The following is a 57,288-nucleotide window of genomic DNA, read 5'->3' on the forward strand; positions in this document are numbered from 1 at the left end:
GACGCCGCCGAACAATTATTCAAAGGGTTGGATCCTGAACTTCGGTTCGGGGTCCAACCCTTTTTTGTTCTGCGTCACTTGAAGTTCACGTTGCGCAACAACGATCCTGACCATGGGTACTGCTGCGATGCTCAGGGCCGCCGGTGTCGGGCTCGGTGACGAGGTCGTCGTACCGGCCTTCGGGAACGTCGAGGTGGCCGAGGCCGTGGCCATGGCCGGAGCGCTGCCGGTGTTCGCCGACATAGACCCGGTGACGTACTGCGTGGATCCGGCCGCCGTCGAGGTGGCCGTGACGTCGCGGACGGCGGCTGTCGTCGTCGTGCACCGCTTCGGGCGGCCGGCCGACATCGCGCGGCTGCACGAGGTGGGCCGGCGGCACGGGCTCCTGGTGCTGCAGCAGGGCGAGTCCGAGGTGCCGTACGACGAGGTGGCTCAGCGTCGGGAGCGGGCCGCCTATCTCGATGCCAAGTTGAGGGGTGTGCGTACGCCCGACGGCGGTGACGGGCACACCTATCAGCAGTACGTCGTGCGGGTGCCGGGCAATGGGCGTCCGGACCGGGACGCTTTCGCCCGGGCCGTACGGGCGAGGGGAGTTGAGGTGCGGGTGCCGGTGAAGACGCCGGTGCACCGGCTGCCGGAATTCCGGCGGTGCGTGTCGCTTCCGGAGACCGAGCGGGCCGCCGACGAGACCCTCGCGCTGCCTGTGGACGCCGCGTTGACGAAGCGGGACATGCAGCGGATCGTCGGTGCGTGCAATGCGCTGGGGGGACTGCTTCAGCCGGCCTTCTGAGCCGTTTCCACCGCTGGATGACGTGGTTGGGAGCAGGTGTCCGCTCGGGGTATGATCTATCGCGTCGCTGCGAGGCAGGCCTCGAAAAGGCGACAGGCCCCTATAGCTCAGTCGGTAGAGCGTCTCCATGGTAAGGAGAAGGTCAACGGTTCGATTCCGTTTGGGGGCTCCGATCAAAAGGCCCCGCCCAATTGGGCGGGGCCTTTTCGTGTTTGTGGGTCACTCAGTCCTTGTGGAGGCCGGGTACGCGCATCGCCAGGATCGCCATGTCGTCCGACGGTGCGTCGGAGGCGAAGCGCTCCACCGCGCGCATGATGCGCGCCGCGACCGCGCCCGCGGTCAGACCCGTGCACGTGGTGAGGACGTCCATGAGGCCGTCGTCGCCCAGCATGCGCGTGCCCTCGCGGCGCTCCGTGACGCCGTCCGTGACGCACAGGAGGACGTCGCCCGGGTCGAGGGTGACCGTCTGCTCGTAGAGCTCCAGGTCGTCCATGACGCCTAGCAGGGGCTGGGGTTCGGCGGCGGGTTCGACCGTGCCGTCCTGGCGCAGGCGCAGCGGGAGCGGGTGCCCGGCGCACACCACCTTGAGTTGGGCGCTGCCGTCCTCCTGTGGCCTCAACTCGCCGTAGAGAAGCGTCAGGAAGCGGCTGCGCGCGCCCTCGTCGAGAATGGCCGAGTTCAGTCGCTCCAGGACCGCCGGGCCGCTGAGGCCCTCGCGGGCCAGCAGGCGCAGGGCGTGGCGGGCGAGGCCGGTGACCGCGGCGGCGTTGGGGCCCGTACCGCAGACGTCGCCGATGGCGAAGCCGTAGGCGCCGTCGCTGATCGGGAAGAGGTCGTAGAAGTCACCGCCGACCTCGTTGCCCTCGCCGGCCGCGCGGTAGATGACCTCGACCTCGACGCCGTCGATCAGGGGCAGTTCGGGCGGCAGGAGGCTGCGCTGGAGGGACTGGCTGATGGCCGTGCGCTCGGAGTAGAGGCGGGCGTTGTCGAGTGCCAGGGCCGCTCGGCGGCTCAAGTCCTCGGCCAGTTCCAGGATTTCCTGGCGGAAGTGCTCGTCGGTGGGCTTGCCGAGGGTCAGCATGCCGATGACGCGGTTGCGGGCCACCAGGGGGAGGACGACGGTCTCGCCGCCCACCGCGGAGGCCGTGGCGAGCGTGGGGCCGATGCCGGAGGCGACCTGGTGGGTGGGGCCGCCGCTGAGGCCCAGGCTGCGCATGGAGCTGCGCAGGGCCGCCTGGTGGGCCACTTCGCCGGGGGCCGTCCAGACGCGGGCGCCCGGGGTCGGCACCGGGTCCGGCGGGGGCACCTTGGAGAGCAACGACTTGATGCCGTCGATGAGTTCCTCGTCCTCGTGCAGGACGTACGAGAGGTAGGGCTCGGAGGCCTGGTCGGCGATGGTGTAGACGGCGCACCAGGTGGCGAGGGTGGGGACCGTCATCTGGGCCATCAGTGCCAGGGTCTGGTCGCGGTCCAGGGTGCCGGCGAGCAGGTCGGAGGCCTCGACGAGGAAGCTCAGGGAGCCCCGGCGCAGGCGTTCCAGTTCGCCGAGGCGGGCCGACTCGACGGCCAACGCGATGCGGTCGGCGGCGAATTGGAGACGCAGGGCCTCTTCGTTGGAGTATCTTCCCGCGCCTTCGGCCGCCACGCCGAGGGAGCCGGTGAGCCGTCCCTCGACCTTCAGAGGGACCGTGACGACGGAGCGCATGCCCGTGCCGTTGAGGAGTGGGACGGCGCCCGGAACGGCCGTGAGGTCGTCGTGGACGGCCGGCATGCGGGCCGAGCCGTAGCGGCCGGGGCCCGCTTCCACGGGCACGCGTGCGAAGCGCTGACGGGCGGAGGGCAGGCCCGTGGAGGCGCGCACCTCCAACTCCGTTTCGTCGTCGGTCGCAAGGAGCAGGAAGGCCGAGTCCGCGTCGAGCATGTCGCGGGCGCGCTCCACGGTGCGCTGCAGGAGGCCGTCGAGGTCGTCGGGGGCGGGGGAGCCGATGAACACCTCGAACGGGTCGCTGCTCTGCCCCTCGGCGGTGCCGACGGCGTCCGAGGGAGGCATGCGCAACGGGGTCTGCAGGACGGCCCGTTCGTGGTCGCGGACGAGCAGGCAGACCGTGGACGGCTCGCCGTCCGTGTCGCGGACGCGCAGGTGTGAGGCGTAGACCGGGGTGACGCGGCCGTTGGCGCCCCTGATGCCGTAACTGCCTTCCCAGCGCGAGAGTTGGAGCGCCTCCACGATGCCCGTGCTGGTGCCCGGGGTGTGCGGCCAGGCGGCGAAATCGGTGAGGGGTTTGCCGGTGACCTGCTCGGCCGCGTAGCCGAAGATCTCTTCCGCGTCCTCGTTCCAGGCCGTGATGGCGCCCGTGCGGTCGATCTGGACCACCGCGACGCGGACCCGTCCGTCGGCGACCGGGAGGAGGGCGGAGGGCAGGGACGGGCCCGCGGCGCGGGTGCCCACTGCGCGCTCGGGGAGGTCCAGCTGGAACCAGACCTGCTTGTGCGTGGGCGTGTACTCGACGCCCCAGCGGCCCGCCAGAGCCGCGCACAGTTGCAGGCCGCGGCCGCCCTCGCGGTCGGGGCTGCCCATGTTGACGGGGGAGCCCTGGAGAGGGATCTCACGTTCCGGGTAGCGGTCGGCGACCTCGATCCGTACCCCTTCGTCACTGCGCAGGCACAGAACGTCGGCGGAGGTGCCGGCGTGCACGACGGCGTTGGTGACGAGTTCGCTGGTGAGCACCACGGCATCGTCGACGATGTCGGCGAACCCCCAGCCCTGGAGGGTGTCGCGGACGAAGGAGCGGGCGGTCGCGACCGATCGCCCGACGGGCTCGAAGCTGGCGGCCGCACGCGCGGTGATCACAGAACTCCTCGTCCGGTTGTCGGCGGGCAGGGCTGACTGGCCGACCGGCTCGTGCCGCTGATGCGGCAGAGCGCCCGTCGGCCGGGGATCCGGGGGCTGCCCCCCGGGGATCAGTCCGGTGGTCATGGTCCGGCCGCCCCTCCGATGCCCGCTCGTCTCGTACCACCGCCCAGGCCGGACGGACCGGCGCGGCTGGACAGCCGCATGCAAGGTTACTTACCTTCGCCGTCCATGCGGATGCCGGTCTGCAGTGTTTCCGCCCAGAGGGTGTGCGGACGATGTGCGAAGCTGCCGAACTGTTATGGCCGGGTTCAAGCAGGGTGAAACACTGGGCAAGCTTCTTGTGAAGGTCCGGGCAGGCCGAGTGACTTCCGTACCCAGTGGGCAGCAGCCCGTGGTGCGGCCTGGTATATCCGGCAGAAATACGCAGCAGTACCTGGTACGGCGAACGGTAGTACCGGAGCTCAGCAGTAACGGTCGACCCCTGCGGGAGGGACACAGTGGAGTCTGGCGAAGCGGCGCGGGGCACTAAGACGCGCGCGAAAGGCGGACAGTCCCTGAACAACCAGCGCAAACCGCGCGGCGGAACCACCGCGGTGGACACGGCGGCCCTGAATCGACTGCTGGCGGCCCTTGTGGCGATGCGCGACGGGAACTTCCGAAAGCGGCTCACGGTGTCCGGGGACGGCGTGATGTCGGAGATTGCTGCGGTTTTCAACGAGGTGGCCGACCGCAATCTGCATTTGACGGGTGAGCTGTCCCGGGTGCGGCGCATGGTGGGCCGCGAGGGCAAGCTCACGGAACGGCTCGACGCGGGCGCCTACGAGGGTTCCTGGGCCGCCGCGATCGACGCCTCCAACGCGCTCGTGGACGACCTCGTACGGCCCGTCTCCGAGGTCGGACGGGTGCTGACCGCGGTGGCCGAGGGTGACCTGTCGCCGCGCATGGAGCTGCGGACGCAGGCGCAGGACGGCACCGGGCATCCGCTGCGCGGGGAGTTCCTCAAGGTCGGCCGTACGGTCAACAATCTCGTCGACCAGCTGTCGACGTTCACCGACGAGGTCACGCGGGTGGCCAGCGAGGTGGGCACCGAGGGCAAGCTGGGCGGTCAGGCACGCGTGCGTGGCATGTCGGGTTCATGGAAGGACCTCACGGACTCCGTCAACACGATGGCGTACCGGCTGACGGCGCAGGTGCGGGACATCGCCCTGGTGACGACGGCGGTGGCCAAGGGTGATCTGTCCCGGAAGGTCACGGTTCACGTCGCCGGCGAGATGCTGGAGCTGAAGAACACCGTCAACACGATGGTGGACCAGCTGTCGTCGTTCTCCTCCGAGGTGACGCGAGTCGCGCGTGAGGTGGGCACCGAGGGCGAGCTCGGCGGTCAGGCGCAGGTGCCCGGTGTGGCGGGCGTGTGGAAGGACCTCACCGATTCGGTGAACCTCATGGCCGGCAACCTCACGGCCCAGGTGCGCGGGATCTCACAGGTCACCACCGCGGTCGCCAACGGCGATCTGTCGCAGAAGGTCACCGTCTCGGCACGCGGTGAGGTCGCGCAGCTCGCGGACACGATCAACCAGATGACTGAGACGCTGCGGATCTTCGCGGACGAGGTCACGCGCGTGGCCAACGAGGTCGGCGCCGCAGGACAGCTGGGCGGGCAGGCGAACGTGCCGGGCGCCGCGGGGACGTGGAAGGACCTGACGGACTCCGTCAACACGGTGTTCAGGAATCTCACCACACAGGTGAGGGACATCGCCGCCGTGACCACGGCCGTGGCCAACGGTGATCTGTCGCAGAAGGTCACCGTCGACGTGGCCGGCGAGATGCTCGAGCTGAAGAACACCGTCAACGGCATGGTGGACCAGCTGTCGTCCTTCGGTTCCGAGGTCACGCGCGTGGCGCGCGAGGTCGGTGTCGAGGGTGAACTGGGCGGTCAGGCACAGGTGCCCGGTGCGGCCGGTACCTGGAAGGACTTGACCGACTCGGTCAACACTGCATTCCGCAACCTCACCGGGCAGGTCCGCAACATCGCCCAGGTGACGACGGCCGTGGCCAACGGTGATCTGTCGCAGAAGGTCACCGTCGACGTCTCCGGCGAGATGCTCCAGCTGAAGAACACCGTGAACACGATGGTGGACCAGCTGTCGTCCTTCGCCGACCAGGTGACCCGGATGGCCCGGGACGTGGGCACGGAGGGCCGCCTGGGCGGCCAGGCCGTCGTACCGGGCGTGGCCGGTACATGGAAGGAACTCACCGACTCCGTCAACGGCATGGCCGGGAACCTGACGGCCCAGGTGCGCAACATCGCCCAGGTGACCACCGCGGTCGCCCGGGGCGACCTGTCCCAGAAGATCGACGTGGACGCGCGCGGGGAGATCCTGGAGCTGAAGAACACCATCAACACGATGGTCGACCAGCTCTCCGGGTTCGCCGACCAGGTGACCCGGGTGGCCCGCGAGGTGGGCACGGAGGGCCGCCTCGGCGGTCAGGCGCAGGTGCCCGGCGTCGCGGGCGTGTGGCGGGATCTGACGGACTCCGTGAACGGCATGGCCGGGAACCTGACGGCCCAGGTGCGCAACATCGCGCAGGTCGCCACCGCGGTCGCCCGCGGTGACCTGTCCCAGAAGATCACCGTGGACGCGCGCGGGGAGATCCTGGAGCTGAAGAACACCCTGAACACGATGGTGGACCAGCTGTCGTCGTTCGCGGAGGAGGTCACCCGCGTCGCCCGTGAGGTGGGCACGGAGGGCCAGCTCGGCGGTCAGGCCGAGGTGCAGGGCGTCTCCGGCACCTGGAAGGACCTCACGCAGTCAGTGAACTTCATGGCGAACAACCTGACCATCCAGGTGCGCAACATCGCCGAGGTCACGACCGCGGTCGCCAAGGGCGACCTGTCGAAGAAGATCACTGTTGACGCGAAGGGCGAGATTCTTGAGCTCGTCACGACGGTCAACACGATGGTTGATCAGCTGTCCAGCTTCGCCGAGCAGGTGACCCGGGTGGCCCGCGAGGTGGGTACCGAGGGCATCCTGGGCGGCCAGGCGCACGTACCGGGCGTCGTCGGTATCTGGAAGGACCTCAGCGACAACGTCAACCTGATGGCGAAGAACCTGACGGTGCAGGTGCGCAACATCTCCCAGGTCGCGGCGGCGGTCGCCAACGGCGATCTGACGCGGACGGTGACGATCGAGGCGCGCGGCGAGGTCGCGCAGCTCGCCGACACCTTCAACACCATGGTGAAGACGCTGAGTTCGTTCGCCGACCAGGTCACCAAGGTGGCCCGCGAGGTGGGCACGGACGGCATCCTCGGCGGCCAGGCGCACGTACCGGGTGTGGCCGGTACGTGGAAGGACCTCACCGAGTCCGTGAACCAGATGGCGTCCAACCTGACCGGTCAGGTGCGCAACATCGCCATGGTCACCACGGCCATCGCCAAGGGTGACTTGACCAAGAAGATCGACATTGACGCCCGCGGCGAGATCCTTGAACTCAAGACGACGATCAACACGATGGTTGATCAGCTGTCCAGCTTCGCCGAGGAGGTCACACGAGTCGCCCGCGAGGTGGGCACCGAGGGGCAGCTCGGCGGTCAGGCACGCGTGCGTGACGTCGACGGAACCTGGCGCGACCTCACCGAGTCCGTGAACGAGATGGCCGGGAACCTCACCCGTCAGGTGCGCGCCATCGCGCGCGTGGCGACCGCGGTGACCCGTGGCGACCTGAACCTGAAGATCGACGTCGACGCGTCCGGCGAGATCCAGGAGCTGCAGGACTACATCAACAAGATGATCGCCAACCTGCGCGACACCACCATCGCCAACAAGGAGCAGGACTGGCTCAAGGGCAACCTCGCCCGCATCTCCGCGCTGATGCAGGGACGCCGCGATCTGCAGGACGTGGCCTCGCTGATCATGAGCGAGCTGACACCGGTGGTCTCCGCGCAGCACGGCGCGTTCTTCGTGGCGATGCCCCTGGTCGACGGCAAGGACCTGAGCGCCGAGAGCGAGGACGCGTACGAACTGCGCATGCTGGGGTCGTACGGTTACTCGATCGGCTCCATGCCGACGTCCTTCCGCCCGGGTGAGGCGCTGATCGGGACGGCCGCGGAGGAGAAGCGCACGATCCTGGTGGAGAACGCGCCCAGCGGCTATCTGAAGATCTCCTCCGGCCTCGGCGAGGCGCCGCCGGCGCAGGTGATCGTCCTTCCCGTGCTGTTCGAGGGCAAGGTGCTCGGCATCATCGAGCTGGCCTCCTTCACCCCGTTCACGCAGATCCAGCGGGACTTCCTCAATCAGATCGCCGAGATGATCGCGACCAGCGTCAACACCATCTCGGTGAACACCAAGACCGAGCAGCTGCTGAAGCAGTCGCAGGAGCTGACCGAGCAACTGCGCGAGCGCTCCGCCGAGTTGGAGAACCGGCAGAAGGCCCTCCAGGCGTCCAACGCCGAACTGGAGGAGAAGGCCGAGCTGCTGGCCCAGCAGAACCGCGACATCGAGGTGAAGAACACCGAGATCGAGGAGGCGCGCCAGGTCCTGGAGGAACGCGCCGAACAGCTCGCGGTCTCCATGCGATACAAGAGCGAGTTCCTCGCCAACATGTCGCACGAGCTGCGTACGCCGCTCAACTCGCTGCTGATCCTGGCCAAGTTGCTCGCCGACAACGCGGACGCCAACCTCACCCCGAAGCAGGTCGAGTTCGCCGAAACGATCCACGGCGCGGGTTCCGACCTGCTCCAGCTGATCAACGACATCCTCGACCTGTCGAAGGTCGAGGCGGGCAAGATGGACGTCTCCCCGACGCGTATCGCGCTCGTCCAGCTCGTCGACTACGTGGAGGCCACCTTCCGGCCGCTGACCGCGGAGAAGGGCCTGGACCTGTCCGTACGGGTCTCTCCGGAGCTGCCCGCCACCTTGCACACCGACGAGCAGCGGTTGCTCCAGGTGCTGCGGAACCTGCTGTCCAACGCGGTGAAGTTCACCGACTCCGGCTCGGTCGAGCTGGTGATCAGGCCGGCCGGCCGGGACGTTCCCGCGAGGATCAAGGAACAGCTCCTGGAGGCCGGTTCGATGAGCGATCCGGACGCGGACCTGATCGCGTTCTCGGTGACCGACACCGGTATCGGCATCGCGGCCAGCAAGATGCGGGTGATCTTCGAGGCGTTCAAGCAGGCGGATGGCACGACCAGCCGCAAGTACGGCGGCACCGGCCTCGGGCTGTCGATCTCCCGGGAGATCGCCCAGTTGCTCGGCGGTGAGATCCACGCGCAGAGCGAACCCGGGCGCGGATCGACGTTCACGCTGTATTTGCCTCTGCATCCGAGCGAACTGCCGCCGCAGGGCTATCAGCAGGCGCTGCCGGCCCTGAACGCCGGCGATCTGGTGGCCGCCGCGGACCTGGCCCAGATCTCCGAGGCGGAGATCGAGACGCCGGCCGAGGTGAAGTCGTACCGCGAGACGCAGAACGGCGCTGCCGCGCTCTTCAGGCGCCGCCGCAGGAACGGCCTGGACGCGGACGCCCCCGCCTCGTCGGAGCAGTGGTCCTCCCAGGACCAGGACGCGGCGTCGCAGCCGCACCGGGGCATCCGCTTCGGTGGCCAGAAGGTGCTCATCGTCGACGACGACATCCGTAACGTGTTCGCGCTGACCAGTGTCCTGGAGCAGCACGGGCTGTCCGTGCTGTACGCCGAGAACGGCCGCGAGGGCATCGAGGTCCTGGAGCAGCACGACGACGTGGCGGTCGTCCTGATGGACATCATGATGCCCGAGATGGACGGATATGCGACGACGACGGCGATCCGCAGGATGCCGCAGTTCGCGGGTCTGCCGATCATCGCGCTGACCGCCAAGGCGATGAAGGGCGACCGGGAGAAGGCGATCGAGTCCGGCGCGTCCGACTATGTGACCAAGCCGGTCGATCCCGATCACCTTCTGTCGGTGATGGATCAGTGGATGCGAGGGGAGTGACGGGAACCATCGGTGTTCACTCGGAGTTGCTGACTCAGTGTGGCCGATGCCGTGTAGAAGTACGGGATTCGGGGAACCTTCTGGTCTCCCGGTCCGTTTCTGCTACGTGCACAGTGACATCGCGGTGACAGGGTGTGGCGACAGGTGGGGTGCGGCTACGATGACCGGCACAAGGACGGGCGGCGAAAGGGAGTCGTCCCAAGGGGCGGCACCCGGTGCACAGCCGGGGCGAGGAGGGCGGGCCATGGTGCAGAAGGCCAAGATCCTCCTGGTCGATGACCGGCCGGAGAATCTGCTGGCGCTGGAGGCCATCCTCTCTGCGCTCGATCAGACACTGGTGCGGGCATCGTCCGGGGAGGAAGCGCTCAAAGCACTGCTCACGGACGACTTCGCGGTCATTCTGCTGGACGTCCAGATGCCGGGAATGGACGGTTTCGAAACAGCCGCCCACATCAAGCGCCGAGAACGGACGCGGGACATCCCGATCATCTTCCTCACCGCGATCAACCACGGCCCCCACCACACGTTCCGTGGGTATGCCGCAGGTGCGGTGGACTACATCTCCAAGCCGTTCGACCCGTGGGTGCTGCGCGCGAAGGTCTCCGTCTTCGTCGAGCTGTACATGAAGAACTGCCAGCTTCGGGAGCAGGCGGCGCTGCTGCGGCTCCAGTTGGAGGGCGGCGGCAAGGCGGCGGTCGGCGAGGTCAAGGAGCCCGCCGGTCTGCTCGCGGAGCTGTCGGCGCGGCTCGCGGCGGTCGAGGAGCAGGCCGAGGCACTGTCCAAGCAGCTCGACGACGAGTCGGCGGATGCGGCGGCCGTGGCCACCGCGGCCCATCTCGAACGCAAACTCACGGGATTGCGGCGGGCGCTGGACGCCCTGGAGCCCGGGGCCGGCAGCGCGCCGTCGGTGTCCTCGCAGAACTGAGTCCTGGCAGAGCAGAACCGAGTCCTCGCGGAACTGACGTGTCGGCGCGGACCAGTTGCGCATGAGGACGCGTCAGTTCCGCGCCCGCTTCAGGGCGACACGAACGGGTGAAGCAGTGGGCACACGTGTCCGTTGGCGTCTCCACCGGTAACCTCACACCTATGGCCTCACGTCCCTCCGCTGCCAAGAAGCAGCCCCCGAAGAAGGCGGCGGCTCCGGCGAAGAAGGCCGCTGCGAAGAAGGCTCCGGCGAAGAAGGCTCCTGCCAAGAAGGCCGCGGCGAAGAAGTCTGCGCCGCCCCCGAAGCCGGCACCGAGTCCGACCGGCGGCATCTACAAGCTGGTTCGCGCCCTCTGGCTGGGCCTCGCGCACACCGTCGGCGCCGTCTTCCGCGGCATAGGGAACGGCGCGAAGAACCTCGACCCCGCACACCGCAAGGACGGCGTCGCCCTGCTGCTGTTCGGCATCGCGCTGATCGTCGCCGCGGGCACCTGGGCCGATCTGCGCGGTCCTGTCGGTGATCTCGTCGAGATCCTGGTGACCGGCGCCTTCGGCCGTCTCGACCTGCTGGTGCCGATACTGCTCGGGGTCATCGCCGTGCGCTTCATCCGGCATCCCGAACAGCCCGAGGCCAACGGCCGCATCGTGATCGGTCTGTCCGCGCTCGTCATCGGCGTGCTCGGCCAGGTCCACATCGCCTGCGGCGCCCCCGCCCGCAGCGACGGCATGCAGGCGATAAGGGACGCGGGCGGTCTCATCGGGTGGGGTGCGGCGACCCCGCTGACGTACACGATGGGCGAGGTGCTCGCCGTACCCCTGCTCGTCCTGCTGACGATCTTCGGCCTGCTCGTCGTCACCGCCACCCCGGTCAACGCCATCCCGCAGCGGCTGCGGCTGCTCGGCGTGAAGCTCGGCATCCTGCACGACCCGGAGGACGACGAACTCAGCGAGGACGACCGGCGCTACGACGACCAGTGGCGCGAGTCGCTGCCCAAGGGCTCGCGCAAGCGTGGTGCGACCCCAGCCGAGCCGTACGACCCCGACAGGGCCGAGCAGGAGGCGCTCTCCAAGCGCCGTGGCCGCCCCAGGCGCTCCGCGGTGCCCCAGCCCGACATGGCGCGCCCCATGGACGCCGTGGACGTCGCCGCGGCCGCGGCCGCCGCCCTCGACGGCGCGGTCCTGCACGGGATGCCGCCCTCGCCGATCGTCGCGGACCTCACCCAGGGCGTGAGCGTGGGCGACCGCGAGGAAGCCACACCCACACCGACGCCCAAGCCCGTTCCGGCGGCGCGCCCCAAGCAGGAGAAGCTGAAGGTCGAGGTCGCCGATCTCACCAAGCCCGCGCCCGAGGACACCGGTGATCTGCCGCCGCGCGCCGAGCAGCTCCAGCTGTCCGGGGACATCACCTACTCCCTGCCCTCGCTCGACCTCCTGGAGCGCGGCGGCCCCGGCAAGGCGCGCAGCGCCGCCAACGACGCGGTGGTCGCCTCGCTCACCACCGTCTTCTCCGAGTTCAAGGTCGACGCCTCCGTCACCGGCTTCACCCGCGGACCGACGGTCACGCGCTACGAGGTCGAACTCGGCCCCGCCGTGAAGGTCGAGCGCATCACGGCGCTGACGAAGAACATCGCCTACGCCGTCGCCAGCCCGGACGTACGGATCATCAGCCCGATCCCCGGCAAGTCCGCGGTCGGCATCGAAATCCCCAACACCGACCGCGAGATGGTCAACCTCGGCGACGTGCTGCGCCTCGCGGCGGCCGCCGAGGACGAGCACCCGATGCTGGTCGCGCTCGGCAAGGACGTCGAGGGCGGCTATGTGATGGCCAACCTCGCGAAGATGCCGCACGTACTGGTGGCCGGAGCCACCGGTTCCGGCAAGTCGTCCTGCATCAACTGCCTGATCACGTCGATCATGGTGCGCGCGACCCCCGAGGACGTCCGCATGGTCCTCGTCGACCCCAAGCGCGTCGAACTGACCGCCTACGAGGGCATCCCGCACCTGATCACGCCCATCATCACCAACCCCAAGAGGGCCGCCGAGGCGCTCCAGTGGGTCGTACGGGAGATGGACCTCAGGTACGACGACCTGGCGGCCTACGGCTACCGCCACATCGACGACTTCAACGAGGCCGTGCGCAGCGGCAAGGTGAAGCCGCCGGAGGGCAGTGAGCGGGAGCTGCAGCCGTACCCGTATCTGCTGGTGATCGTCGACGAGCTCGCCGACCTGATGATGGTCGCCCCGCGCGACGTCGAGGACGCGATCGTGCGCATCACGCAGCTCGCGCGCGCGGCCGGCATCCATCTGGTGCTTGCCACACAGCGTCCGTCGGTCGACGTCGTCACCGGTCTGATCAAGGCGAACGTCCCCTCGCGGCTCGCGTTCGCCACCTCCTCGCTCGCCGACAGCCGCGTCATCCTCGACCAGCCCGGCGCCGAGAAGCTGATCGGCAAGGGTGACGGCCTGTATCTGCCGATGGGTCAGAACAAGCCCACCCGTATGCAGGGCGCCTTCGTGACGGAGGAGGAGGTCGCCGCCGTCGTCCGGCACTGCAAGGAGCAGATGGCGCCCGTCTTCCGGGACGACGTCACCGTGGGTACCAAGCAGAAGAAGGAGATCGACGAGGAGATCGGCGACGACCTCGACCTGCTGTGCCAGGCGGCCGAGCTGGTGGTCTCCACGCAGTTCGGGTCGACGTCCATGCTCCAGCGCAAGCTGCGCGTCGGCTTCGCCAAGGCCGGCCGGCTCATGGACCTCATGGAGTCCAGGAACATCGTCGGACCGAGTGAGGGTTCGAAGGCCCGTGACGTTCTTGTGAAGGCTGATGAGCTGGACGGAGTGCTCGCGGTGATCCGCGGGGAGGCATAAGGAAGAGGCCCTTGTGGCGTGAGGAGCGATGTCGGATCGTGACTCACCCGTAAGGGATCATTGAGCAACCGTTTCCCTTCGGCGTACGTCAAGTTGAGGGAAGCGACAAGCGCGTACCCGACCATCGGCGTGTCCGGCCATACCGATGGGCTAACAAGCTCCTCCGCCCGGTTGCCCCACCCATTTGTACCCCCCCTAGACTGAACCTCCAGCACAGGTGGCTTAACGCTCGAAAGGCGCCCCCGTGTCCATCGGCAACTCTCCTGAAGACGAGCGTCCGTTCGAAGACGATCGCGAGGAAGCCCGCCTCTCCATCGGTCATGCCCTCCGGCAGGCCCGTATCGCAGCCGGGCTGACCGTCGACGACGTCACCAACGCCACCCGGGTCCGGATCTCGATCGTGCACGCCATCGAGGCCGACGACTTCGCCCCCTGCGGCGGAGACGTCTACGCCCGCGGCCACATCCGGACCCTGGCCAAGGCTGTCCACCTCGATCCGGCCCCCCTGCTCGAGCAGTTCGACGCTCAGCACGGCGGCCGCCCGGCCCCGACTCCGGCAGCCCCCCTCTTCGAGGCGGAACGCATCCGCCCCGAGCGGCGCGGGCCCAACTGGACCGCCGCCATGGTCGCCGCGATCGTCGCCGTGGTCGGCTTCGTCGGCTTCACCGCTTTCAAGGGCGGCGACGACGGCGGGGCGAAGAGCCAGGTCGCCGAGGGGTCCACGCCCACGCACAGCAAGTCCGCCTCGCCCACCCCGACGCCGACCAAGACCGACAACCCCAAGTCCGACCCCTCGGACAGCGCCATCGCCGCCGCGCCGCAGGACAAGGTGACCGTCCAGGTCAGCGCCGCCGACGGACGCAGCTGGATCTCGGCCAAGGACCACAACGGCCGGCTCCTGTTCGACGGGCTCCTCAAGCAGGGCGACTCCAAGACCTTCCAGGACAGCGAGAAGATCAACCTCGTCCTCGGTGACGCGGGTGCGATCCAGCTCTACGTCAACGGCAAGAAGATCGACAACGACTTCCAGCCGGGCGCGGTGGAACGCCTGACGTACACGAAGGGCGACCCTCAGGTCGGCTAGTCCCGCAGCGCGCTCCTACGGGGCCGGTGAAGATCGCCAGCCCCGTAGACGTGGGCTGTCAGTGAGACAAAGTAGTCTTGAGCGCATGCCTGAACGCCGTACCGTCGCACTCGTCACCCTTGGCTGCGCCCGTAACGAGGTGGACTCGGAGGAGCTCGCAGGCCGCTTGGAGGCGGACGGCTGGGACCTCGTGGAGGACGCCGCGCAAGCGGACGTCGCCGTCGTCAACACCTGTGGCTTCGTGGAAGCCGCCAAGAAGGACTCGGTCGACGCCCTCCTGGAGGCCAACGACCTCAAGGGACACAGCAGAACCCAGGCCGTCGTGGCGGTGGGCTGCATGGCCGAGCGGTACGGCAAGGAGCTCGCCGAGGCCCTCCCCGAGGCCGACGGTGTACTCGGCTTCGACGACTACGCGGACATCTCCGACCGCCTGCAGACCATCCTCAACGGCGGCATCCACGCCTCGCACACCCCGCGCGACCGGCGCAAGCTGCTGCCGATCAGCCCCGCCGAGCGCCAGGAGTCCGCAGCGGAGGTCGCCCTCCCCGGGCACGGCCCCGTGGACCTGCCGGACGGGCTGGCGCCCGCCTCCGGCCCCCGCGCGCCCCTGCGCCGCCGGCTGGACGGTTCCCCGGTCGCCTCGGTGAAGCTCGCCTCCGGCTGCGACCGGCGCTGCTCCTTCTGCGCCATCCCCTCCTTCCGCGGCTCCTTCATCTCCCGCCGCCCGAGCGACGTGCTGAACGAGACGCGCTGGCTGGCCGAGCAGGGCGTCAAGGAGATCATGCTGGTCTCCGAGAACAACACGTCCTACGGCAAGGACCTGGGCGACATCCGGCTGCTGGAGTCGCTGCTGCCGGAGCTGGCGGAGGTCGACGGTATCGAGCGCGTGCGCGTCAGCTACCTCCAGCCGGCCGAGATGCGCCCGGGGCTGATCGACGTCCTGACCTCGACGCCGAAGATCGCCCCGTACTTCGACCTGTCCTTCCAGCACTCCGCCCCGGACGTGCTGCGCGCCATGCGGCGCTTCGGCGACACCGACCGCTTCCTGGAGCTGCTCGACACCATCCGCGGCAAGGCCCCGCAGGCCGGTGTGCGCTCCAACTTCATCGTCGGCTTCCCGGGTGAGACCGAGGCCGACCTCGCGGAGCTGGAGCGGTTCCTGAACGGCGCGCGTCTGGACGCCATCGGCGTCTTCGGCTACTCCGACGAGGAGGGCACGGAGGCGGCGACGTACGGGAACAAGCTGGACGAGGACGTCGTCGCCGAGCGACTGGCACGTGTCTCCCGGCTGGCCGAGGAACTCGTCTCGCAGCGCGCCGAGGAGCGCGTGGGCGAGACCGTGCACGTGCTCGTGGAGTCCATGGACGACGAGGGCGTGTACGGCCGCGGTGCGCACCAGGCGCCGGAGACCGACGGCCAGGTGCTGCTGACGAGCGGCGAAGGCCTGAGTGTCGGCCGTATCGTCGAGGCCAAGGTGGTGGGCACGGAAGGTGTCGACCTGGTGGCCGAGCCGCTGGCGGGCTCGCTCGGGTGTAGTGAGGAGGCGGGCAGATGACCGGAGTACCGGCATCGGCGGCGAACGGCTCCTCGCAGGCGAGTTCTCCGAAGGCGGGGAACGCCGAGCCCGATGCGCCGGGCGGCGCGAAACCTCCACGGGGCGCGAAGCTGACGGCCGCGGCCGTCAACCAGGCCAGCGTCTGGAACGTCGCCAACCTGCTGACGATGCTCCGGCTGCTCCTCGTGCCCGGCTTCGTCGCGCTGATGCTGGCGGACGGCGGATATGACCCGGCCTGGCGCTCGCTGGCCTGGGCCGCCTTCGCCATCGCCATGATCACGGATCTGTTCGACGGTCATCTGGCGCGCACGTACAACCTCGTCACCGACTTCGGGAAGATCGCCGACCCCATCGCCGACAAGGCGATCATGGGAGCGGCGCTGATCTGTCTCTCCGCACTGGGCGACCTGCCGTGGTGGGTGACGATCGTCATCCTCGGCCGGGAACTAGGCATCACGCTGCTGCGTTTTCTGGTTATCCGCTACGGCGTCATCCCGGCAAGCCGCGGCGGCAAGCTGAAGACCCTGACCCAGGGCGTGGCCGTCGGCATGTATGTGCTGGCACTGACGGGATGGCTGGCGACGCTGAGGTTCTGGGTCATGGCCGTGGCGGTCGTCCTGACCGTGGCGACCGGTCTTGACTATGTGAGACAAGCCATTGTGCTGCGCAGGCAGGGAATCGCCGAGCGCAAGGCCGCGTCGGAGGAGTCTGAAGCGTGAGTTCCCGGGCCGCCGACGTCGTGCGACTACTGACAGTGAGAGGCGAGACCCTCGCGGTCGCCGAGTCCCTGACCGGTGGACTGGTTGCGGCGGACATCACAGCGGTCCCCGGGGCGTCCAAGGCCTTCCGTGGCTCCGTCACCGCCTACGCCACCGAGCTGAAGCACGAGCTGCTGGGCGTGGACGCCGCTTTGCTGGCCCAGCGCGGAGCGGTGGATCCGCAGGTCGCGGCGCAGATGGCGGCGGGCGTACGCAAGGCGCTCGGCGCCGACTGGGGCCTTGCGACCACCGGTGTGGCAGGCCCCGAACCGCAGGACGGCCGGCCCGTCGGGACGGTCTTCGTGGCCGTGGACGGACCGTTCACAGGCGATCCGGATTCTGCCGGTGGCGGAAAAGTGGAGGCCCTGCGGTTGAACGGCGACCGCGCGGAAATTCGTATGGAGAGTGTACGGAGCGTACTCGCACTGCTCTGGCAGGAGCTTGCGAGCGAACGGTCCGGGAACGAGCCGGCACAGGATACGGAACAGAACGGGGGGTTTTGATGTTTGCAGCCCTGAGTGAACACGACATCGCTCCCCGCACGGCCGCAGCGCGAGGCGGTACGGTGGGGCGTGAAGGATGCGGTTACGCGGTCCGAGGAGGGAGCCACCGATGATTCTGCTCCGTCGCCTGCTGGGTGACGTGCTGCGTCGGCAGCGCCAGCGCCAGGGCCGTACTCTGCGCGAAGTCTCCTCGTCCGCCCGAGTTTCACTCGGCTATCTCTCCGAGGTGGAGCGGGGGCAGAAGGAGGCTTCCTCCGAACTGCTCTCCGCCATCTGCGACGCGCTGGACGTACGGATGTCCGAGCTCATGCGGGAAGTGAGCGACGAGCTCGCCCTCGCGGAGCTGGCCCAGTCTGCTGCGGCCACCGAGTCTGTGCCCGCGCCGGTTCGTCCGATGCTGGGTTCCGTGTCGGTGACCGGCGTGCCACCGGAACGGGTGACCATCAAGGCGCCCGCCGAAGCGGTGGACGTGGTCGCCGCGTGACATCACGCGCGTGACTGCGTGAATCGACCTGCACATGCAAGGCCCCGGCCGGGGCTTCTCCGGAAGAGCCGGAGAGGAGCGGTCGGGGTTTTCGCGTTTCACGGGCGTTTGGGGCGTTCGGGACAGGTGTGAGGCGCCCGGGTCCGTTTGCCGGTGCGGCCCAAGGCGGTCATGGTGGAGGGTGCGTTGCGACCATGCCGTCGGTACGCCCTCTCCAGGGGCTCAGGGCCGCGGTCGGGCTTCGGGGCCGGAGGGGCTGGAGGTGGCGTCCATGGCACGGCCGGCGGTGCGCCGGGGGGCGGCTCTCGGGCTCGGGATGCTGTGGTGGTGGGCGGTGCTGCGGCTGGCGTTCGCACCCGGCGCGGGGGTCCTGGAGGCGGCGGTCGCCGCCGGAGGCTGGGGGCTGAGTGTGCTGCCGGTGCACTGCGTGCCCAGGGCCCAGGCGGCAGGGGCCGTGGGTCCGGAGCGATGGCGGGGCGCCTGGCGGGCGGTCCGGACTACCACGGCATCGCCACTCCGCCGTTCGGACGCAGGATCTGGCCCGTGGTGAAGGACGAGGCGTCCGAGGCCAGATAGAGCACGGTGTGCGCCACGTCCTCCGGTTCGCCGACCCGGCCCAGGGGCGCCAGGCGGGCCATCTGCGCCTCGGTCTGCGCCTGTGCTTCCGCTTCGTGGCGGTCGGTCATGGGCGTGCGGATCCAGCCCGGCGCGACGGCATTGACCCGGATCCCGTGCCGGCCGACCTCGTTCGCCAGGGTCCTGGTCAGTTGGACGACGGCCGCCTTGGCCGCTCCGTAGCAGAGCAGGCCGGGACGGCCGGTGTCGACGGCGCCCGAGGCCATGGTGATGATGCTGCCGGGCGTCTGCCGGTCCAGCATGCGGCGGACGGCCTCCTGGCAGGCGTGGAGCACCCCCTTGAAGTTGACGCCGAGGACTCGGTCGAGGTCCTCCTCCCGGGTCTCCAGGACCGAACTGGTGTGCATGATCCCGGCGATCGCCGCCATCACGTCCAGACGCTCGCAGGAGGCGACGGCCTGGGCGAGCTGCGCGCGGTCGGTGACGTCGAGCTGATGGATGCGGGCGGTCCCGCCGCCGGCCTTGACGAGGTTCGCCGTCTCGTGGAGGCCCTCCGCGTCACGGTCGGCGCAGTGGACCATGGCGCCCGCCTCGGCGAGCAGCACGGCCGAGGCGCGGCCGATACCGCCCGCGGCCCCGGTGACGAATGCGGTGCGTCCGGTGAGGTCGTACGCCTTGACGGCCATGAGAGGACCGTACGAGGGTTTCTGACGGGTCGTCAATTAGTTGTGCGGCGTGGAGCTCCGCGGTGCCGGGTGGTGCTCGGGGCCGGTCCGGTCTGGCAGTTCGGGCACCAGTAGGTGGGGCGTTCGCGGGAGCCGTCGCCCTGGTCGGCCACGCACACGGAGGTGCGGCAGCGCAGACAGGGGCGGGGCGCGCGGCCGTAGACGAACAGGGGCTGGCTGCGGTGGCCCGTGGTGATGCGGTTGGGGCGGTCGCGGTTGGCCTCCAGGAGCCTCTTGGCGAGCTCCGGCAGCTTCGCGGCGCGGTCGGCGGGCAGCGCGCCGACCGGGAGCCAGGGGGTGGCGCCGAGCAGGAAGCAGAGCTCGCTCTTGTAGACGTTGCCGATCCCGGCGAGATTGCGCTGGTCCAGCAGGGCCTCGCCGAGGGAGCGGGCCGGGTCGGCGAGCAGGTTGGCGAGGGCCTGCTCGGGGTCCCAGTCCGGGCCGAGCAGGTCGGGGCCGAGATGGCCGACGACGCGCTCTTCGTCGGTGGTGCGCAGGAGCTCCAGGACGGGGAGGCGGTAGCCGACGGCCGTGCGGTCCGCGGTGCCGAGGATCGCGCGGATCTGGTGGGACGGGCCACCGCTCCAGCGCTGACCGGGCGCGAACACCTTCCAGGCGCCGTCCATCCTCAGGTGCGAGTGGAGGGTCAGGTTGCCCTCGATGCGGGTCAGGAGGTGCTTGCCGCGGGGGGTGACGTCCAGGACGGCGCGGCCCGTGAGGTCGGCCGTGGCGAACTTCGGCACCCGGAGGTCGCTGCGGGTCAGCACCCTGCCCGCGAGGGCGTCGTGCAACCGCCTCGCGGCCTGCCAGACCGTGTCTCCTTCGGGCATGGGTCAAGGGTGGCACGGGGTGGGCCCGAGGGGCGCACCGTGCGGCGGCTGCCGGCTCATGCCCGCAGCCGCAGGCCGCGCGGGGTGGCGATGAAGCCCGCTCCTTCCAGGAGGGTGCCGATGGGGGAGGTCAGGGCCGAGGCGCCGTTCACCCGCTCCACGGTGACCGTGCCGAGGGAGCCCGCTTTTGCGGCCGCCGCCAGGGCCTGGGCGGCTTCCTGGAGACGGGGATCGTCGGTGGCGGTGCCGTCCGGGTCGGCGGGCCAGGCGAGCAGGGTCTTGCCACCGCGCTCCATGTAGAGCGTCAGCTCGCCGTCGACGAGGACCACCAGGGAGCCCGCCTTGCGGCCGGGTTTGTGGCCCGCTCCGGTCGGGGGCTCCGGCCAGGGCAGGGCCGCGCCGTACGCGTTCGCCGGATCCGCGGCGGCCAGGACGACGGCACGGGAGTCGGACGACGAGCGCGTACGCCGGCCGGAGGGACCCTGTCCCGGGCCGGGCCCGAATCTCTGCCCGCCGCGGGCCGGGGGGAAGTCGCGGGGCGAGGTGTACTCGTGCGGTGCCGTACGGGGGTTCCAGGGGGCGAAGCCGTCGGCCGTGGAACCGTGGGACTCGCCGCCGACGGGGGTGTCGCCGGGCGGGCCGAAGGGGGCGTCGCCGTGCGGGCCGAAGGGGGCGTCGAAGTCGGTGTACGGCGCCTCGGTCCCCTCGAAGGCCCGGCCGTGGGAGGGGTCGTCGAAGGGGTCGTCGGAGGAGTCGGAGCCGCTCGGGGCGAAGCCGTCAGGGGCGCCGTCGGGCGAGGGCTGCGGCAGGGTCTCGCCGCGGTCGCGGGCGTTCGACACCGCGCGCAGCCGGTCCACCGCACCGTCCATCGCGAACTGTGCCGCGCCGAGCCCCTCCACCACATAGCCGCGCCGGGCCTGGCCGCTCTCCTCGAAGACGGACAGGATGCGGTACGTCGCCGAGAAGCCGCCCTCGACGCCCTCGGCGGAGACGGCTCCCCGGGTGACCACGCCGTGCCGGTCCAGGAGGATGCGGGCGAGGGCGTGCGCGCGCACGGTGGGGTCCGCCTCGCGCGCCGAGAGCAGGGACCAGCGGCCCGCCACCGTCGGCGGCCCGCTGCGGGAGGCGGTGCGGGCCGCGGCGGTCAGGGAGCCGTAGCGCCCGCGGGGGACGTTGCGCTTGGCTCGGTGGGCCGTGGAACCCGCGGTGCGGCCGGAGCCGAGCAGCGAGCGCATGGGGCTCAGTGTGTCGTTGGTGAGGCGGCCGGACCAGGCCAGGTCCCAGACGGCGTCGGCCAGTTGGGGATCGGTGGCCTCGGGGTGGGTGGTCGCGCGGACCTGCTCGGCGATCTGGCGGAAGAACAGGCCGTACCCCCCGGAGAGGGCGTCCAGGACGGACTGGTGCAGTGCCGTCAGCTCCAGCGGGTGGGGCGGGGGCAGCAACAGGGGTGCCGCGTCCGCCAGATACAGGGAGACCCAGCCGTCCTTGCCGGGGAGGGCGCCCGCGCCGGCCCAGACGAGCTCTCCGGCGGAGGTGAGCTCGTCCAGCATCGCCGGTGCGTAGTTCGCGACGCGGGACGGCAGCACCAGCTTCTCCAGGGCCGATGCGGGCACGGACGCGCCCTGCAACTGCTCGACGGCACGCACCAATCCGTCGATGCCGCGCAGCCCGTGGCCCTTGCCGATGTGCTGCCACTGCGGGAGGAACTGGGCGAGCGCGGCCGGAGCGACCGGTTCCAGCTCATGCCGCAGCGCGGCCAGGGAACGGCGGCGCAGCCGGCGCAGCACGGCCGCGTCGCACCACTCCTGGCCGATGCCCGCCGGGTGGAACTCGCCCTGGACGACCCGGCCGCCTACGGCGAGGCGCTGCAGCGCGCCCTCCGTGACCGCCACGCCCAGGCCGAAGCGGGCCGCCGCGGTGGCGGACGTGAAGGGGCCGTGGGTGCGCGCATGGCGGGCGAGGAGGTCGCCGAGCGGGTCCTTGACCGGTTCCGTGAAGGCCTCCGGGACGCCGACGGGCAGGGCGGTGCCTAGGGCGTCGCGCAGGCGGCCGGCGTCCTCGATCGCCGCCCAGTGGTCGGCGCCGGCGATCCGGACCTTGATCGCGCGGCGAGCGGCCGCCAGCTCCTGGGCCCACTGCGGCTCGGCGCCGCGCTCGGCCAGCTCGGCGTCGGTGAGGGGGCCGAGCATGCGCAGAAGGTCGGCGACACCTTCGGCGTCCTTGATGCGCCGGTCCTCGGTGAGCCACTGCAGCTCCTGCTCCAGCTCGCCGAGCACCTCGGCGTCCAGCAGCTCGCGCAGCTCCGCCTGGCCCAGCAGCTCGGCCAGCAGCCGCGAGTCCAGCGACAGTGCGGCGGCACGGCGCTCGGCGAGCGGGGAGTCGCCCTCGTAGAGGAACTGGGCGACATATCCGAACAGCAGGGAGCGGGCGAACGGGGACGGCTCGGGGGTGGTGACCTCGACCAGGCGCACCTTGCGGGACTCCAGGTCGCCCATCAGCTCGGCGAGCCCGGGGACGTCGAAGACGTCCTGGAGGCATTCGCGGACGGCCTCCAGGACGATCGGGAACGAACCGAACTCGCTGGCCACCTCGAGCAGTTGGGCCGCGCGCTGGCGCTGCTGCCACAAGGGGGTGCGCCTGCCGGGGTTGCGCCGCGGCAGCAGCAGCGCGCGGGCGGCGCACTCGCGGAAGCGGGAGGCGAACAGGGCCGAACCGCCGACCTGGTCCGTGACGACCTGATCGACCTCGCCCTTGTCGAAGACGACGTCCGCCGCGCCCACGGGCGCCTGCTCGGCGTCGTATGCCGTGCCCGCCTTCATGGGCTCCTGGTCGAGCAGGTCCAGGCCCATGAGGTCGGCGTCCGGCAGGCGCAGCACGATGCCGTCGTCGGCGTGCATGACCTGGGCGTCCATGCCGTAGCGCTCGGAGAGCTTGGCGCCGAGGGCGAGCGCCCACGGGGCGTGCACCTGGGCGCCGAAGGGGGAGTGCACGACGACCCGCCAGTCGCCGAGCTCGTCGCGGAAGCGCTCCACGACGATCGTGCGGTCGTCGGGGATGTGGCCGCAGGCCTCGCGCTGCTCGTCCAGATACGACAGGACGTTGTCCGCGGCCCAGGCGTCCAGGCCCGCCGCGAGCAGCCGCAGCCGGGCGTCCTCCTTGGGCAGCGAGCCGACCTCGCGCAGGAACTGGCCCACCGCGCGGCCCAGTTCGAGCGGGCGGCCCAGCTGGTCGCCCTTCCAGAAGGGGAGGCGGCCCGGAACGCCCGGAGCGGGGGAGACCAGGACGCGGTCGCGTGTGATGTCCTCGATGCGCCAGGAGCTGGTGCCGAGCGTGAAGACGTCGCCCACGCGCGACTCGTAGACCATCTCCTCGTCCAGCTCGCCGACCCGGCCACCGCCCTTCTTCGGGTCGGATCCGGCGAGGAAGACGCCGAAGAGGCCGCGGTCGGGGATGGTGCCGCCGGAGGTGACCGCGAGCCGCTGGGCTCCGGGGCGGCCCGTGACCGTACCGGCCACGCGGTCCCACACCACGCGCGGGCGCAGCTCGGCGAAGGCGTCGGAGGGATAGCGGCCCGCGAGCATGTCCAGGACCGCCGTGAACGCCGACTCGGGGAGGGAGGCGAAGGGGGCGGCGCGGCGGACCGTGGCCAGCAGGTCGTCGACCTGCCAGGTGTCCAGTGCCGTCATCGCCACGAGCTGCTGGGCCAGGACGTCCAGGGGGTTGGCGGGGATCCTCAGCGACTCGATGGAGCCCGTGCGCATGCGCTCGGTGACGACCGCCGCCTGGACGAGGTCGCCGCGGTACTTGGGGAAGACCACTCCGGTGGAGACCGCGCCCACCTGGTGTCCCGCACGGCCGACGCGCTGCAGGCCGGAGGCGACGGAGGGCGGGGACTCCACCTGGACGACGAGGTCCACCGCGCCCATGTCGATGCCCAGCTCCAGGCTGGAGGTGGCGACCACGGCGGGCAGCCGGCCCGCCTTGAGGTCCTCCTCGACGAGGGCGCGCTGCTCCTTGGAGACCGAGCCGTGGTGGGCACGCGCGATGACGGGCGGGGCGCCCTGGGCCGCGCCCGAACCGCCCATGAGCTCGGCGGGGGAGTGGTGTTCGTCCAGGGGCTCGCCGGTGGCGCGCTCGTAGGCGATCTCGTTGAGCCGGTTGCACAGGCGCTCCGCCAGGCGGCGGGAGTTGGCGAACACGATGGTGGAGCGGTGGGCCTGGACCAGGTCGGTGATCCGCTCCTCGACGTGCGGCCAGATGGACGGGCGCTCCGTGCCCTCGGAGCCGTCGGCGACCGGGGAGCCGCCCAGCTCGCCGAGGTCCTCGACCGGGACGACCACCGAGAGGTCGAACTCCTTGCCCGACGTCGGCTGGACGATCTCCACCTTGCGGCGCGGCGAGAGATACCGCGCCACCTCGTCGACCGGCCGGACCGTCGCCGAGAGGCCGATGCGGCGGGCGGGCTTCGGCAGCAGTTCGTCCAGGCGCTCCAGGGAGAGCGCCAGATGGGCGCCGCGCTTGGTGCCCGCCACCGCGTGCACCTCGTCCAGGATCACCGTCTCGATGCCGGTCAGCGCGTCCCGCGTGGCCGACGTCAGCATCAGGAACAGGGACTCCGGGGTGGTGATCAGGATGTCCGGGGGCCGGGTGGACAGGGCGCGGCGCTCGGCGGCCGGGGTGTCGCCGGAGCGGATGCCCACCTTCACCTCGGGCTCGGGCAGGCCCAGGCGCACGGACTCCTGGCGGATGCCGGTCAGCGGGCTGCGGAGGTTGCGCTCGACGTCGACCGCGAGGGCCTTCAGCGGGGACACATACAGGACGCGGCAGCGTTTCTTGGGGTCCGCAGGCGGGGGTGTCGAGGCCAGCTGGTCCAGCGCCGCGAGGAATGCGGCCAGGGTCTTGCCCGAGCCGGTGGGGGCGACCACCAGCACGTCCGACCCCGCCCCGATGGCCTGCCACGCGCCCGCCTGGGCCGCGGTGGGCGCGGAGAAGGCCCCCGTGAACCAGCCGCGGGTCGCGGGGGAGAAGCCGTCGAGGGCTCGGTGTGCGGAGCTGACCATGCGTCCATCCTGCACCCGCCCACTGACAAACGGGCTGACCTGCGGTGATGCCGCGCCGGAGAGTGCCCGGCGGTCCCGCGCCGAACGCGTTCCGGCGCATCCTCCCCACGGTGCGGTCTGGCGGAGAATGGAGGCATGGCGGGTTCGAGGAAGGAGGCGGCGCGGCACTGGCAGTACGCCGAGCTGCCCGGGGTCGATCTGCTGCGCGCCCGGTACATCCGCAAGACGTTCGTCCGGCACACCCACGAGAACTTCGTCATCGCCGCCATCGCGGACGGGGTCGAGGTCTTCCACCACCGCGGCGCCGACCAGTACGCCGGCGCCGGGGCGCTCGCACTCGTCAACCCGGACACCACGCACACCGGGCGGGCCGGAGTGCCCGAGGGCTGGCGGTACGGGGCCATCTACCCCTCGCCCGAGGTCGTGGCCGAGATCGCGGCGGAGACCACCCTCATACGCGGGACGCCCGGGTTCGTCAGCCCGGTGCTCGACGATCCGTACGCCGTGCGGCTGGTGCACCAGGTGCTGCGCGCCACGGAGGACGGCAACGCCCTGGCCGCCGACACCCTGCTGCGCGTCGCCGTGACCAGGCTGCTCCGGCTGAACGGCGGGCCGCTGCCGCAGCGGGAGGTGCGCACGGCGGGAGCCCGGATCGCGGCACGCGCGCGTGCGGAGCTGCAGGAGCGGATGGCGGAGCCGCCGACCCTGGAGCGACTCGCGGCCGACCTCGGCACCAGCCCGTTCGCGCTGCTGCGGGCATTCCGGGACGCCTACGGCATGCCACCCCACACCTGGCTCACCGACGCCCGGGTGCGGCAGGCGCGGCGGCTGCTGGACGCCGGCACCACGCCCGCACAGGCGGCCGTCGCCGTGGGGTTCACCGATCAGCCGCACCTGAACCGGCACTTCACCCGGATCGTGGGCGTGCCCCCGGGCGCGTACCGGCGTGAGCGCAAGAACGTACAAGACGCGCGAGGCCGACTGCTCCTACCGTCCGACGCGTGGCAGAACAGACAGCTCTCGCAGACATACGGTCCGACGACGACGGAAAAACCGACGCCGCCGTCGTACGGGACGCCCTCGGAGTCGGCGTCGCCGTAGGACTGTCCGGCTTCGCCTTCGGGGTGACCTCCGCCGGAAGCGGGCTCACACTGCTGCAGACCTGCGCGCTCAGCCTGCTGGTGTTCACCGGCGCCTCCCAGTTCGCCCTCGTGGGGGCGCTGGCGGCCGGGGGCAACCCGCTCACGGCGGCAGCGGGCGCCTTCTTCCTGGGGGTCCGCAACGCCTTCTACGGGCTGCGTCTGTCCCAACTGCTCGCCCTCCCGCGCGCGGTGCGGCCGTTCGCCGCCCAATGGGTCATCGACGAGACGACCGCGGTCGCGCTGGCGCAGCCCACGCGGCGGGCCACGCGGATCGGCTTCGCCGTCACCGGGCTCAGCCTCTACATCCTGTGGAACCTCACCACGCTGCTCGGGCAACTGGGCGCCCAGGCCATCGGGGACACCGCCGCATGGGGCCTCGACGCGGCCGGACCCGCCGTCTTTCTGGCGCTGCTCGCGCCGATGCTCAAGACCACCACCGAGCGCGCCGTCGCCGGCCTCGCGGTCCTCCTGGGGCTCGGTCTGCTGCCCGTGCTGCCCGCCGGAGTGCCCGTCCTGGCAGCGGCGCTCGCAGCACCCGCCGTGCTCTGCCTGGAGGGCCGCCGCAGGGGCACGTCGCGCGGCCACGCGCGCGTGGACGACGCGTCGGACGCAGAGGGATCGGCCGCAGGGGGATCGGACGCAGAAGGAGAGGAAGCCCGTTGAACACCTGGATCGCCATCGGCGCGACCGCCGTCGGTTGCTACGCCGTTAAGCTCGCCGGGCTGCTGGTGCCCGCGGGCGCCCTGGAGCGGCCGCTCGTCAGGCGTCTGGCCGCGCTGCTCCCGGTGGCCCTCCTCGCCGCCCTCACGGCGCAGCAGACCTTCCCCGACGGGCACACGCTGGTGCTCGACGCGAGGGTCGCGGGGCTCGGCGCGGCCGCCGTGGCGCTGGTCCTGCGCGCCCCGTTCCTGCTCGTCGTGGCGGCGGCCGTGCTGGTGACCGCCGGGGTACGGGCCATGGGCGGTTGACGGCACCGGGCGGTGACCCGGGACATGCGGGGCCGGCGATCAGCCGAGGGGGCGGCCGTGCGCCCTGAGCGTGCACAGCGCCTCGATCGTCGCCATGGGGCGGGCCTCCAGGGAGGTGCCCGGTGCCCACGGGTGCTCGGGATGCCACCCACGCGTCGAGGCGTGGGGCAGGAGCGGCCAGCCGCCGTCGTCCTGCTGCGCATCCGCGAGGTGGTCGAGCGAGCGGGCCATCTCGGCATCCGTGAACCACGCGCGGGCGAGCGAACCCGGGGTCTTCGCGTAGTCGTGCGGGAAATGGTGCTCGCCGGGCCCGTAGCCGGACGCGACCGGCCACATGTCGAGCCGGTCGGGCTCCAGCACCGCGAGCCGCTGCGCGCGCACCAGGCGGCCGAGGCGGTCGGCGGCCGCCTCCGCGCGCGGGCGGTCGGGAACGGAGTCCAGGAAGGCCACCGCGGCCTGGATCTCGTAGGGATGGGACTTCTCCAGCGACTCGATCGCCTGCCAGCAGAAGTCCGTGGCCCTGAACAGCCAGGCGTGCCACACCTCATTGCGGTGCAACAGGCCCACCACCGGCCCTGTGGCGAGGAGTTCGCTCGGCGGATCGTCCACGACCTGGAAGAACGGGGCCGTCGGATAGCGGCGCTGGCCGGGAAGGATCGCCGGCAGCGCGCCGTCAGCCGTCGAGACGGCGGTCAGATAGCGGCACACGCGTTCCGCTCGCTGCCCGCCGCAGCGCCCGATGGCGTCCAGGACGCGCAGCGCGCGCCCGGTGTGCAGCGGCTGGCTGACCGGGCCGCGCAGATCGGGCTCCAGGGCGTGGCCGTACCCGCCGTCCTCGTTGCGGTAGGCGTCCAGCGCGCACTCCACGGGGTCCGCGGCCCCGTTGAGGAAGTGGTGTGCGAAGAGGCGCTGTTCCAGCACGCGCGCGGTGAGCCAGACGAAGTGCTCGGCACGCAAGAGCGGGGAGCGCGCCGGGGACGGGGCAGGGAGTGGGGTAGCTCCTGTTTCGGGCATGCGTCAGACCGTAGGGCGGAAAGCGGTCTCGGCAACGGGTACCTGCTCAGGCCCACCCCTGGAGCGGGATACTGGAGTCATGCGGTTGACGGTCTTCTGGCAGCGGATGGCGGATCACTTCGGTCCGGGATACGCCGACACCTTCGCGCGCGACCACGTGATGGCGGAGCTCGGGGGTCGTACGGTGCACGAGGCACTGGACGCCGGCTGGGACGCCAAGGACGTGTGGCGTGTGGTCTGCACGGTCATGGACGTTCCGGGGGAGAAGCGCTGATCGGTCACGAAGATCGCAGGGCGGCAGCGGATTGTCGGACCGGTGGGCGAGACTTGGTCCGTGGCACCCACTGACGAGACCGGGCAGTCGTCCCGGCAGGCATCCCCCTTCGGCACCACGCCGCCCGGACGGCCCCCGGCCGAGGGCGCCGCGGGACAGGGCGTCGGCATGCCGCGCTGGCTGCCGCGCGCGGTGCTGCTCGTGCTCGGCCTCTACGCCGTCTTCCAGCTGGGTACTTGGGCCTTCCACCAGCTCACCGGCCTGCTGATCAACATCCTCATCGCGTTCTTCCTGGCCCTCGCCATCGAGCCCGCGGTGAGCTGGATGGCCACACGCGGTCTGCGCAGGGGGCTGGCCGCCGCTCTCGTGTTCCTCGCCGTGATGATCGTGTCCGCCGGGTTCATCACCTTGCTCGGCTCGATGCTGGCGGGCCAGATCATCAAGATCGTCGAGGACTTCCCGGACTATCTCGACTCCGTCATCAACTGGGTCAACACGCACTTCCACACCGATCTGAAGCGGGTGGACGTCCAGGAGGGCCTGCTGCGCTCCGACTGGCTGCGCAACTACGTGCAGCACAGCGCCACCGGTGTTCTGGACGTCTCCGCGCAGGTCCTCGGGGGCCTCTTCCAGCTGCTGACGGTCGCGCTGTTCTCGTTCTACTTCGCCGCCGACGGACCCCGGCTGCGGCGCGCGATCTGCTCCGTACTGCCGCCGGCGCGCCAGGCCGAGGTGCTGCGTGCGTGGGAGATCGCCGTCAACAAGACCGGCGGCTACATCTACTCGCGCGGTCTGATGGCCCTCATCTCCGGTATAGCGCACTACATCCTGCTGCAGATCCTGGGCGTGCCCTACGCGCCCGTGCTGGGCGTCTGGGTGGGCCTGGTCTCGCAGTTCATTCCGACCATCGGCACCTATCTCGCGGGCGCGCTGCCCATGCTGATCGCGTTCACCGTCGATCCCTGGTACGCGCTGTGGGTGCTGATCTTCGTCGTCATATACCAGCAGTTCGAGAACTACATGCTGCAGCCCAAGCTGACCTCGAAGACCGTCGACATCCACCCGGCCGTCGCGTTCGGCTCGGTCATCGCAGGCACCGCCCTCCTCGGCGCCGTCGGCGCGCTGATCGCCATCCCCGCGGTCGCCACGCTGCAGGCGTTCCTGGGGGCGTATGTGAAGCGGTACGCGGTCACGGACGACCCTCGGGTCCACGGCCACCGGAGGGGGGAACCGGGACGGCCCGGCCTGTTCACGCGCGCGCGGCAGGTATGGGCGCGGCGGCAGGGGGCCGCACAGGACGACTCGGACGAGCCCGGGGAGGGCTCCTCCGGGTCCGCCGGCGGTCAGTAGGTGAACACGGCCCACACCCCGGCGCCGACGACGGCCACCACGTAGCAACCGATCGCCGCCGTGACGATGCGGCGCCGCACCGGCTCGCTCCAGGAGGTGCGGGACAGCAGCCAGGCCAGCACCGGCAGGACCAGGACCGCGTGCAGGCTGACCCCGTGGAGCGGCTTGAGAGGGGCCGTCGAGTGGTACGCCGCCTCCTGGTGGCCGGTGCGCGTGAGCACGACTCCGCGCGCGATCATCGCGGCGCCCGAGGCGAGCCCGACGAGCAGGATCGCGAAGCCGGAGCGGACGGCGAGGTCCATCCCCGCGGGACCCGTGGGCCGTTGCCGGAACGAGGCCAGGGCGAACACGGTGAGCAGCACCACCAGGACCCCGCCGCCCACCGCGAGCGTCATGGACACCGCGGTGTCGAACGGCGTCTCCATGTCGAGGTGAGAGGGCACCCGGCGCCAGGCCTGGAGCGTGATGCCGCCGACCTCCACGACACAGTCGACGGCGAACACGGCCAGCAGCAGGGCCCGCAGCCGCGGACTCACGCGCAGATAGGACGTCACCCAGGTGACCGCGATCAGCGTCGCCCCGAAGGACACCCCGAACGTGACGGGCTTGCGCCACGAGACGGGCCCGTACCAGGGGCCTCCGTCGACGGCGAAGACCCCCAGGTGCACGAGACCGGAGAGCACCAGCAGCAGACCGACACCAAGGACGACCCGCTCCACGGACGACATCCCGGACCACCACGCCGCCGAGCCCGACGACCTTGCCCTCAGCGCCGCGGAGCGGGCCGCGTCAACGGCGGAGGAGCGTGCCGCCCCCCTGATCCTCAAGGTGCTCTTCTCGGTCTCCATGCCCTCAGCCTCGCGAGAACCCCTCCGCGCGTCGTCGTCCCGCCGAAGACACCCGGCGTACGCCGCGGGAAGTAGCGAGGGCCCCAACTCGGCGTGGACACAGTCTCGGAGGTGTCGCGTGGTGCGCTTGACACGAAAATCGAACATCCATTCTTATGGAGGCTCCGGTGAAGTCCTCGACGGGTGTTTCGACATGGTTTCGACGGAGAAGTACCCGAGTTATCCACAGGCCGGACGGGCGTCGGGGCGCATTGTCAGTGGCAGGCGTTAGCGTCTTTGACGTGAAGCGATCGACTCAAGCAAATCGGGTGGAACCCATGGCAGGAACCGACCGCGAGAAGGCCCTCGACGCCGCTCTCGCACAGATTGAACGGCAATTCGGCAAGGGCGCGGTCATGCGCATGGGCGAGCGTCCGAACGAGCCCATCGAGGTCATCCCCACCGGGTCGACCGCGCTCGACGTGGCGCTCGGCGTGGGCGGCATCCCGCGCGGCCGAGTGGTGGAGGTGTACGGACCGGAGTCCTCCGGCAAGACGACCCTGACGCTGCACGCGGTGGCCAACGCACAGCGTGCCGGTGGCCAGGTGGCCTTCGTGGACGCGGAGCACGCCCTCGACCCCGAGTACGCGCGAAAGCTCGGTGTCGACGTCGACAACCTCATCCTGTCCCAGCCCGACAACGGCGAGCAGGCTCTGGAGATCGTGGACATGCTGGTCCGCTCCGGCGCCCTCGACCTGATCGTCATCGACTCCGTCGCCGCGCTCGTCCCGCGCGCGGAGATCGAGGGCGAGATGGGCGACAGCCACGTCGGTCTGCAGGCCCGTCTGATGAGCCAGGCGCTGCGGAAGATCACCAGCGCGCTCAACCAGTCGAAGACCACCGCGATCTTCATCAACCAGCTCCGCGAGAAGATCGGCGTGATGTTCGGCTCCCCGGAGACCACGACCGGTGGCCGGGCGCTGAAGTTCTACGCCTCGGTGCGCATGGACATCCGCCGCATCGAGACCCTGAAGGACGGCACGGACGCGGTCGGCAACCGCACCCGCGTGAAGGTCGTCAAGAACAAGGTGGCCCCGCCCTTCAAGCAGGCCGAGTTCGACATCCTCTACGGCCAGGGCATCAGCCGCGAGGGCGGTCTGATCGACATGGGCGTGGAGCACGGCTTCGTCCGCAAGGCCGGCGCCTGGTACACGTACGAGGGCGACCAGCTCGGCCAGGGCAAGGAGAACGCGCGCAACTTCCTCAAGGACAACCCCGACCTGGCCAACGAGATCGAGAAGAAGATCAAGGAGAAGCTGGGCGTCGGCGTGCAGCCGGAGAAGCCGGCCGTGGAGCCGGGAGCCGACGCCGCCGTCTCCGCTGCCCCGGACGCCGCGAAGACGGTGCCCGCCCCGGCGACCAAGGCCAAGGCGGCCAAGGCTCCGGCTGCCAAGAGCTGACGCATGACACGGCGAACCGACTGGGCCGAGTACGCCTACCAGGACGCCGCGCGTGAGCGGAACGGCAAAAGCGACGGGGGATCCGCGGAGCCGGGCCGCGATGTGTACGGCGCCGACGGGCCGTTCGGCGACGACGGCGCGTACGGCGACGGACCGGACGACGGAGCGAGGCGGGACACCGACGGGGCACCGGAGGGTTTCGGCTCGTCCCGCGGCCGCTCGCGCCGCGGCGGCAGGGCCCGTGACGGGGGCCCTGGCGACGGCGGCTCCCGCGGTCGCAGGCGGCGGCGTCGCGGGGAGTCGTCCGGTGGGGACGAGGGTGCCTCCTCCTCGTCGAGGGCCGAGCAGGAGGAGTCCTCGGGGGACCCGGTGGAGCGGGCGAGGGCGATCTGTCTGCGCCTGCTCACCGGGACCCCGCGTACGCGCAAGCAGCTCGCGGACGCCCTGCGCAAGCGGGAGATCCCCGAGGAGGCGGCGGAGGAGGTGCTGTCGCGGTTCGAGGAGGTCGGGCTGATCAATGACGGCGCGTTCGCGGACGCCTGGGTGGAGTCCCGGTACCACGGCCGAGGACTGGCCCGCCGTGCACTGGCCCAGGAACTGCGGACCAAGGGCGTCGACTCCACGCTGATCGACGCGGCCGTCTCCCAGCTCGACTCCGAGCAGGAGGAGACGACCGCGCGCGAACTCGTCGACCGCAAGCTGCGCGCCACCCGCGGCCTCGACCGCGACAAGCGGCTGCGCCGCCTCGCGGGCATGCTCGCCCGCAAGGGCTACCCCGAGGGCATGGCCCTTCGGGTGGTGCGGCAGGCGCTGGAGCAGGAGGGCGAGGACACGGAGTTCCTGGCGGACGAGGGGTTCTGACGCGGGGTCGGGAGAGACACCCTCGCGTCCACGGCGACCGGTCGGCGCGACGCCCTACGACGTGACCGGCAGCCCCGCCGCCTTCCACGCCTGGAAGCCGCCGACGAGATCGGTGGCCCGGGCCAGCCCCAGCTGGTGCAGGGACGCCGCCGCAAGGCTGGAGGCGTACCCCTCGTTGCAGATCACCACGACCCGCACGTCATACCCCGTCGCCTCGGGCACACGATGGCTGCCTTGCGGATCGAGTCGCCACTCCAGCTCATTGCGCTCGACGACGAGGGCGCCGGGGATCAGGCCGTCCTGCTCGCGCAGGGCGGCGTAGCGGATGTCCACCAGGAGCGCCTCGCAGCTCCGGGCCGCGTCGTAGGCCTCCTCGGGCCCGATCCGCTCGAAGCCCGCGCGGACCCGCTCCAGCAACTCGTCGATGCCGACCGGCTGTTCGCCCGTCCCGCGCACTGCCTCGCTCACTGCCAGTCCTCCGGACGCTCGACCTGCTCCAGGCGGAGTACCTGGCCGACGCGACTGTAGCGGCGGATCTGCGGCAGGGGCGGGTAGTAGGCGTGGACGGAGATCGCGTGCCGGTCGGTGGACTCGTTGAGCACCTCGTGCACGTGATGGCGGCCGAAGGCACGGCCCCGGCCGGCCGGCAGCCGCCGTTCACGGTCCACGTCGTCGGTGAGTTCCAGGGTCTTCCAGCCGTCGGCGGGCAACCGGGCGGCGAGCGAGTTCTCCTTGAGCTCGCCGGCCGCGGTGGTGAAGGCGCCGATGGACTCGGCGTGGTCGTGCCAGCCGGTGCCCGTGCCGGGCGGCCAGCCGATCAGCCAGGCCTCGCTGCCGCCCGGCCCCTCCAGCCGCACCCAGGTGCGGCCTTCGGGATCGAGCGGAAGCGACGCGATCAGCTCGGCGTCGGCGGCCGTACGCCGGACGAAGTCGAGGAGGTCCGCCTGCGTCGGAGTCCGAGGGGCGGATGTGGAGACAGCGGAAGATCCGGAGACAGTGGCGGATCCGGAGGCAACGGGGGAGACAGACATGGGACACCGTCCTGAAGAAAGTTCGCGAGGGGCGCACGGCAGCACAGACAGGCGCGCGCGGGAAAAGAGATGCGAATTCAGCAGGACGGACGACACACGCAGCCCGCGTAGCGGACGAGGTCCATATGGACCCTCCGCCACAGGCGCACGTGGGTGTCGGTCATGGTCGGGAGTACACCACTGCCGAGAGGGCAAGGTCAACTCACCGTCACTATGTGGACCACAAAGTGACGGTGAGTGCGGTCACTGCGCGGCGGAACCGGCCGTGGCCTCCGCCTCCGCCTCGACTGGTGCTGGGCCGCCGAGCGTGGCCTCCGCCGCGGCGTACAGGTCCGCGGGCCGGACGCCGCTCAGCGCGGTGACCAGATGGCCGTCGGGCCGCACCAGCAGCACCGTGTGCGCGGCCGCGCCCGGGTAGCTCTCGGCGACCAGCAGCTCGGCGCGGTGCGGCAGCGCGGCGACCGCGGCCGCCAGCCGCGGCATGATTCCGGCACTCACCCAGTGCTTGCGGTCCCACACGCCCGTGCCCGGCGCGATCAGCACCACCAGCAGCGCACCACGCCCGAGCCGGTCCCGCAGCCGTACGAACGAACCGTCCTCCGCGGTGACCCGCACATCGGTGACCTGAGCCCCGGGAGCCGTGCCCACCGGGACCTCCGCCTCCAGATGCCGGGGCGCGAGCGGCGAGACGTCGTACACCCCCGGCGCACCGAGCGCCCCGCGTCCCAGATGACCGTCCGTGAGCAGGGCGTCGTGGCCGCGGGCCGTGCCGGGCACGTAGGCACGCAGTCCTCCGCCGCCGCGCAGCAGCGGCAGCACCTGGTCGGCGGCGCGCAGCCGGGCGGCGACGCTCCCGCGGCGCTCCGCCTGATAGCTGTCGAGCAGGGCGTCGTGCGGCCCGTGATGCCAGGCGAGCGCCAGCTTCCAGGCGAGGTTGCCGGCGTCCCTGAGCCCTTCGTCCAGCCCCTGCGTGCCCAGCGCGCCGAGCAGATGTGCCGCGTCCCCGGCGAGGAAGACCCGGCCGACCCGCCACCGACGGGCCAGCCGGTGGTGGACGGTGTGGACTCCGGTGTCGAGCAGTTCGTACGGCGGTGTGGAGCCGCCCGACCAGCCGGCGAGCGTCTCCCGGACGCGCGCCAGCAGCACCTCGGGCGTGACGAGGTCCTTGCCCGGCGGCAGCAGCCAGTCCAGGCGCCACACGTCGTCCGGGAGGGGGCGGGCGGTCACCTCCCCGGCCGAGGGCCCGGACGTCCGCCACGGCGGCATCCGATGGAGCAACGCCTCGTCCGGCCACGGAAGTTCCGCGCGCAGCGTGGCCACGGCGTGTCGCTCCACCGCCGTACGGCCGGGGAAGCGGATGTCCAGGAGTTTGCGCACGGTGGAGCGGGGGCCGTCGCAGCCGACCAGGTGGCTGCCGCGCCACCAGGTGCCCTGTGGACCGCGGGTGTGGGCGGTGACCCCCGAGGCCTCCTGTTCGACGCTGTCGAGGCGGCTGTCCACGGCGATCTGGACGAGGCGTTCGGCGGCCAGGGCCTCGCGCAGGGCACCGGTCAGGACATGCTGGGCGATGTGCAGCGGGGCGGGTTCGTCGTCGCCGAACGTGACCTCACGCATCACCTGCTTGCGCCGCACCGACCGCCATGCGGCCCACTGGGACCCCTCCCGCGCGAGCGGAACCCCGGTCAGCCGCTCCAGCAGAGCCGCGGTGTCCTCCCGCAGGACCACGGTGCGCGCGGGGCGTGATTCCTCCTTGCCGGGGCCCTCGTCCAGCACGATCGTGGGCACTTCCTGCCGCGCCAGAGCCAGGGCGAGCGTGAGCCCGACGGGCCCCGCTCCGACGACGATCACCGGGTCCACGGCGTGGCGCCCCCTGCCCGCGGCGATGTCCTCACGGACGTAGGTGAACAGGAAGTTGGAGCAGGGTGCACGATCACAGAACGTATGCAACCCATTGGCGGGGTTTGCGTCAAGCGACGGAGGCCGTGGCGATCAAGCCACTGCCTCCGTGCGCCGTTTATGCCACTTGAGCGTGTGTCAGGTCAGCGGGGCGGCCTGGTGTCGGTGATCCCGCCCGGACCGCCGCCCTCACCGCCGGTGCCGAAGGCACCGCCCACACCCGCGGGGTTGAGCTCCTCCATGTCCTCGGCGCCCAGGACCGCGCCGGTGCTCTTCTTGCTGCGCCTGAGCCTGGCTTCGAGCCAGCCGGCGAAGGTCGTCAGGGAGAAGTTGAGGGCGATGAAGATCACGGCCACCGCGGTGAAGCTGGCGATGGTGTTGCCGTAGTAGCCGATCATCGTGTTCGCCGACGAGAGCAGCTCCGGGAAGGTGAGGACCGCGCCGCCCAGGGCGGTGTCCTTCACGATGACGACGAGCTGGCTGACGATGGCCGGGAGCATCGCGGTCACCGACTGCGGCAGCAGGATGAGCCGCATGACCTGGTTCTTGCGCATGCCGATGGCCACCCCGGCCTCGGCCTGGCCCTTCGGCAGGGCCAGGATGCCGGCCCGGACGATCTCGGCGAGCACGGCCGCGTTGTAGAGCACGAGGCCGGTGACGACCGCGTACAGCGGGCGGTCGTTCGAACTGATGTCGGTGTAGTTCGCGTACAGGGCCAGTCCGAAGATCATCAGGACCAGCACCGGGATGGCGCGGAAGAACTCCACCACGACCGCGGCCGGGACCCGGATCCAGACGTGGTCGGAGAGCCGGGCGATGCCCAGCACCGCACCGAGCGGCAGCGCGATGACCATGGCCAGCGCCGCGGCCTTCAAGGTGTTCTGCAGGCCCGGCCAGATGTACGTGGACCAGGCTTCGCTGTGGACGAAGGGCTTCCACAGCGCCCACTCGAGCTGGCCCTTGTCGTCCAGACTCGTGTACACCCACCACAGCACCGCGGCGAGGGCGACGACGAACAGACCCGTGAAGAGCACGTTGCGCCGCTTGGCGCGCGGCCCCTGGGCGTCGTAGAGAACGGAGCTCATCGCTTCACCGCCAGCTTCTTGCCCACCCAGCCGAGGAGCAGGCCGGTCGGCAGCGTCAGAATCACAAAGCCCAGGGCGAAGACCGCGGAGATCGGGATGAGTTGGGCCTCGTTCTCGACCATCTCCTTCATCAGGGTCGCCGCCTCGGCGACACCGATGGCGGCGGCCACGGTGGTGTTCTTGGTGAGGGCGATCAGCACGTTCGTCAGCGGGCCGATCGACGAACGGAACGCCTGCGGCAGGACGACCAGCCGCAGCACCTGGGTGAAGTTGAGGCCGATCGCCCGCGCCGCCTCCGCCTGGCCGACCGGCACGGTGTTGATGCCGGACCGCAGCGCCTCGCACACGAACGCCGATGTGTAGGCGATCAGACCGAGCACGGCGAGCCGGAAGTTGACCGTGTCGATGACCTTCGAACCGAGGCTGATGCCCAGGGTGTTGTTCAGGCCGAGCGACGTGAACAGGATGATCACGGTCAGGGGGATGTTCCGCACGGTGTTCACGTAGAACGTCCCGAACCCGCGCATCAGTGGCACCGGGCCCACCCGCATGGCAGCCAGCAGGGTGCCCCAGATCAGGGAACCGACGGCGGCGAGCAGCGTCAGCTGCACTGTCGTCCAGAAGGCTCCCAGTACGTCGTAACCTTCAAGAAAGTCGAACACGATCTCCCGCGCTTCCGCGTGTAGGGATGCCGCGGTGCGCCGCCGCGGAGGACGGCGCACCCATCAGGCGCTGCTTCAGCTCTTGACGTCGCCGATCTTCGGCGCGGGCTCGTTCTTGTAGTTGGCGGGACCGAAGTTCTTGTCCACGGCCTTCTGCCAGGAACCGTCCGAGACCATCGCCTCCAGAGCCGTGTTGATCTTCGCCTTGAGGTCGCTGCCCTTCTTGACGCCGATGCCGTAGTTCTCGTTGGTCATCTTGAAGCCGCCCAGCTTGAACTTGCCCTTGTACTGGGACTGGGAGGCGTAGCCGGCGAGGATCGAGTCGTCCGTGGTGAGGGCGTCGATGGCGCCGTTCTGCACACCGGTCAGACAGGCCGAGTAGGTCGGGTACTGCTGGAGCTGGGCCTTGGGCGCGAGCTTGTCCTTGACGTTCTGCGCCGAGGTCGAGCCGGTCACGGAGCACAGCTTCTTGCTGTTGAGGTCCGACGGCGACTTGATCGAGTTGTCGTCGGAGCGGATCAGCACGTCCTGGTGGGCCAGCAGGTACGGGCCGGCGAAGTCGACCTTCTGCTCGCGCTCCGGGGTGATGGAGTAGGTGGCGGCGATGAAGTCGACGTCACCGCGCTGCAGCATGGTCTCGCGGTCGGCGCTCTTCGACTCCTTCCACTCGATCTGGTTCTCGCTGTAGCCGAGCTTCTTGGCGACGTAGGTGGCCACGTCGACGTCGAAGCCGGAGTAGCCCTGCGGCGTCTTCTGGCCGAGACCCGGCTGATCGAACTTGATGCCGATGGTGACCTTCTTGCCGCCACCGGACGACGAACCGCTGTCCTTGTCGTCGTCACTGGACCCGCACGCGGTGGCGGCCACGGCGAGGGCGAGGACGGCGGCCGAGGCGGCGGTGACCTTGCGGAGCTTCATGGTGAACATCCTTTGGCTGATGCGATGAAGAGAGATGAGGGCCGGCGAAGACGTGGGCCGGCGGGGCTGCGTGGGCGGCCGGGCCGTCAGTGGTGAAGGATCTTCGACAGGAAGTCCTTGGCGCGGTCGCTGCGCGGATTGCTGAAGAACTGATCGGGCGCAGCCTCTTCGACGATCCGGCCGTCCGCCATGAAGACCACGCGGTTTGCAGCCGATCGTGCGAATCCCATCTCATGGGTGACGACGATCATGGTCATGCCGTCGCGGGCGAGCTGCTGCATGACCTCGAGGACCTCGTTGATCATCTCCGGGTCGAGCGCCGACGTGGGCTCGTCGAAGAGCATGACCTTCGGGTCCATGGCCAGGGCGCGTGCGATGGCGACGCGCTGCTGCTGGCCGCCGGAGAGCTGCGCCGGGTACTTGTCCGCCTGTGTGGCCACGCCGACCCGGTCCAGCAGGGCCCGGGCCTTCTCCTCGGCCGCCTTCTTGTCCATCTTGCGGACCTTGATCTGGCCCAGCATCACGTTCTCGAGCACGGTCTTGTGCGCGAAGAGGTTGAAGGACTGGAAGACCATGCCGACGTCGGCGCGCAGCCGGGCCAGCTCCTTGCCCTCCTCGGGCAGCGGCTTTCCGTCGATCGCGATCGCGCCCGAGTCGACGGTCTCCAGCCGGTTGATGGTGCGGCACAGCGTGGACTTTCCGGACCCGGAGGGTCCGATGACCACGACGACCTCGCCGCGGGAGATCGTCAGATCGATGTCCTGCAGCACATGCAACGCCCCGAAGTGCTTGTTGACGCTCTTCAGGACGACAAGCTCGCCTGCACTGGCCACGTCTTCCTTGGCCACCGATACTTCGGTCATCGCTCTCAGGCTCCGTCCACCTCGGTTTCGCAGGACAGTAGTAACCCGCGGCGACCAGCGTCATTACATCTGAGGGGAATCTGAGCATCACGATCCGATAGCAATCGGACACGTGTCGTAGCAGTTCTCCGTGGGCGCGTATCGGCCGGATAACGGAAGCGGCGCTCAACCGGAACCCACTTGACGCCGTCGTCGTCCATCAGCGTGACTGCCTTGGGGCACGCGCGCGTGCGCGCGCATTTTGTATCCATCCTGATCGTACGGCCTATGAACCGAAGGAGGACCGGATGAGGCTGCTCCTCGTCGAGGACGACAACCACGTGGCCGCCGCTCTTTCTGCGGTGCTGGCACGGCACGGTTTCGACGTCACCCACGCGCGCAGCGGCGAGGAGGCGATCCAGGCGCTCGTTCCGGAGAGTGACGGCTTCGGCGTCGTCCTGCTCGACCTGGGACTGCCCGACCAGGACGGCTACGAGGTCTGCGGCAAGATCCGCAAGCGCACCAGCACCCCGGTGATCATGGTCACCGCCCGCTCCGACGTCCGCTCCCGCATCCACGGCCTCAACCTCGGCGCCGACGACTACGTGGTGAAGCCGTACGACACCGGAGAACTGCTCGCGCGGATCCACGCCGTCAGCCGGCGCACCTCCCACGAGGACGCCGCCTCGGGCGCCGACAGCGAGCTGCGCCTCGGGTCCGTGCTCATCGAGCTGCCCACCCGGCAGGTCAGTGTGGACGGTTCGGTTGTCCAACTGACCCGCAAGGAGTTCGACCTTCTCGCCCTGCTCGCGCAGCGCCCCGGAGTCGTCTTCCGGCGGGAGCAGATCATCAGCGAGGTGTGGCGCACCAGCTGGGAGGGGACCGGACGCACCCTGGAGGTGCATGTGGCGTCCCTGCGCGCCAAACTGCGCATGCCCGCCCTGATCGAGACCGTACGCGGCGTCGGCTACCGGCTCGTCGCCCCCTCCTCGTAGCGTGCACGGGTGCACACACGTCTTCTTCCGCTGCTCATCGTCCTGATGGCAGCCGTGCTGCTCGCGCTCGGCATTCCGCTGGCCGTGAGCGTGGCCGCCACGCAGCAGCAGAAGGTGGTCGTCGACCGGATCGACGACACGGCACGCTTCGCGTCCCTCGCCCAGTTCGTCACCGACGCCTGCAGCTCCACGCGTACGTCCACGGACGAGCGCCTCGAAACCCTCACCAGCGAACTGGCCAGCTACTACGGCGTCTACGGCATCAAGGCCGGCGTCTTCTGCCGTACCGACGTCCCCATGACCCAGGCGCCGCACACCTTCTATCTACCCAACGAGGGCGAGGTCCGCGACGCGTTCGCCGAGGCCCTGCTCAGCCGCCGCAGCCACGACCCGGAGCAGGTGTGGCCCTGGCAGCGCGGCCGTCTCGTCGTCGCCTCCCCGGTCATCCGGGACGGTGACGTCGTCGCGGTCGTCGTCACCGACTCGCCCACCGGGCAGCTGCGCTCACGCATCCTGCACGGCTGGCTGATCATCGGGGCGGGCGAGATCGCCGCGATGCTGCTGGCCGTCGGCGCCGCGCTCCGGCTGACGGGGTGGGTGCTCAGGCCCGTACGGGTGCTGGACGCCACCACCCACGCGATCGCGAGCGGCCGGCTGAAGTCGCGGGTCGCGGCCGCGGGCGGGCCGCCGGAACTCAGACGCCTGGCCCGGGCGTTCAACGAGATGGCGGACAACGTCGAGGACGTCCTGGAGCAGCAGCGCGCCTTCGTCGCCGACGCCTCGCATCAGCTGCGCAACCCGCTCGCCGCGCTGCTGCTGCGGATCGAACTGCTCGCTCTCGAACTGCCCGAGGACAACGAGGAGATCGCGTCGGTGCGCACCGAGGGCAAGCGCCTCGCCGAAGTACTGGACGATCTGCTCGACCTGGCCCTGGCCGAGCACACCGAGGCCGATCTGCGGACCACCGACATCGGCGCGCTGACCGCCGAGCGCGTCGCCGCCTGGACACCGACGGCCGAGGCCAAGGGCGTGACGCTGGTGGGGGACTGCCCGCCGACCACGGCCTGGGCCGACCCGGTCACCCTCTCCAGCGCGCTGGACGCGGTGATCGACAACGCGGTCAAGTTCACGCCCGAGGGAGAGTGCGTCGAGGTGACGGTCGCCGCCGACGGCGACGTCACGAGCGTCGTGGTCAGCGACAACGGCCCGGGCCTGACCGACGAGGAACTCGGCCGGATCGGCGACCGCTTCTGGCGCAGCGGCCGCCACCAGAACATCAAGGGCTCCGGCCTCGGCCTGTCCATCTCGCGCACCCTGCTCGCGGCCGGCGGCGGCTCCATCTCCTACGCCCACCACGAACCGCACGGGCTGACGGTGCGGGTGTCGGTGCCGCGGAGCAGTCCTACGGCCTGACTGAGCACAAGCGGTCCTACGGCTTCTACGGCTTGACCGAGCGGTAATAGCGCCGTGCGCCCTCGTGCAGTGCCAGCGGGTCGGTGTAGATCGCGGTGCGCAGGTCCACGAGCTGGGCGGAGTGCACCCGGGTGCCGATCCCGTCCCGGCTCCTGAGCACGGTGCGGGTCACCCACTCGGTGAGCCTGGGGTCCACGTCCGCGCGCGTCATCAGCAGGTTGGAGACCGCGAGCGTCGGCACGGCGACCCCGTTCTGGACGCTGGGGTAGGCCGACTCCGGCATGTTGGTGGCGCGGTAGTAGCGGGTGGCACCGCCCTGGTCGTGCAGCTTGGCCACGAGTTCGGGCCCGATCGGCACGAACCGGAGGGTGAAGCGGTCCGCGAGCTGCTGCACCCCCACCGTGGGCAGTCCGCCCGACCAGAAGAACGCGTCGATCTTGCCCTGCCGCAGGCGGTCCGGGCCGGTGTCGATGCCGTCGGAGAACGGCGTGATGTCCTTCTTCGCGTCGATGCCGGCCGCCTTGAGCACCCGGTCGGCGATCAGCCGCACACCCGAGCTGGGCGGCCCGACGGCCACCCGCTTGCCCTTCAGGTCCGCGACCGAGGCGATGTCCGAGTCACGCGGCACGACGAGCTGCACGTAGTCGTCGTAGAGCCGGGCGACACCGCGCAGCCCGCTCGCACCGGTCCGGTGTTCGAGCTTGTACGTCTCCACGGCGTCGGCCGCCGCGATGGTGAAGTCGGCCTCGCCGTCCGCCACGCGCGTGACGTTCTCCTGCGAGCCGTCGCTGGTCTTCAGCGTGACCTCGAGGTCGGGCATGTCCTTGTCGAGCGCGTTGCGCAGGAGCATGGCGTACTGCTGGTAGACCCCGGCCTTCGTGCCCGTGCTGATGGTGATCGTCCCGCTCGGAGCCGTGTCGCCCAGGGGCAGCAGCCACCACAGCAGCAGCCCGAGGACGACGACGCCGGCGGCCGCGCCCTCGAGGACACGGTGCCGGCCGACCCGGGGGAACATCTTGGACATGCGTGGGATCCTGCCAGTCGCCGTACGGTGCTGACCAGGGCGGGAGTCACAACGGGATCGCAACGGGATCACGTCGGGCGTTGTCAGTGCCGGTCGCTACAGTCGCCGTTATGAGCTCATCGCCCGCCGACCTGGTCCGCCAGTTCCACCTCGCCGTAGGGCTGGACGCCCGCACCACGCCCACCGAGATCCCCGCCCCGCTGGCCGCCCACCGCGGAGAGCTGCTCGCCGAGGAGGCGGCGGAGGTCGCCGAGGTGGCGGTCACCGGCCCGCTCGACAAGCTGGCGCACGAACTGGCCGATGTCGTCTACGTCGCCTACGGCACGGCCCTGGTCCACGGCTTCGACCTCGACGCGGTGATCGCCGAGATCCACCGCTCCAACATGACCAAGCTGGGCCCCGACGGCCAGGTCGCCCGCAGAGCCGACGGCAAGATCCTCAAGGGCGAGCACTACGACGCCCCGGACGTGTCGGCCGTGCTGCGCCGTCAGGGGTGGGCGCCCGACGCGTGAGCGTCAGGACTCGCCGACCGACGCTCCTGCCTCGGCCGCTCCCGCCTCGGCCGGCTCCGCCGTCTGCGAGGAGCGCTTGCGGGCGGTTCGGCGCCCGCCCAGGCGCCTCGCCAACGGCTCCGTATAGCGCGCGGTCAGCGGCCCGAGGACGACCAGGATGAGGACGTAGGCGGTGGCGAGCGGCCCGAGCGACGGTTCGATGCCCGCGCCGACCGCGAGCCCGGCGATGACGATCGAGAACTCGCCGCGCGCCACCAGCGCCCCGCCCGCGCGCCAGCGGCCCCTGACGGAGATGCCGGCCCGCCGTGCCGCCCAGTAGCCGGTGGCGATCTTCGTCGCCGCCGTGAGCAGGGCCAGCGCCAGCGCGGGCAGCAGCACGGGCGGGATGCTCGCCGGATCGGTGTGCAGCCCGAAGAAGACGAAGAAGACGGCGGCGAAGAGGTCCCGCAGGGGGCTCAGCAGGGTGTGCGCGCCCTCCGCGACCTCGCCGGACAGGGCGATCCCGACGAGGAAGGCACCGACGGCGGCCGACACCTGGAGCTGCTGCGCGACGCCCGCGACCAGGATCGTCAGACCCAGCACGACGAGCAGCAGCTTCTCCGGATCGTCGTTGGAGACGAACCGCGAGATGACGCGTCCGTAGCGCACGGCGACGAAGAGGACCAGCCCGGCCGCCCCCAGCGCGACCGCCAGGGTCACGCTCCCGGCCAGCAGTCCGGCACCGGCCACGAGAGCGGTCACGATGGGCAGGTACACCGCCATCGCCAGGTCCTCCAGGACCAGCACGCTGAGGATCACCGGGGTCTCCCGGTTGCCGACCCGGCCCAGGTCGCCGAGGACCTTCGCGATGACACCGGACGAGGAGATCCAGGTGACTCCGCCCAGCACCACGGCGGCCACCGGGCCCCAGCCGAGCAGCAGGGCGGCCACCGCGCCCGGCACGGCGTTCAGGGCGCAGTCGACCAGGCCCGACGGGTAGTGCGCTTTGAGGTTGGTGACCAGGTCACCGGCCGTGTACTCGAGGCCGAGCATCAACAGCAGCAGAATGACGCCGATCTCGGCGCCGATGGCGACGAACTCCTCGCTCGCCCCGAGCGGCAGCAGACCGCCCTCGCCGAAGGCCAGCCCGGCCAGCAGATACAGCGGGATGGGGGAGAGCTGGAAACGGCCGGCGGCCCGGCCGAGCAGACCGAGGCCGAGCAGGATGGAACCGAACTCGATCAACAACACCGCGGAGTGCACGGTTCACTCCCGCCCGAGTATCGCCGCGGCGGCGTCCACGCCCTCGCGTGTGCCGACGACGATCACGATGTCACCGCCCGCCAGCCTGAAGTCGGGCGTCGGCGACGGAATCGCCTCGGCGCGGCGCAGCACCGCCACCACGGACGCGCCCGTCTCGGTCCGCATCCGGGTCTCGCCCAGCACCCGCCCGTTCCAGCGCGAGGCCGCAGCCACCTCGATCCGCTCGGCGACCAGACCCAGATCGGACGTGTACAGCAGGCTCGCGCTGTGGTGGGAGGGCTTGAGTGCGTCGATCAACGCGCCCGCCTCGGAACCGGTCAGCCGCAGCGAGTGGGCACAGGAGTCGGGGTCGTCGGCGCGGTACATGTTCACGGTGCGGGCACCGTCGCGGTGCGCCACCACGGACAGATGGCGTTGGTCACGGGTCACCAGGTCGTACTGAACCCCGATACCCGGCAGCGGCGTCGCCCTCAGTCGTGGCGCAGACACGTTTCTCCCCTTGATCCGGCGTCATGGTCATGAGCTGCCGGTGATCAACCGGCCCGCTCGAATGCTGTCATCCGGCCGTACGGTGGCGACATGGGTGACGTGACGGATATACGCGGGCAGATGCCTGGGGCGAGGCTGGCCGGAGCCGTAGGGGGAGAGCCCGCTTGGTCCGGCAGAAGAGGGAGAACCGTGTCGCTGTTCTGGCGGATCTTCTCCCTCAACGCCGCGGGCCTGATCGTGGCCGCCGCCCTGCTGCTCGGCCCGGTCACCGTCTCCACACCCGTCCTGCCCGCCGAGGCGCTGGTCGTCGTCGCGGGCCTGGCCCTGCTGCTGGCCGCCAACGCGATGGTGCTGCGCCTCGGTCTCGTCCCGCTACGACGGCTCGGCCGGGCCATGGCCACCGCGGACCTGCTGCGCCCCGGAGCCCGCGCGGTCGTCGCGGGACCGGCGGAGGCGGCCGAGCTGATCACGACGTACAACACGATGCTCGACCGGCTGGAGAGCGAACGCGCGGCCGGTGCGGCCCGTGCCCTGTCCGCGCAGGAACGCGAACGGCAGCGCATCGCACGCGAACTGCACGACGAGGTCGGCCAGACCCTGACCGCCGTGCTCCTCCAGCTCAAGCGCGTCGCCGACCGGGTCCCCGAGGAGCTGCGCGCCGAGGTCGGCCAGGCACAGGAGGCCACCCGGGCGGGCCTCGACGAGATCCGCCGCATCGCCCGCCGGCTGCGCCCCGGCGTCCTGGAGGAACTCGGCCTGGTCAGCGCCCTGCGCTCGCTCGCCGCCGAGTTCACCACACACGGACTGACCGTGCGCCACCACGTCGCCGGCGATCTGCCCCCGCTGACCGAGGAGTCGGAACTGGTGGTCTACCGCGTGGCCCAGGAAGGGCTCACCAACACCGCCCGGCACGCGCGTGCCGACCGCGCCGAGGTCCGGCTCCAGTCATGCGCCGACGGTGTCGAACTCCTCGTGCGCGACAACGGCAAGGGCCTCGGCAGCGCCCAGGAGGGGGCCGGAATCCGCGGCATGCGCGAACGGGCGCTCCTTGTGGGCGCCGACCTCTCGCTCGCACCGGGCCCCCAGGAGGGCACCGACGTACGGCTGCGCATACCCGTCGCGGCGGGAGGCCGCTCATGACGCTCCCCGCCATGACGTCCCCCGCGCGCGTGCTGCTCGCGGACGACCACGCGCTCGTACGCCAGGGGGTACGGCTCATCCTGGACGGCGAGCCGGATCTCACGGTCGTCGCCGAGGCGGGCGACGGAGCGGAGGCGGTCGAGCTGGCACGCGCGCGTGACGTCGATCTGGCCGTCCTGGACATCTCGATGCCCCGCATGACGGGCCTCCAGGCGGCCCGCGAACTCTCCCGCCGACTGCCCGGCCTGCGCATCCTCGTCCTGACGATGTACGACAACGAGCAGTACTTCTTCGAGGCGCTCAAGGCCGGAGCCAGCGGCTACGTCCTCAAGTCCGCCGCCGACCGCGACCTGGTCGGGGCCTGCCGGGCGGCCGTACGGGACGAGCCGTTCGTGTACCCGGGGGCGGAGCGGGCCCTCGTCCGCTCCTACCTGGAACGCCTGCACCGGGGCGACGACCTGCCCACGCGCGCGGTCACCGAGCGCGAGGAGGAGATCCTCAAACTGGTCGCCGAGGGGCACACCTCGAAGGAGATCGGCGAGCTGCTCTTCATCAGCGCCAAGACGGTCGAGCGCCACCGCGCGAACCTGCTGCACAAGCTCGGCATGCGCGACCGCCTCGAACTCACCCGCTACGCGATCCGCGCGGGCCTGATCGAGCCCTGAGCCGCCGGTTGTCCACAGGCCGACCGGAGGCACTTCCGGCACCGCCTACCCTTGTCACATGAGCAGCATCGACCGGAGCCAGGCAGTGGGCGTGAAGACCTACGAAGTGCGCACCTACGGGTGCCAGATGAACGTCCACGATTCCGAGCGATTGTCGGGACTGCTCGAAGACGCCGGTTATGTGCGCGCCCCCGAGGGCTCGGACGGCGACGCGGACGTCGTGGTCTTCAACACCTGCGCGGTGAGGGAGAACGCCGACAACAAGCTGTACGGCAACCTCGGCCACCTCGCCCCGAAGAAGGCCGCGCGCCCCGGCATGCAGATCGCCGTCGGCGGCTGTCTGGCGCAGAAGGACCGCGACACCATCGTGAAGCGGGCGCCCTGGGTGGACGTCGTCTTCGGCACGCACAACATCGGCAAGCTCCCGGTCCTGCTGGAGCGCGCCCGCGTGCAGGAGGAGGCCCAGGTCGAGATCGCCGAGTCCCTGGAGGCGTTCCCGTCCACCCTGCCGACCCGGCGCGAGAGCGCGTACGCGGCATGGGTGTCGATCTCCGTCGGCTGCAACAACACCTGCACCTTCTGCATCGTCCCGGCCCTGCGCGGCAAGGAGAAGGACCGCCGCCCCGGCGACATCCTCGCCGAGGTCGAGGCCCTGGTCGCCGAGGGCGTCTCGGAGATCACGCTGCTCGGGCAGAACGTGAACGCGTACGGCTCCGACATCGGCGACCGCGAGGCCTTCAGCAAGCTGCTGCGCGCCTGCGGTCAGATCGAGGGCCTGGAGCGCGTCCGCTTCACCTCGCCGCACCCCCGTGACTTCACGGACGACGTGATCGCGGCCATGGCCGAGACACCGAACGTCATGCCGCAGCTCCACATGCCGCTCCAGTCCGGCTCGGACACCGTCCTGAAGGCGATGCGCCGTTCGTACCGCCAGGAGCGCTACCTGGGCATCATCGAGAAGGTGCGCGCCGCGATTCCGCACGCGGCGATCACGACCGACATCATCGTCGGCTTCCCCGGCGAGACCGAGGAGGACTTCGAGCAGACGCTGCACGTCGTCCGCGAGGCCCGGTTCGCCCAGGCCTTCACCTTTCAGTACTCCAAGCGCCCCGGCACCCCGGCGGCGACCATGGAGGGCCAGATCCCCAAGAAGGTCGTCCAGGAGCGGTACGAGCGTCTCGTGGCCCTCCAGGAGGAGATCTCCTGGGAGGAGAACAAAAAGCAGATCGGCCGCACCCTGGAGCTGATGGTCGCCGAGGGCGAGGGCCGCAAGGACGGCACGACGCACCGCCTGTCCGGCCGCGCCCCCGACAACCGCCTGGTCCACTTCACCAAGCCCGAGCAGGAGGTGCGCCCCGGCGACGTGGTCACAGTCGCGATCACCTACGCCGCCCCGCACCACCTCCTCGCCGAGGGCGCCGTCCTCGACGTGCGCCGCACGCGCGCGGGCGACGCCTGGGAGAAGCGCAACGCGGCCGAGGCGGCCAAGCCCGCGGGCGTCATGCTGGGGCTGCCGAAGATCGGCGTCCCCGAGCCGCTGCCGGTCGCCACGGGCAGCGGCTGCGGCTGCGACTGACCGGGAGGCTGCGAGGCGGGGACACGCAGAGAGACGCCGGGACACCGGGGCGTACGCTGCCGATCATGCTTGTCGCCGCCGCCGTCTGCCCCTGCCCACCGCTGCTCGTACCCGAGGTCGCGGCGGGCGCCGCTGCCGAACTGGACGCCGCCCGGAGCGCGTGCACCGACGCGCTCGGGGTGCTCGCCGCTTCCCGGCCCGACCTGCTGGTGGTCGTAGGACCCGCCGAGCAGAGCGGACGCGGCGCGCACCCGCAAGGGGCGCGAGGCTCGTTCAGCGGCTTCGGCGTGGACGTCCACGTACGGCTGGGCGTACCGCAGGCACCGGGCGCGGAGGCGGAGCGGGTCCTGCCGCCCTCCCTCGCCGTGGGGGCCTGGCTGCTGCAGCGGATCGGATGGGCGGACGCACCGATCGAGGGACTCGGTGTGGGGGAACCTCTCGCGCCCGAGCGGTGTATCCAAGTCGGAAGGGACATCGCGACCCGTGCCGCGCGGGTGGCACTGCTGGTGATGGGCGACGCCAGCGCCTGCCGCACGCTCAAGGCCCCCGGTTACCTCGACGAGCGGGCGGCCCCCTTCGATGCGGAGGTCGCGCGTGCGCTGGGCGCGGCGGACGTGACGGCCGTCGAGGAGCTGGACGCCGAGCTGGCGTACGAACTGCAGGCGTCGGGCCGGGCCCCCTGGCAGGTGCTCGCGGGCGCCGCCGAGGGCGCGGGCCTGAGCGGCGCCCTGCTGTACGAGGACGCGCCGTACGGCGTGGGCTACCTGGTCGCGACCTGGTCGTAGCAGACGGACCGCGAGGGCGGGACGGCGGGCATGCGAACGGGGCGGGCACGGCGGACGGCCGGGAGCCCTCAGGCCCCGCGGCCGTCCGTCGGTGTGCCGTGCTGCCGGTCAGGAAGCCGGCGGTGGCGAGTCCGGCGCCGCCGCCGTGCCGCTGCCCGTCCCCGGGTCGTCCTTGTGCGCGAGTCTGTCCATGGCGCCCTTGGCCTTGCCGGTCCCGGTCTGGATCCGGTCGCTGTACTTGCCCTTGGTCTTCTCGTCGACGACCTGCGCGGCCCGGTCGAGACCGTGGGCGATCTTGTCCCCGTGCTGCTGCGCGAGGCCGGACATCCTGTCCTTGGCCGGGGAGAGCTTGCCCTTCAAATTGTCCAGAAGACCCATGGTCCACCTTCCGTCGTCCCGGGCTCGCTCGCCCCAGGGGCCGCCTCCGGAGCGTCCCTTCGGCTCGCTCGCGCGGAGCGGTTACGTGCGGGCGTCCTCGCCGGCCTCGCTGTCGGCCGCCGCGTCGGCGGACTGCTGCTTGGGAATCTCGACGCCCTCACCGGACGTGTCGCGGGAAGCGTCCTCGGCGGCCTCCGCCGCGTCCGGCGCGCGCTCACTCCCGCTCTCGGCCTCGGTGCCGGCCTCGACCTCGGCCTCCGCCGACCCCTTCGCCGCTGCCGCCTCCTCGGCCGCAGGCTCGGCCGCCGTGGATTCGGCCGACGGTGTGCCGGCCTGTGCCTCGGCGGTTGACGCCTCCTCCGTAGTCTTCGACCTCCGGAGAAGTCGTGCGAAAACGCCCATATCCACTCCATACGTTACTCGTGCGGGCGAAATCCCGCGTCGTCCGGTGCGCCCGTTTGCGTCGCCCGGGTCGCCGTCACCCGAAAACCGACGGCGAGAACCTCGCAACGGGCAACGACCCCGCCCCTGCGCCGTCACGTAACTCGTTCGAGGAGCGCCTCGGGGGTTTGCGAGACTGGTCCGGTGAGCAGCGCACCCCCCGCCCCCCGAGTCATCGCCGTCGTCGGACCCACCGCGGCCGGAAAGTCCGATCTGGGTGTTTTTCTCGCCCAACGCCTGGGCGGGGAGGTCGTCAACGCCGACTCCATGCAGCTCTACCGGGGGATGGACATCGGCACCGCCAAACTGACGCCCGAGGAGCGCGGCGGCGTACCGCACCACCTCCTGGACATCTGGGACGTGACGGTCACGGCGTCCGTCGCCGAGTACCAGCGGCTCGCCCGCGCCAGGATCGACGCACTGCTCGCCGACGGCCGCTGGCCGATCCTGGTCGGCGGCTCCGGCCTGTATGTCCGCGGGGCCGTCGACAACCTCGAGTTCCCCGGCACCGATCCCGAGGTCAGGGCACGCCTGGAGCAGGAGCTCACGCTGCGCGGCTCCGGAGCGCTGCACGCCCGCCTGGCCGCCGCCGACCCCGGTGCGGCGCAGGCGATCCTGCCCAGCAACGGCCGCCGTATCGTCCGGGCGCTCGAGGTGATCGAGATCACCGGCCAGCCCTTCACCGCCAATCTCCCCGGGCACGACTCGGTCTACGACACCCTCCAGATCGGCGTCGACGTGGCCCGTCCCGAGCTCGACGAGCGCATCGCCCGCCGGGTCGACCGCATGTGGGACGCGGGGCTCGTGGAGGAGGTGCGCGCGCTTGAGGCGCGAGGACTGCGCGAGGGGCGTACGGCCGCGCGGGCGCTCGGCTATCAGCAGGTGCTCGCGGCGCTTGCGGGGGAGTGCACGCTCGAGGAGGCGCGGGCCGAGACCGTGCGAGCCACCAAGCGCTTCGCGCGCCGCCAGGATTCGTGGTTCAGGCGCGACCCACGGGTGCACTGGCTCAGTGGGGCTGCGGCGGATGTCACAGAACTTCCGCAGCTCGCAATGGCCTTGGTCGAACGACCGGTTACAGCCTGATCACGTCATGGCATCGGGACGCTCCGGCCGTCATCCCGGCCTTCGGCGCCGTGCCATCATCGAGCTTCGATCGACCAGTGGAGTCCTAGTTGGGAGGGCGCGTGGCGATGGAGGCCGGCCCTCGCGACACCGCACGAAGCACCGAGCCCCTCACCGCCGAAAGCGGTGATCAGGAGCAGGACGAGGACCGTCTGAGCCCTGACGGGCCCGACGACGCACAGGGCGGAGTCACTGCCGACGGCCCGGAGCCCGACGAGATGTTCGCCGGTGGCCCCGAGGTCGAGGTGGAGCTGCGCCCGCAGCGGCGGCTGCGCATCTGGCAGCTCGCCCCGATCGTCGCCCTGGCCGCGGTCGGCTCCCTGATGTTCGCCTTCCCGCTCGCTTTCGACTTCGGCGACAGCGGCGCGGTGATCGCCATGCTGGGGCTGCTGATCTGCTCCTGCGCCGCAGGCTGGGGGATGATGGCCGCGCGCCGCGTGGGCTACACCTGGCCGGGACTGCCGCAGCGGGGTTCCGGGCGCAGACCGGACTGGCGGGTCGTGCTGGCGTACGTCGTGGTCGTCGCGGCGGTCGTGGTGCTCGCCGTGTGGCGCGTGGCCCGGTTGCGCTGACGATCACGCGCGCGGGGTTGTCGTAGCCACACCGTACGATCGAGGCATGAGCACGCGGATCGCCTTCCTCAAGGGGCACGGCACGGAGAACGACTTCGTGATCGTCCCGGACCCCGAGAACGCCATCGACCTGCCCCCGGCCGCCGTCGCCGCCCTGTGCGACCGCCGCGCGGGCATCGGCGGCGACGGTCTGCTGCACGTCGTGCGGTCCGCCGCTCACCCCGAGGCGCGGCACATGGCGGCCGAGGCCGAGTGGTTCATGGACTACCGCAACGGCGACGGCTCGGTCGCGGAGATGTGCGGCAACGGCGTGCGCGTCTTCGCGCGCTACCTCCAGCGCGCCGGACATGCCGGCGAGGGGGACCTCGCGATCGCCACGCGCGGTGGCGTGAAGAGCGTGCACATCGACAAGGACGGCGACATCACCGTCGGCATGGGCAGGGCGCGCCTTTTCGAGGGGGACGTCACCGTGAGCGTGGGCGAGCGCAGCTGGCCCGCGCGGAACGTGAACATGGGCAATCCGCACGCGGTCGCGTTCGTCGACGACCTCGCGCACGCCGGCAATCTCTACGCGCCGCCGCCGTTCAGCCCGGCCTCCGCCTACCCGGACGGCGTGAACGTCGAGTTCGTGGTCGACCGCGGTGACCGGCACGTCGCGATGCGCGTGCACGAGCGCGGCTCCGGCGAGACCCGCTCCTGCGGCACGGGCGCGTGCGCCGTCGCCGTGGCCGCCGCCCGCCGGGACGACGCCGACCCCGCCGTCACCGGCACCCCGGCGACGTACACCGTCGATGTGCCCGGGGGAACGCTGGTGATCACCGAGCGGATCGACGGCGAGATCGAGATGACCGGGCCCGCGGTGATCGTCGCAGAGGGTGAGATCGACCGCGAGTGGCTGGAAAGGATCGCCCATTGAGCGGGGCGGTGGCTTGCGATCGCAGGCGTGTGCGCCGGATGGTGCACGCGTCAACTACCCGTGCGACGACCGGGCGTTCGAAACCACGGCCGTTCGCCTTTCACATGGCGCGAAATCGTAAACCTACAGACCTTCGCTCGAATGGGTGATCCGTTTCACGCTCGGCGAGAGGCGGTCGGTCGCACGTGATGGGCTCGGTAGCATCAAGCACCGGCCCGGGCGGGGGACCGTTGCCATCCCCTGAGCCGTGTCCGTCCTGGGGCACCCCGTCCGCCGGTCGATGCAGCCGGAGGTGCCCATGAGTGCGGAGGCGACCAACCCCGCGACCCCAGGTCCGGTAGCAGGCTCTGCCGCGCGCTGGCGAGCGCGCATCGACCTGCGCCGCCTCGGCCGTGCCGCGCTGCTCGGCCCCACCGCCCGTGACCGGCTGCCCAGTGCCATCAGCCACGTCGTCGACGCCCATCGCGCTCACTACCCGGGCGCCGACCTCGAACCGCTGCGCCGCGCCTATGTGCTGGCCGAGTCCTCGCACCGCGGCCAGATGCGCAAGAGCGGCGAGCCGTACATCACGCATCCGCTCGCGGTGACCCTGATCCTCGCCGAACTCGGCGCCGAGACCACCACTTTGACGGCCTCTCTGCTCCACGACACCGTCGAGGACACCGATGTGACCCTCGATCAGGTCGGCGAGGAGTTCGGGGCGGAGGTCCGCTACCTCGTCGACGGCGTCACGAAGCTGGAGAAGGTCGACTACGGCGCCGCCGCCGAGCCCGAGACCTTCCGCAAGATGCTCGTCGCCACCGGCAGCGACGTCCGTGTGATGTCGATCAAACTCGCCGACCGGCTGCACAACATGCGCACCCTCGGCGTCATGCGCCCCGAGAAACAGGCGCGCATCGCCAAGGTCACCCGGGACGTCCTCATCCCGCTCGCCGAACGGCTCGGCGTCCAGGCGCTCAAGACCGAGCTGGAAGACCTCGTCTTCGCCATCCTGCACCCCGAGGAGTACGAGTACACGCGGGAGTTGATCGTCGACAACGCCTCCCGCGCCGACGACCCGCTCGCCGACATCGCCGACGAGGTGCGCGGCGTCCTGCGCGAGGCCGGCATCCAGGCCGAAGTCCTCATCCGGCCGCGGCACTTCGTCTCCGTGCACCGCGTCGCCCGCAAGCGCGGCGAACTGCGCGGAGCCGACTTCGGCCGCCTGCTGGTCTTGGTGAACGAGGACGCGGACTGCTACGGCGTCCTCGGCGAACTGCACACCTGCATGACCCCCGTGGTCTCGGAGTTCAAGGACTTCATCGCCGTCCCCAAGTTCAACCTGTACCAGTCGCTGCACACCGCGGTCGCGCGCCCGGACGGTCAGGTCGCCGAAGTCCTCATCCGCACCCACCAGATGCACAAGGTCGCGGAGGCCGGCGTCGTCGCACTCGGCAACCCGTACGCCCCGGCGCCCGACGATCCTGCCGACGGCGAGCGCGTCGACCCCACCCGGCCCGGCTGGCTCTCCCGCCTCCTCGACTGGCAGGAGGCCGCGCCCGACCCCGACACGTTCTGGTCCACCCTGCGTGAGGACCTCGCCCAGGACCGCGAGATCACCGTCTTCCGGCCGGACGGCGGCACGCTGGGCCTGCCCGAGGGCGCCAGCTGTGTCGACGCCGCCTACGCGCAGTACGGCGAGGACGCGCACGCGTGCATCGGCGCCCGCGTCAACGGCCGCCTGGCAACGCTGAGTACGGTCCTGCGGGACGGCGACACGGTCCAGCTCCTGATGGGCCAGGACCCCGCCTCCGAGCCGTCCAGGGAGTGGCTGGAGCACGCGCACACGGCCGCCGCCCGTATCGCCATCCAGCGCTGGCTCGCGGCCCACCCGACTTACGAGGGCGCGCAGGAGAGCGAGCCCGAACGGCTGCCGGCGATCGAGGAGGCGCCTGCGGCCGCTCACCGGCCCGCCGGTGAAGGCGCTGCCCTGCGCTCCACCACCGACGACATCGTCGTCGACCGGCCCGGCGCGACCGTACGCCTCGCCGGGTGCTGTACGCCCGTGCCTCCCGACGAGGTGACCGGCTTCGCCGTACGCGGCGGTGTGGTCACCGTCCACCGCGTCGAGTGCGCCGCGGTGGAGCGCATGAAAAGCGCGGGGCGCCCCGAGGTCGGCGTGCGCTGGGGCGACACCACCGAGTGCCGGGTCACGCTCCTTGCCGAATCGTTCGGCCGCCCGCACCTGCTGGCGGACCTCACGGAGGCCATGGCCCTCGAAGGCGCCGAGATCGTGTCCGCCACCGTCGAACCCCCCAGCCAGCAGCGCGTTCGCCACACCTACACGGTCCAACTCCCCGACGCAGCCCACCTGCCCGCCCTCATGCGCGCCATGCGCAACGTACCGGGCGTGTACGACGTGAGCCGGGCGCATACGCCGGGGGCGTGAGGGCGGGAGCGGGGGGTGCGGCGGGAGACCGCCGCGCCCGGGACCGCGCGACCTGTCGACCCATTCGGGTGGGCCGGTCGCGAGTCGTCGCTGTGTGGGGGGTGTGCGCTGATAGCGGTGATCCATGCTGCTCACCCCTCGCTCCCAGACCACGGAAACGGGCACTGGCGGCCCCCGGCCCGCCAACCCGTCACGGTTTCGTCGTAGGCCACAGGGATCGCGCCGCCTGAAGGCGACCGCGCTGCTCGCCTCCGCCGTCTCCGTCTGCCTTCTCGCCGCCGGCGCGCCGGCCGCCCCCGAGGGCGTCGGTGACCGCCTCTTCCCGCACCTCGGCAACCCCGGGTACGACGTGCAGTCGTACGACCTCTCGTTCACGTATCCCGGCAGCAACAGCAAGCCGCTCCGGGCCGTCACCACGATCAACGCGCTGACCACCACGAGCCTGGACCACTTCAACCTCGACTTCGCGCACGGGAAGGTCGAGTCGGTGACGGTCGACGGCCGACCGGCCAGGTTCGCCGGCGCGGGCGAGGACCTCGTCGTCACGCCCGAGAGCCCGCTGCCCGTGGGCAGCTGGACGCGGATCACCGTGCGGCACACCAGCGACCCGGTGCCCGCGAAGGGCCAGGACGGCGGCTGGGTGCAGACCTCGGACGGCCTGGCGATGGCCAACCAGGCCGATGCCGCACACCTGGTGTTCCCGTGCAACGACCACCCCTCCGACAAGGCGCTGTTCAAGATCAGGATCACCGCCCCCAACGGCTACACGGCCGTCGCGAACGGAGTGCAGACCGACCGGGAGCGGGCCGGCAGGACGACCACGTGGACGTACCGCACCCGGCACCCCATGGCCACCGAGCTCGCCCAGGTCTCCATCGGTCGCTCCAGCGTGCTGCGCCGCACCGGGCCGCACGGCCTGCCCGTACGCGACGTCGTACGCACCGAGGACCGCAAGGAACTCGAACCGTGGCTCGCCAAGACCCCCGCCCAGATCGCCTGGATGGAGAGCAAGGTCGGCCGCTACCCCTTCGAGACGTACGGCCTGCTCATGGCCGACGCGTCCACCGGCTTCGAACTGGAGACGCAGACGCTCTCTCTCTTCGAGAGAGAGCTCTTCAGCGGCGACACCTACCCCGACTGGTACGTCGAGTCGATCATGGTCCATGAGCTGTCCCACCAGTGGTTCGGCGACAGCGTCAGCCCGCGCACCTGGTCCGACCTGTGGCTCAACGAAGGACACGCCACCTGGTACGAGGCCCTGTACGCGCAGGAGAAGGCCGGCAAGCCCATGGAGAAGCGCATGAAGGCCGCGTACGCCGCCTCCGACGGCTGGCGGGCCGACGGGGGCCCGCCGGCCGCGCCCAGGGGTCCCGAGCACGGTCAGAAGATCAGCATCTTCCGGCCGAACGTCTACGACGGGGCCGCGCTCGCGCTTTACGCGCTGCGCCAGGAGATCGGTAAGCCCGCCTTCGAGCAGCTGGAGCGGAGCTGGGTGAGCCTCCACCGCGACGGAACGGCCTCGACCGCCGACTACGAGCGGCTCGCCTCCCAGATCTCCGGACGCGACCTGAGCGGCTTCTTCAAGGCCTGGCTGTACGGCGAGAAGACCCCGCCGATGCCGGGTCACCCGGACTGGAAGTCGGACGCACCGGACGCGAAGAATCCGAAGCCCGCCAAGGCCTCCAGCACCGCCAAGCCCGAGCATTAGGGCCTCGGAATGAGGCTCGGAATGGGGCTCGGAAGGGGCTCGGAATAAGGCGATGACGAGACGAGCCGTGCCGTGCGACCATCTTCGGGTCCGCGGCTCGCGGTCCCGGGAATCTCCCGGGGTACTCGTACGTTGTGTGTATCGAGTCATTCCCATCGACGTAAGGATCCAATGACCTCCTCTTCATCCCCTTCCCAGGACACTGAGCGCTTCGCGCACAACTACGCCGAAGGTCTTCGGGCCGATGCCCTGATGGAAGAGGACGTCGCCTGGAGCCACGAGATCGACGGAGATCGGGACGGCGACCAGTTCGACCGTTCGGACCGCGCGGCCCTGCGCCGCGTGGTGGGCCTTTCCACAGAGCTCGAGGACGTCACCGAGGTCGAGTACCGCCAGCTCCGCCTGGAGCGGGTCGTGCTCGTCGGTGTCTGGACCACGGGCACGGTGCGTGACGCGGAGAACTCCCTCGCGGAGCTCGCCGCCCTCGCGGAGACCGCGGGCGCGCTCGTGCTCGACGGCGTGATCCAGCGCCGCGACAAGCCGGACGCCGCCACGTACATCGGTTCGGGCAAGGC

49 protein-coding genes and 1 tRNA gene (1 of these 50 only partly in view) are annotated in these 57,288 nt (G+C 70.7%); 31 read left to right on the top strand and 19 right to left on the bottom strand.

Annotation, left to right across the window (positions count from 1 at the left end):
• Positions 1-127: 127 nt before the first annotated feature.
• Both MQN93_RS41685 and MQN93_RS41690 read left to right on the top strand, forming a co-directional pair.
• Entirely contained in the window at positions 128-790 is a 663-nt protein-coding gene (locus MQN93_RS41685) for a DegT/DnrJ/EryC1/StrS family aminotransferase (protein ID WP_242713622.1), read from the top strand.
• A gap of 96 nt (positions 791-886) precedes the next feature.
• Positions 887-959 (top strand) — tRNA-Thr (locus MQN93_RS41690).
• A 54-nt stretch (positions 960-1,013) separates the two neighbouring features.
• Here MQN93_RS41690 and MQN93_RS41695 read toward each other — a convergent pair.
• A complete protein-coding gene (locus MQN93_RS41695) occupies positions 1,014-3,767 on the bottom strand; it encodes a SpoIIE family protein phosphatase (RefSeq protein ID WP_242713593.1) in 2,754 nt (917 codons plus the stop codon).
• Between the two features lie 374 nt (positions 3,768-4,141).
• Between MQN93_RS41695 and MQN93_RS41700 the strand changes: the two genes are divergently transcribed.
• The 9 genes from MQN93_RS41700 to MQN93_RS41740 all read left to right on the top strand — a co-directional run bounded on the left by MQN93_RS41700 (position 4,142) and on the right by MQN93_RS41740 (position 18,336).
• Positions 4,142-9,610 carry a HAMP domain-containing protein gene (locus tag MQN93_RS41700; protein WP_242713594.1) on the top strand — a complete coding sequence of 1,823 codons (5,469 nt, stop codon included), beginning with the start codon at positions 4,142-4,144 and terminating at the stop codon, positions 9,608-9,610.
• Positions 9,611-9,854: 244 nt separating this feature from the next.
• Entirely contained in the window at positions 9,855-10,535 is a 681-nt protein-coding gene (locus MQN93_RS41705; protein ID WP_242713595.1) for a response regulator, read from the top strand.
• A gap of 161 nt (positions 10,536-10,696) precedes the next feature.
• Positions 10,697-13,402: a DNA translocase FtsK gene (locus tag MQN93_RS41710; protein ID WP_242713596.1), complete on the top strand. Its 2,706-nt coding sequence runs from the start codon at positions 10,697-10,699 to the stop codon at positions 13,400-13,402.
• Positions 13,403-13,646: 244 nt separating this feature from the next.
• A complete protein-coding gene (locus MQN93_RS41715) occupies positions 13,647-14,486 on the top strand; it encodes a helix-turn-helix domain-containing protein (protein WP_016432291.1) in 840 nt (279 codons plus the stop codon).
• Between the two features lie 85 nt (positions 14,487-14,571).
• Positions 14,572-16,041 (top strand): 30S ribosomal protein S12 methylthiotransferase RimO, encoded by a 1,470-nt coding sequence (gene rimO / locus MQN93_RS41720; protein ID WP_242713597.1) that lies wholly within the window; start codon positions 14,572-14,574, stop codon positions 16,039-16,041.
• Positions 16,038-16,760 carry a CDP-diacylglycerol--glycerol-3-phosphate 3-phosphatidyltransferase gene (gene pgsA / locus MQN93_RS41725; protein WP_016432289.1) on the top strand — a complete coding sequence of 241 codons (723 nt, stop codon included), beginning with the start codon at positions 16,038-16,040 and terminating at the stop codon, positions 16,758-16,760. The genes rimO and pgsA overlap by 4 nt, the downstream gene beginning before the upstream one ends.
• Positions 16,757-17,302: a CinA family protein gene (locus MQN93_RS41730; RefSeq protein WP_016432288.1), complete on the top strand. Its 546-nt coding sequence runs from the start codon at positions 16,757-16,759 to the stop codon at positions 17,300-17,302. Before pgsA ends, MQN93_RS41730 begins: the two co-directional genes overlap by 4 nt.
• A gap of 109 nt (positions 17,303-17,411) precedes the next feature.
• Positions 17,412-17,786: a helix-turn-helix domain-containing protein gene (locus MQN93_RS41735; protein WP_016432287.1), complete on the top strand. Its 375-nt coding sequence runs from the start codon at positions 17,412-17,414 to the stop codon at positions 17,784-17,786.
• 271 nt (positions 17,787-18,057) lie between these two features.
• Positions 18,058-18,336 (top strand): hypothetical protein, encoded by a 279-nt coding sequence (locus MQN93_RS41740; RefSeq protein WP_016432286.1) that lies wholly within the window; start codon positions 18,058-18,060, stop codon positions 18,334-18,336.
• Here MQN93_RS41740 and MQN93_RS41745 read toward each other — a convergent pair.
• From MQN93_RS41745 to MQN93_RS41755, 3 genes are read right to left on the bottom strand one after another with little or no spacing between them, the layout of a single operon-like run.
• Positions 18,284-19,048: an SDR family NAD(P)-dependent oxidoreductase gene (locus MQN93_RS41745; protein ID WP_016432285.1), complete on the bottom strand. Its 765-nt coding sequence runs from the start codon at positions 19,046-19,048 to the stop codon at positions 18,284-18,286. The two genes, MQN93_RS41740 and MQN93_RS41745, sit on opposite strands and share 53 nt — an antisense overlap.
• Positions 19,049-19,080: 32 nt before the next feature.
• Positions 19,081-19,917, bottom strand: coding sequence for an Fpg/Nei family DNA glycosylase (locus MQN93_RS41750; RefSeq protein WP_242713598.1), 837 nt, complete (start codon positions 19,915-19,917; stop codon positions 19,081-19,083).
• 56 nt (positions 19,918-19,973) lie between these two features.
• Complete coding sequence (locus tag MQN93_RS41755) at positions 19,974-24,977, bottom strand: ATP-dependent helicase (RefSeq protein ID WP_242713599.1); 5,004 nt, start codon at positions 24,975-24,977, stop codon at positions 19,974-19,976.
• A gap of 135 nt (positions 24,978-25,112) precedes the next feature.
• On the opposite strand from MQN93_RS41755, the gene MQN93_RS41760 reads away from it, so the two are divergent.
• Genes MQN93_RS41760 through MQN93_RS41770 form a run of 3 tightly spaced genes read left to right on the top strand, consistent with a single transcriptional unit; the run spans position 25,113 to position 27,087 of the window.
• Positions 25,113-26,078, top strand: coding sequence for an AraC family transcriptional regulator (locus MQN93_RS41760; protein WP_242713600.1), 966 nt, complete (start codon positions 25,113-25,115; stop codon positions 26,076-26,078).
• Positions 25,979-26,782, top strand: coding sequence for an AzlC family ABC transporter permease (locus tag MQN93_RS41765; RefSeq protein WP_242713601.1), 804 nt, complete (start codon positions 25,979-25,981; stop codon positions 26,780-26,782). The genes MQN93_RS41760 and MQN93_RS41765 overlap by 100 nt, the downstream gene beginning before the upstream one ends.
• Positions 26,779-27,087 carry an AzlD domain-containing protein gene (locus MQN93_RS41770; protein WP_242713602.1) on the top strand — a complete coding sequence of 103 codons (309 nt, stop codon included), beginning with the start codon at positions 26,779-26,781 and terminating at the stop codon, positions 27,085-27,087. Before MQN93_RS41765 ends, MQN93_RS41770 begins: the two co-directional genes overlap by 4 nt.
• 39 nt (positions 27,088-27,126) lie before the next feature.
• Here MQN93_RS41770 and MQN93_RS41775 read toward each other — a convergent pair whose 3' ends face one another.
• Positions 27,127-28,101 (bottom strand): hypothetical protein, encoded by a 975-nt coding sequence (locus MQN93_RS41775; RefSeq protein ID WP_242713603.1) that lies wholly within the window; start codon positions 28,099-28,101, stop codon positions 27,127-27,129.
• Positions 28,102-28,180: 79 nt separating this feature from the next.
• On the opposite strand from MQN93_RS41775, the gene MQN93_RS41780 reads away from it, so the two are divergent.
• Positions 28,181-28,375, top strand: a complete 195-nt coding sequence (locus MQN93_RS41780; protein ID WP_016432278.1) for a DUF3046 domain-containing protein — start codon at positions 28,181-28,183, stop codon at positions 28,373-28,375.
• 60 nt (positions 28,376-28,435) lie between these two features.
• Positions 28,436-29,725 (top strand): AI-2E family transporter, encoded by a 1,290-nt coding sequence (locus tag MQN93_RS41785; RefSeq protein ID WP_242713604.1) that lies wholly within the window; start codon positions 28,436-28,438, stop codon positions 29,723-29,725.
• Here the strand turns inward: MQN93_RS41785 and MQN93_RS41790 are convergent.
• Positions 29,719-30,453 (bottom strand): hypothetical protein, encoded by a 735-nt coding sequence (locus MQN93_RS41790; protein ID WP_242713623.1) that lies wholly within the window; start codon positions 30,451-30,453, stop codon positions 29,719-29,721. The genes MQN93_RS41785 and MQN93_RS41790 overlap by 7 nt on opposite strands.
• Positions 30,454-30,890: 437 nt before the next feature.
• On the opposite strand from MQN93_RS41790, the gene recA reads away from it, so the two are divergent.
• Both recA and recX read left to right on the top strand, forming a co-directional pair.
• A complete protein-coding gene (gene recA / locus MQN93_RS41795; RefSeq protein WP_016432275.1) occupies positions 30,891-32,012 on the top strand; it encodes a recombinase RecA in 1,122 nt (373 codons plus the stop codon).
• Positions 32,013-32,015: 3 nt separating this feature from the next.
• On the top strand, positions 32,016-32,873 hold the full coding sequence (gene recX / locus MQN93_RS41800; protein ID WP_242713605.1) for a recombination regulator RecX: 858 nt from the start codon (positions 32,016-32,018) through the stop codon (positions 32,871-32,873).
• A 54-nt stretch (positions 32,874-32,927) separates the two neighbouring features.
• On the opposite strand, the gene MQN93_RS41805 is transcribed toward recX, so the two are convergent.
• The 8 genes from MQN93_RS41805 to MQN93_RS41835 all read right to left on the bottom strand — a co-directional run bounded on the left by MQN93_RS41805 (position 32,928) and on the right by MQN93_RS41835 (position 39,328).
• On the bottom strand, positions 32,928-33,341 hold the full coding sequence (locus MQN93_RS41805; protein ID WP_242713606.1) for a rhodanese-like domain-containing protein: 414 nt from the start codon (positions 33,339-33,341) through the stop codon (positions 32,928-32,930).
• A complete protein-coding gene (locus MQN93_RS41810; protein WP_242713607.1) occupies positions 33,338-33,904 on the bottom strand; it encodes a cupin domain-containing protein in 567 nt (188 codons plus the stop codon). The genes MQN93_RS41805 and MQN93_RS41810 overlap by 4 nt, the downstream gene beginning before the upstream one ends.
• 77 nt (positions 33,905-33,981) lie before the next feature.
• Positions 33,982-34,068 carry a putative leader peptide gene (locus tag MQN93_RS44485; RefSeq protein WP_363183285.1) on the bottom strand — a complete coding sequence of 29 codons (87 nt, stop codon included), beginning with the start codon at positions 34,066-34,068 and terminating at the stop codon, positions 33,982-33,984.
• 79 nt (positions 34,069-34,147) lie between these two features.
• Complete coding sequence (locus MQN93_RS41815; protein WP_242713608.1) at positions 34,148-35,761, bottom strand: FAD-dependent monooxygenase; 1,614 nt, start codon at positions 35,759-35,761, stop codon at positions 34,148-34,150.
• 182 nt (positions 35,762-35,943) lie between these two features.
• The gene (locus MQN93_RS41820) at positions 35,944-36,885 is read right to left on the bottom strand and encodes an amino acid ABC transporter permease (protein ID WP_242713609.1); all 942 of its coding nucleotides are present in this window, start codon (positions 36,883-36,885) and stop codon (positions 35,944-35,946) included.
• Positions 36,882-37,547: an amino acid ABC transporter permease gene (locus MQN93_RS41825; protein WP_242713610.1), complete on the bottom strand. Its 666-nt coding sequence runs from the start codon at positions 37,545-37,547 to the stop codon at positions 36,882-36,884. The genes MQN93_RS41820 and MQN93_RS41825 overlap by 4 nt, the downstream gene beginning before the upstream one ends.
• 75 nt (positions 37,548-37,622) lie before the next feature.
• Complete coding sequence (locus MQN93_RS41830) at positions 37,623-38,465, bottom strand: glutamate ABC transporter substrate-binding protein (RefSeq protein WP_242713611.1); 843 nt, start codon at positions 38,463-38,465, stop codon at positions 37,623-37,625.
• An 86-nt stretch (positions 38,466-38,551) separates the two neighbouring features.
• Entirely contained in the window at positions 38,552-39,328 is a 777-nt protein-coding gene (locus MQN93_RS41835; RefSeq protein WP_016432267.1) for an amino acid ABC transporter ATP-binding protein, read from the bottom strand.
• Between the two features lie 287 nt (positions 39,329-39,615).
• Between MQN93_RS41835 and MQN93_RS41840 the strand changes: the two genes are divergently transcribed.
• Together MQN93_RS41840 and MQN93_RS41845 are read left to right on the top strand one after the other, a co-directional pair.
• The gene (locus tag MQN93_RS41840) at positions 39,616-40,302 is read left to right on the top strand and encodes a response regulator transcription factor (RefSeq protein WP_242713612.1); all 687 of its coding nucleotides are present in this window, start codon (positions 39,616-39,618) and stop codon (positions 40,300-40,302) included.
• A 9-nt stretch (positions 40,303-40,311) separates the two neighbouring features.
• Entirely contained in the window at positions 40,312-41,715 is a 1,404-nt protein-coding gene (locus MQN93_RS41845) for a HAMP domain-containing sensor histidine kinase (RefSeq protein WP_242713613.1), read from the top strand.
• A gap of 25 nt (positions 41,716-41,740) precedes the next feature.
• Here the strand turns inward: MQN93_RS41845 and MQN93_RS41850 are convergent, their stop codons facing one another.
• On the bottom strand, positions 41,741-42,739 hold the full coding sequence (locus tag MQN93_RS41850; protein WP_016432264.1) for a TAXI family TRAP transporter solute-binding subunit: 999 nt from the start codon (positions 42,737-42,739) through the stop codon (positions 41,741-41,743).
• 110 nt (positions 42,740-42,849) lie between these two features.
• Here MQN93_RS41850 and MQN93_RS41855 point away from each other — a divergent pair, with 110 nt between their 5' ends.
• Positions 42,850-43,251, top strand: coding sequence for a pyrophosphohydrolase domain-containing protein (locus MQN93_RS41855; RefSeq protein WP_016432263.1), 402 nt, complete (start codon positions 42,850-42,852; stop codon positions 43,249-43,251).
• Positions 43,252-43,254: 3 nt separating this feature from the next.
• Here MQN93_RS41855 and MQN93_RS41860 read toward each other — a convergent pair whose 3' ends face one another.
• The gene (locus tag MQN93_RS41860; RefSeq protein WP_242713614.1) at positions 43,255-44,493 is read right to left on the bottom strand and encodes a cation:proton antiporter; all 1,239 of its coding nucleotides are present in this window, start codon (positions 44,491-44,493) and stop codon (positions 43,255-43,257) included.
• 3 nt (positions 44,494-44,496) lie between these two features.
• Positions 44,497-44,982 (bottom strand): cation:proton antiporter regulatory subunit, encoded by a 486-nt coding sequence (locus tag MQN93_RS41865; protein ID WP_016432261.1) that lies wholly within the window; start codon positions 44,980-44,982, stop codon positions 44,497-44,499.
• 189 nt (positions 44,983-45,171) lie between these two features.
• Between MQN93_RS41865 and MQN93_RS41870 the strand changes: the two genes are divergently transcribed.
• The 4 genes from MQN93_RS41870 (at position 45,172) to MQN93_RS41885 (ending at position 49,148) form a co-directional block, all read left to right on the top strand.
• Positions 45,172-46,122, top strand: coding sequence for a sensor histidine kinase (locus MQN93_RS41870; RefSeq protein WP_242713615.1), 951 nt, complete (start codon positions 45,172-45,174; stop codon positions 46,120-46,122).
• Positions 46,123-46,133: 11 nt separating this feature from the next.
• On the top strand, positions 46,134-46,787 hold the full coding sequence (locus MQN93_RS41875) for a response regulator (protein ID WP_037781077.1): 654 nt from the start codon (positions 46,134-46,136) through the stop codon (positions 46,785-46,787).
• A 58-nt stretch (positions 46,788-46,845) separates the two neighbouring features.
• Entirely contained in the window at positions 46,846-48,363 is a 1,518-nt protein-coding gene (miaB, locus tag MQN93_RS41880; RefSeq protein ID WP_242713616.1) for a tRNA (N6-isopentenyl adenosine(37)-C2)-methylthiotransferase MiaB, read from the top strand.
• Positions 48,364-48,428: 65 nt separating this feature from the next.
• Positions 48,429-49,148 (top strand): class III extradiol dioxygenase subunit B-like domain-containing protein, encoded by a 720-nt coding sequence (locus MQN93_RS41885; RefSeq protein WP_242713617.1) that lies wholly within the window; start codon positions 48,429-48,431, stop codon positions 49,146-49,148.
• Positions 49,149-49,256: 108 nt separating this feature from the next.
• On the opposite strand, the gene MQN93_RS41890 is transcribed toward MQN93_RS41885, so the two are convergent.
• Together MQN93_RS41890 and MQN93_RS41895 are read right to left on the bottom strand one after the other, a co-directional pair.
• Positions 49,257-49,526 (bottom strand): antitoxin, encoded by a 270-nt coding sequence (locus MQN93_RS41890; protein WP_016432256.1) that lies wholly within the window; start codon positions 49,524-49,526, stop codon positions 49,257-49,259.
• 81 nt (positions 49,527-49,607) lie between these two features.
• Positions 49,608-49,928, bottom strand: coding sequence for a hypothetical protein (locus MQN93_RS41895; protein WP_242713618.1), 321 nt, complete (start codon positions 49,926-49,928; stop codon positions 49,608-49,610).
• A 183-nt stretch (positions 49,929-50,111) separates the two neighbouring features.
• Between MQN93_RS41895 and miaA the strand changes: the two genes are divergently transcribed.
• From miaA to hflX, 6 genes are all read left to right on the top strand, one after another.
• Positions 50,112-51,050 (top strand): tRNA (adenosine(37)-N6)-dimethylallyltransferase MiaA, encoded by a 939-nt coding sequence (miaA, locus tag MQN93_RS41900; protein ID WP_016432254.1) that lies wholly within the window; start codon positions 50,112-50,114, stop codon positions 51,048-51,050.
• A gap of 107 nt (positions 51,051-51,157) precedes the next feature.
• Positions 51,158-51,661 (top strand): hypothetical protein, encoded by a 504-nt coding sequence (locus tag MQN93_RS41905; RefSeq protein ID WP_016432253.1) that lies wholly within the window; start codon positions 51,158-51,160, stop codon positions 51,659-51,661.
• 46 nt (positions 51,662-51,707) lie between these two features.
• On the top strand, positions 51,708-52,577 hold the full coding sequence (gene dapF, locus MQN93_RS41910) for a diaminopimelate epimerase (protein ID WP_242713619.1): 870 nt from the start codon (positions 51,708-51,710) through the stop codon (positions 52,575-52,577).
• Between the two features lie 298 nt (positions 52,578-52,875).
• Positions 52,876-55,005, top strand: a complete 2,130-nt coding sequence (locus MQN93_RS41915; protein ID WP_242713620.1) for a RelA/SpoT family protein — start codon at positions 52,876-52,878, stop codon at positions 55,003-55,005.
• A gap of 124 nt (positions 55,006-55,129) precedes the next feature.
• Positions 55,130-56,713, top strand: coding sequence for a M1 family metallopeptidase (locus tag MQN93_RS41920; protein WP_242713621.1), 1,584 nt, complete (start codon positions 55,130-55,132; stop codon positions 56,711-56,713).
• A 171-nt stretch (positions 56,714-56,884) separates the two neighbouring features.
• On the top strand, positions 56,885-57,288 hold the beginning of the coding sequence (hflX, locus tag MQN93_RS41925) for a GTPase HflX (RefSeq protein ID WP_016432249.1). The gene runs 1,090 nt beyond the window's last position; the window shows 404 of its 1,494 coding nt (coding positions 1-404); the start codon lies at positions 56,885-56,887; its stop codon lies off the right edge, out of view.

This window comes from Streptomyces spinosisporus (genome assembly GCF_022698145.1).
Lineage (GTDB): Bacteria > Actinomycetota > Actinomycetes > Streptomycetales > Streptomycetaceae > Streptomyces > Streptomyces spinosisporus.

Coding starts and splice junctions, on each gene's coding strand:
- MQN93_RS41685 (WP_242713622.1), top strand. CDS start 128: ATGCTCAGGGCCGCCGGTGTCGGGCTCGGTGACGAGGTCGTCGTACCG.
- MQN93_RS41695 (WP_242713593.1), bottom strand. CDS start 3,767: ATGACCACCGGACTGATCCCCGGGGGGCAGCCCCCGGATCCCCGGCCG.
- MQN93_RS41705 (WP_242713595.1), top strand. CDS start 9,855: ATGGTGCAGAAGGCCAAGATCCTCCTGGTCGATGACCGGCCGGAGAAT.
- MQN93_RS41710 (WP_242713596.1), top strand. CDS start 10,697: ATGGCCTCACGTCCCTCCGCTGCCAAGAAGCAGCCCCCGAAGAAGGCG.
- rimO (WP_242713597.1), top strand. CDS start 14,572: ATGCCTGAACGCCGTACCGTCGCACTCGTCACCCTTGGCTGCGCCCGT.
- pgsA (WP_016432289.1), top strand. CDS start 16,038: ATGACCGGAGTACCGGCATCGGCGGCGAACGGCTCCTCGCAGGCGAGT.
- MQN93_RS41735 (WP_016432287.1), top strand. CDS start 17,412: ATGATTCTGCTCCGTCGCCTGCTGGGTGACGTGCTGCGTCGGCAGCGC.
- MQN93_RS41740 (WP_016432286.1), top strand. CDS start 18,058: ATGGCACGGCCGGCGGTGCGCCGGGGGGCGGCTCTCGGGCTCGGGATG.
- MQN93_RS41745 (WP_016432285.1), bottom strand. CDS start 19,048: ATGGCCGTCAAGGCGTACGACCTCACCGGACGCACCGCATTCGTCACC.
- MQN93_RS41750 (WP_242713598.1), bottom strand. CDS start 19,917: ATGCCCGAAGGAGACACGGTCTGGCAGGCCGCGAGGCGGTTGCACGAC.
- MQN93_RS41755 (WP_242713599.1), bottom strand. CDS start 24,977: ATGGTCAGCTCCGCACACCGAGCCCTCGACGGCTTCTCCCCCGCGACC.
- MQN93_RS41760 (WP_242713600.1), top strand. CDS start 25,113: ATGGCGGGTTCGAGGAAGGAGGCGGCGCGGCACTGGCAGTACGCCGAG.
- MQN93_RS41775 (WP_242713603.1), bottom strand. CDS start 28,101: ATGCCCGAAACAGGAGCTACCCCACTCCCTGCCCCGTCCCCGGCGCGC.
- MQN93_RS41780 (WP_016432278.1), top strand. CDS start 28,181: ATGCGGTTGACGGTCTTCTGGCAGCGGATGGCGGATCACTTCGGTCCG.
- MQN93_RS41790 (WP_242713623.1), bottom strand. CDS start 30,453: ATGTCGTCCGTGGAGCGGGTCGTCCTTGGTGTCGGTCTGCTGCTGGTG.
- recA (WP_016432275.1), top strand. CDS start 30,891: ATGGCAGGAACCGACCGCGAGAAGGCCCTCGACGCCGCTCTCGCACAG.
- recX (WP_242713605.1), top strand. CDS start 32,016: ATGACACGGCGAACCGACTGGGCCGAGTACGCCTACCAGGACGCCGCG.
- MQN93_RS41810 (WP_242713607.1), bottom strand. CDS start 33,904: ATGTCTGTCTCCCCCGTTGCCTCCGGATCCGCCACTGTCTCCGGATCT.
- MQN93_RS44485 (WP_363183285.1), bottom strand. CDS start 34,068: ATGACCGACACCCACGTGCGCCTGTGGCGGAGGGTCCATATGGACCTC.
- MQN93_RS41820 (WP_242713609.1), bottom strand. CDS start 36,885: ATGAGCTCCGTTCTCTACGACGCCCAGGGGCCGCGCGCCAAGCGGCGC.
- MQN93_RS41830 (WP_242713611.1), bottom strand. CDS start 38,465: ATGAAGCTCCGCAAGGTCACCGCCGCCTCGGCCGCCGTCCTCGCCCTC.
- MQN93_RS41835 (WP_016432267.1), bottom strand. CDS start 39,328: ATGACCGAAGTATCGGTGGCCAAGGAAGACGTGGCCAGTGCAGGCGAG.
- MQN93_RS41840 (WP_242713612.1), top strand. CDS start 39,616: ATGAGGCTGCTCCTCGTCGAGGACGACAACCACGTGGCCGCCGCTCTT.
- MQN93_RS41850 (WP_016432264.1), bottom strand. CDS start 42,739: ATGTCCAAGATGTTCCCCCGGGTCGGCCGGCACCGTGTCCTCGAGGGC.
- MQN93_RS41855 (WP_016432263.1), top strand. CDS start 42,850: ATGAGCTCATCGCCCGCCGACCTGGTCCGCCAGTTCCACCTCGCCGTA.
- MQN93_RS41875 (WP_037781077.1), top strand. CDS start 46,134: ATGACGTCCCCCGCGCGCGTGCTGCTCGCGGACGACCACGCGCTCGTA.
- miaB (WP_242713616.1), top strand. CDS start 46,846: ATGAGCAGCATCGACCGGAGCCAGGCAGTGGGCGTGAAGACCTACGAA.
- MQN93_RS41885 (WP_242713617.1), top strand. CDS start 48,429: ATGCTTGTCGCCGCCGCCGTCTGCCCCTGCCCACCGCTGCTCGTACCC.
- MQN93_RS41890 (WP_016432256.1), bottom strand. CDS start 49,526: ATGGGTCTTCTGGACAATTTGAAGGGCAAGCTCTCCCCGGCCAAGGAC.
- MQN93_RS41895 (WP_242713618.1), bottom strand. CDS start 49,928: ATGGGCGTTTTCGCACGACTTCTCCGGAGGTCGAAGACTACGGAGGAG.
- MQN93_RS41905 (WP_016432253.1), top strand. CDS start 51,158: ATGGAGGCCGGCCCTCGCGACACCGCACGAAGCACCGAGCCCCTCACC.
- dapF (WP_242713619.1), top strand. CDS start 51,708: ATGAGCACGCGGATCGCCTTCCTCAAGGGGCACGGCACGGAGAACGAC.
- MQN93_RS41915 (WP_242713620.1), top strand. CDS start 52,876: ATGAGTGCGGAGGCGACCAACCCCGCGACCCCAGGTCCGGTAGCAGGC.
- MQN93_RS41920 (WP_242713621.1), top strand. CDS start 55,130: ATGCTGCTCACCCCTCGCTCCCAGACCACGGAAACGGGCACTGGCGGC.